At 38.6% G+C, this 57,671-nt stretch carries 47 protein-coding genes, 4 tRNA genes, 3 rRNA genes and 2 pseudogenes (2 of these 56 only partly in view); 19 read left to right on the top strand and 37 right to left on the bottom strand.

The window, feature by feature from the left end; all coding sequences use genetic code 11:
* A protein-coding gene (locus tag D9780_RS21745; RefSeq protein ID WP_121641244.1) for a tyrosine-type recombinase/integrase crosses the window boundary here: on the top strand, positions 1–357 show its 3' portion. The gene continues 93 nt to the left of window position 1, outside the view; the window shows 357 of its 450 coding nt (coding positions 94–450); its start codon lies beyond the left edge, outside the window; it ends in the stop codon at positions 355–357.
* 67 nt (positions 358–424) lie between these two features.
* Here D9780_RS21745 and tnpA read toward each other — a convergent pair whose 3' ends face one another.
* Positions 425–856, bottom strand: a complete 432-nt coding sequence (gene tnpA / locus D9780_RS19700) for an IS200/IS605 family transposase (RefSeq protein WP_121641243.1) — start codon at positions 854–856, stop codon at positions 425–427.
* Between the two features lie 86 nt (positions 857–942).
* Here tnpA and D9780_RS21740 point away from each other — a divergent pair, with 86 nt between their 5' ends.
* Positions 943–1,170: a tyrosine-type recombinase/integrase gene (locus D9780_RS21740; RefSeq protein ID WP_162985942.1), complete on the top strand. Its 228-nt coding sequence runs from the start codon at positions 943–945 to the stop codon at positions 1,168–1,170.
* Positions 1,171–1,283: 113 nt separating this feature from the next.
* Here D9780_RS21740 and D9780_RS19690 read toward each other — a convergent pair.
* The 8 genes from D9780_RS19690 to D9780_RS19655 all read right to left on the bottom strand — a co-directional run bounded on the left by D9780_RS19690 (position 1,284) and on the right by D9780_RS19655 (position 7,503).
* A tRNA-Thr gene (locus D9780_RS19690) sits at positions 1,284–1,356 on the bottom strand.
* Between the two features lie 6 nt (positions 1,357–1,362).
* A tRNA-Asn gene (locus D9780_RS19685) sits at positions 1,363–1,437 on the bottom strand.
* A 70-nt stretch (positions 1,438–1,507) separates the two neighbouring features.
* Positions 1,508–1,623, bottom strand: a 5S ribosomal RNA gene (rrf, locus tag D9780_RS19680).
* Positions 1,624–1,780: 157 nt separating this feature from the next.
* Positions 1,781–4,700 (bottom strand): 23S ribosomal RNA (locus D9780_RS19675).
* Between the two features lie 243 nt (positions 4,701–4,943).
* Positions 4,944–5,016 (bottom strand) — tRNA-Ala (locus tag D9780_RS19670).
* Between the two features lie 19 nt (positions 5,017–5,035).
* Positions 5,036–5,112: transfer RNA gene (locus tag D9780_RS19665), tRNA-Ile, on the bottom strand.
* Between the two features lie 139 nt (positions 5,113–5,251).
* Positions 5,252–6,816, bottom strand: a 16S ribosomal RNA gene (locus tag D9780_RS19660).
* Together the 16S, 23S and 5S rRNA genes with 4 tRNA genes alongside form the textbook arrangement of a ribosomal RNA operon.
* 465 nt (positions 6,817–7,281) lie before the next feature.
* Positions 7,282–7,503, bottom strand: a complete 222-nt coding sequence (locus D9780_RS19655) for a hypothetical protein (protein WP_073012091.1) — start codon at positions 7,501–7,503, stop codon at positions 7,282–7,284.
* A 996-nt stretch (positions 7,504–8,499) separates the two neighbouring features.
* Between D9780_RS19655 and pdaB the strand changes: the two genes are divergently transcribed.
* Positions 8,500–9,258, top strand: coding sequence for a polysaccharide deacetylase family sporulation protein PdaB (gene pdaB / locus D9780_RS19650; protein ID WP_121641241.1), 759 nt, complete (start codon positions 8,500–8,502; stop codon positions 9,256–9,258).
* Between the two features lie 234 nt (positions 9,259–9,492).
* On the opposite strand, the gene D9780_RS19645 is transcribed toward pdaB, so the two are convergent.
* Positions 9,493–10,131 carry a KinB-signaling pathway activation protein gene (locus tag D9780_RS19645; RefSeq protein WP_073012082.1) on the bottom strand — a complete coding sequence of 213 codons (639 nt, stop codon included), beginning with the start codon at positions 10,129–10,131 and terminating at the stop codon, positions 9,493–9,495.
* Positions 10,132–10,355: 224 nt separating this feature from the next.
* On the opposite strand from D9780_RS19645, the gene gerD reads away from it, so the two are divergent.
* A complete protein-coding gene (gene gerD / locus D9780_RS19640; protein WP_121641240.1) occupies positions 10,356–10,994 on the top strand; it encodes a spore germination lipoprotein GerD in 639 nt (212 codons plus the stop codon).
* 292 nt (positions 10,995–11,286) lie between these two features.
* On the opposite strand, the gene D9780_RS19635 is transcribed toward gerD, so the two are convergent.
* Together D9780_RS19635 and cwlD are read right to left on the bottom strand one after the other, a co-directional pair.
* A complete protein-coding gene (locus D9780_RS19635) occupies positions 11,287–12,345 on the bottom strand; it encodes an Mrp/NBP35 family ATP-binding protein (protein WP_073012076.1) in 1,059 nt (352 codons plus the stop codon).
* Positions 12,346–12,473: 128 nt separating this feature from the next.
* On the bottom strand, positions 12,474–13,214 hold the full coding sequence (gene cwlD / locus D9780_RS19630; protein WP_121641239.1) for an N-acetylmuramoyl-L-alanine amidase CwlD: 741 nt from the start codon (positions 13,212–13,214) through the stop codon (positions 12,474–12,476).
* Between the two features lie 434 nt (positions 13,215–13,648).
* Here cwlD and D9780_RS19625 point away from each other — a divergent pair, with 434 nt between their 5' ends.
* Entirely contained in the window at positions 13,649–14,089 is a 441-nt protein-coding gene (locus D9780_RS19625; protein ID WP_073012069.1) for a DUF948 domain-containing protein, read from the top strand.
* 281 nt (positions 14,090–14,370) lie between these two features.
* Here D9780_RS19625 and D9780_RS19620 read toward each other — a convergent pair whose 3' ends face one another.
* Both D9780_RS19620 and D9780_RS19615 read right to left on the bottom strand, forming a co-directional pair.
* Complete coding sequence (locus tag D9780_RS19620) at positions 14,371–14,784, bottom strand: DUF948 domain-containing protein (protein ID WP_121641238.1); 414 nt, start codon at positions 14,782–14,784, stop codon at positions 14,371–14,373.
* On the bottom strand, positions 14,784–15,236 hold the full coding sequence (locus D9780_RS19615; protein WP_121641237.1) for a DUF948 domain-containing protein: 453 nt from the start codon (positions 15,234–15,236) through the stop codon (positions 14,784–14,786). The genes D9780_RS19620 and D9780_RS19615 overlap by 1 nt, the downstream gene beginning before the upstream one ends.
* A 209-nt stretch (positions 15,237–15,445) precedes the next feature.
* Here D9780_RS19615 and D9780_RS19610 point away from each other — a divergent pair.
* Positions 15,446–15,679, top strand: a pseudogene (locus tag D9780_RS19610) (YihY/virulence factor BrkB family protein); the annotation flags it as partial.
* Between the two features lie 117 nt (positions 15,680–15,796).
* Here the strand turns inward: D9780_RS19610 and D9780_RS19605 are convergent.
* From D9780_RS19605 to D9780_RS19565, 9 genes are all read right to left on the bottom strand, one after another.
* Entirely contained in the window at positions 15,797–17,116 is a 1,320-nt protein-coding gene (locus D9780_RS19605) for an efflux RND transporter periplasmic adaptor subunit (RefSeq protein WP_121641236.1), read from the bottom strand.
* Positions 17,116–17,790: a hypothetical protein gene (locus tag D9780_RS19600; protein ID WP_116279407.1), complete on the bottom strand. Its 675-nt coding sequence runs from the start codon at positions 17,788–17,790 to the stop codon at positions 17,116–17,118. The genes D9780_RS19605 and D9780_RS19600 overlap by 1 nt, the downstream gene beginning before the upstream one ends.
* Before the next feature lie 465 nt (positions 17,791–18,255).
* Positions 18,256–20,169: a vWA domain-containing protein gene (locus D9780_RS19595; RefSeq protein WP_121641235.1), complete on the bottom strand. Its 1,914-nt coding sequence runs from the start codon at positions 20,167–20,169 to the stop codon at positions 18,256–18,258.
* Positions 20,170–20,180: 11 nt separating this feature from the next.
* Entirely contained in the window at positions 20,181–21,056 is an 876-nt protein-coding gene (locus D9780_RS19590; protein ID WP_121641234.1) for an AAA family ATPase, read from the bottom strand.
* A 640-nt stretch (positions 21,057–21,696) separates the two neighbouring features.
* A complete protein-coding gene (locus tag D9780_RS19585) occupies positions 21,697–22,710 on the bottom strand; it encodes an NADP-dependent oxidoreductase (RefSeq protein WP_121641233.1) in 1,014 nt (337 codons plus the stop codon).
* A gap of 480 nt (positions 22,711–23,190) precedes the next feature.
* Entirely contained in the window at positions 23,191–23,850 is a 660-nt protein-coding gene (locus D9780_RS19580; protein ID WP_116279403.1) for an L-fuculose-phosphate aldolase, read from the bottom strand.
* A 142-nt stretch (positions 23,851–23,992) separates the two neighbouring features.
* The gene (locus D9780_RS19575) at positions 23,993–25,045 is read right to left on the bottom strand and encodes a s-methyl-5-thioribose-1-phosphate isomerase (RefSeq protein WP_121641232.1); all 1,053 of its coding nucleotides are present in this window, start codon (positions 25,043–25,045) and stop codon (positions 23,993–23,995) included.
* A gap of 25 nt (positions 25,046–25,070) precedes the next feature.
* Complete coding sequence (gene mtnK / locus D9780_RS19570; protein ID WP_121641231.1) at positions 25,071–26,273, bottom strand: S-methyl-5-thioribose kinase; 1,203 nt, start codon at positions 26,271–26,273, stop codon at positions 25,071–25,073.
* Between the two features lie 321 nt (positions 26,274–26,594).
* Entirely contained in the window at positions 26,595–27,923 is a 1,329-nt protein-coding gene (locus tag D9780_RS19565; protein ID WP_073012037.1) for a Na+/H+ antiporter NhaC family protein, read from the bottom strand.
* A gap of 206 nt (positions 27,924–28,129) precedes the next feature.
* On the opposite strand from D9780_RS19565, the gene D9780_RS19560 reads away from it, so the two are divergent.
* Both D9780_RS19560 and D9780_RS19555 read left to right on the top strand, forming a co-directional pair.
* Complete coding sequence (locus D9780_RS19560) at positions 28,130–28,972, top strand: DeoR/GlpR family DNA-binding transcription regulator (protein ID WP_162985940.1); 843 nt, start codon at positions 28,130–28,132, stop codon at positions 28,970–28,972.
* 69 nt (positions 28,973–29,041) lie between these two features.
* Entirely contained in the window at positions 29,042–30,211 is a 1,170-nt protein-coding gene (locus tag D9780_RS19555) for an iron-containing alcohol dehydrogenase (RefSeq protein WP_121641229.1), read from the top strand.
* 185 nt (positions 30,212–30,396) lie between these two features.
* Here D9780_RS19555 and D9780_RS19550 read toward each other — a convergent pair whose 3' ends face one another.
* The 5 genes and pseudogenes from D9780_RS19550 to D9780_RS21735 all read right to left on the bottom strand — a co-directional run bounded on the left by D9780_RS19550 (position 30,397) and on the right by D9780_RS21735 (position 33,352).
* The gene (locus D9780_RS19550; protein ID WP_121641228.1) at positions 30,397–30,591 is read right to left on the bottom strand and encodes a hypothetical protein; all 195 of its coding nucleotides are present in this window, start codon (positions 30,589–30,591) and stop codon (positions 30,397–30,399) included.
* Positions 30,592–30,605: 14 nt separating this feature from the next.
* Positions 30,606–30,983, bottom strand: a complete 378-nt coding sequence (locus D9780_RS19545; RefSeq protein ID WP_121641227.1) for a hypothetical protein — start codon at positions 30,981–30,983, stop codon at positions 30,606–30,608.
* 90 nt (positions 30,984–31,073) lie between these two features.
* Positions 31,074–31,763 carry a DUF2711 family protein gene (locus tag D9780_RS19540; RefSeq protein ID WP_121641226.1) on the bottom strand — a complete coding sequence of 230 codons (690 nt, stop codon included), beginning with the start codon at positions 31,761–31,763 and terminating at the stop codon, positions 31,074–31,076.
* A 212-nt stretch (positions 31,764–31,975) separates the two neighbouring features.
* Entirely contained in the window at positions 31,976–32,905 is a 930-nt protein-coding gene (locus tag D9780_RS19535; protein ID WP_121641225.1) for a bile acid:sodium symporter family protein, read from the bottom strand.
* A gap of 43 nt (positions 32,906–32,948) precedes the next feature.
* Positions 32,949–33,352 (bottom strand): annotated as a pseudogene (locus D9780_RS21735) (DUF2332 family protein).
* 367 nt (positions 33,353–33,719) lie between these two features.
* Here D9780_RS21735 and D9780_RS19520 point away from each other — a divergent pair.
* The 6 genes from D9780_RS19520 (at position 33,720) to D9780_RS19495 (ending at position 40,583) form a co-directional block, all read left to right on the top strand.
* Positions 33,720–34,778, top strand: coding sequence for an extracellular solute-binding protein (locus tag D9780_RS19520; RefSeq protein WP_162985939.1), 1,059 nt, complete (start codon positions 33,720–33,722; stop codon positions 34,776–34,778).
* Positions 34,779–35,003: 225 nt separating this feature from the next.
* Positions 35,004–36,005, top strand: a complete 1,002-nt coding sequence (locus D9780_RS19515) for an ABC transporter ATP-binding protein (RefSeq protein WP_121641221.1) — start codon at positions 35,004–35,006, stop codon at positions 36,003–36,005.
* A 16-nt stretch (positions 36,006–36,021) separates the two neighbouring features.
* Complete coding sequence (locus tag D9780_RS19510; RefSeq protein ID WP_121641220.1) at positions 36,022–37,737, top strand: ABC transporter permease; 1,716 nt, start codon at positions 36,022–36,024, stop codon at positions 37,735–37,737.
* Positions 37,738–37,752: 15 nt separating this feature from the next.
* Positions 37,753–38,619: a glycerophosphodiester phosphodiesterase family protein gene (locus tag D9780_RS19505; protein ID WP_121641219.1), complete on the top strand. Its 867-nt coding sequence runs from the start codon at positions 37,753–37,755 to the stop codon at positions 38,617–38,619.
* Entirely contained in the window at positions 38,609–39,358 is a 750-nt protein-coding gene (locus D9780_RS19500; RefSeq protein ID WP_121641218.1) for an inositol monophosphatase family protein, read from the top strand. Before D9780_RS19505 ends, D9780_RS19500 begins: the two co-directional genes overlap by 11 nt.
* Before the next feature lie 211 nt (positions 39,359–39,569).
* Positions 39,570–40,583 (top strand): LacI family DNA-binding transcriptional regulator, encoded by a 1,014-nt coding sequence (locus tag D9780_RS19495; protein ID WP_121641217.1) that lies wholly within the window; start codon positions 39,570–39,572, stop codon positions 40,581–40,583.
* A gap of 245 nt (positions 40,584–40,828) precedes the next feature.
* Here D9780_RS19495 and ltrA read toward each other — a convergent pair whose 3' ends face one another.
* A complete protein-coding gene (gene ltrA / locus D9780_RS19490) occupies positions 40,829–42,091 on the bottom strand; it encodes a group II intron reverse transcriptase/maturase (protein WP_121638889.1) in 1,263 nt (420 codons plus the stop codon).
* 738 nt (positions 42,092–42,829) lie between these two features.
* Positions 42,830–43,879 (bottom strand): NAD(P)/FAD-dependent oxidoreductase, encoded by a 1,050-nt coding sequence (locus D9780_RS19485; protein ID WP_121641554.1) that lies wholly within the window; start codon positions 43,877–43,879, stop codon positions 42,830–42,832.
* A gap of 312 nt (positions 43,880–44,191) precedes the next feature.
* Between D9780_RS19485 and D9780_RS19480 the strand changes: the two genes are divergently transcribed.
* From D9780_RS19480 to D9780_RS19465, 4 genes are read left to right on the top strand one after another with little or no spacing between them, the layout of a single operon-like run.
* Positions 44,192–45,022, top strand: coding sequence for an ABC transporter ATP-binding protein (locus tag D9780_RS19480; protein ID WP_121641216.1), 831 nt, complete (start codon positions 44,192–44,194; stop codon positions 45,020–45,022).
* Positions 44,994–45,920, top strand: a complete 927-nt coding sequence (locus tag D9780_RS19475; RefSeq protein WP_121641215.1) for an iron-hydroxamate ABC transporter substrate-binding protein — start codon at positions 44,994–44,996, stop codon at positions 45,918–45,920. Before D9780_RS19480 ends, D9780_RS19475 begins: the two co-directional genes overlap by 29 nt.
* Before the next feature lie 3 nt (positions 45,921–45,923).
* Entirely contained in the window at positions 45,924–46,940 is a 1,017-nt protein-coding gene (locus tag D9780_RS19470) for a FecCD family ABC transporter permease (RefSeq protein ID WP_240458731.1), read from the top strand.
* Entirely contained in the window at positions 46,937–47,947 is a 1,011-nt protein-coding gene (locus tag D9780_RS19465; RefSeq protein ID WP_121641214.1) for a FecCD family ABC transporter permease, read from the top strand. Before D9780_RS19470 ends, D9780_RS19465 begins: the two co-directional genes overlap by 4 nt.
* A gap of 513 nt (positions 47,948–48,460) precedes the next feature.
* On the opposite strand, the gene D9780_RS19460 is transcribed toward D9780_RS19465, so the two are convergent.
* Positions 48,461–48,976 (bottom strand): acid shock protein, encoded by a 516-nt coding sequence (locus tag D9780_RS19460; protein WP_121641213.1) that lies wholly within the window; start codon positions 48,974–48,976, stop codon positions 48,461–48,463.
* A 523-nt stretch (positions 48,977–49,499) separates the two neighbouring features.
* On the opposite strand from D9780_RS19460, the gene D9780_RS19455 reads away from it, so the two are divergent.
* A complete protein-coding gene (locus D9780_RS19455; protein ID WP_121641212.1) occupies positions 49,500–50,384 on the top strand; it encodes a LysR family transcriptional regulator in 885 nt (294 codons plus the stop codon).
* Between the two features lie 314 nt (positions 50,385–50,698).
* Here D9780_RS19455 and D9780_RS19450 read toward each other — a convergent pair whose 3' ends face one another.
* The 6 genes from D9780_RS19450 to D9780_RS19425 all read right to left on the bottom strand — a co-directional run.
* Positions 50,699–51,631, bottom strand: a complete 933-nt coding sequence (locus tag D9780_RS19450) for a 2-dehydropantoate 2-reductase (protein ID WP_121641211.1) — start codon at positions 51,629–51,631, stop codon at positions 50,699–50,701.
* A 20-nt stretch (positions 51,632–51,651) separates the two neighbouring features.
* Positions 51,652–52,749 (bottom strand): butyrate kinase, encoded by a 1,098-nt coding sequence (gene buk / locus D9780_RS19445; protein ID WP_121641210.1) that lies wholly within the window; start codon positions 52,747–52,749, stop codon positions 51,652–51,654.
* Entirely contained in the window at positions 52,688–53,671 is a 984-nt protein-coding gene (locus D9780_RS19440; protein ID WP_121641209.1) for a phosphate acyltransferase, read from the bottom strand. Before D9780_RS19440 ends, buk begins: the two co-directional genes overlap by 62 nt.
* A 15-nt stretch (positions 53,672–53,686) precedes the next feature.
* Complete coding sequence (locus tag D9780_RS19435) at positions 53,687–54,742, bottom strand: PTS sugar transporter subunit IIC (protein ID WP_073011977.1); 1,056 nt, start codon at positions 54,740–54,742, stop codon at positions 53,687–53,689.
* A gap of 266 nt (positions 54,743–55,008) precedes the next feature.
* A complete protein-coding gene (gene lpdA / locus D9780_RS19430) occupies positions 55,009–56,421 on the bottom strand; it encodes a dihydrolipoyl dehydrogenase (RefSeq protein WP_121641208.1) in 1,413 nt (470 codons plus the stop codon).
* An 8-nt stretch (positions 56,422–56,429) separates the two neighbouring features.
* A protein-coding gene (locus D9780_RS19425; protein ID WP_121641207.1) for a dihydrolipoamide acetyltransferase family protein crosses the window boundary here: on the bottom strand, positions 56,430–57,671 show its 3' portion. The gene runs 90 nt beyond the window's last position; only the last 1,242 of its 1,332 coding nucleotides appear in the window; the start codon falls outside the window, past its right edge — the gene reads right to left on this strand; it ends in the stop codon at positions 56,430–56,432.

Genomic DNA, 57,671 nt, shown 5'->3' with positions numbered 1-57,671 from the left:
CTAAGGAGATCAGAACTTTTTGGGATAGATCTAAAAAAGCATATAGATTTAGATAATGGTATTCTACATGTTAGACAAGCATTAACTTATTCCAAACAAAAAGGGTTACAATTTCATGAAATTAAAAAAGGAAATAGACAAGCTAGGAAAAGAGATATTTATTTATCAAAATCCTTACTTAAACCTATAGAAAAATTGATTGCTATACGAAATAAAGAACGCCTTGCTTCAAATAATTACTGGAATGCAGAAAGATGTTTATTGCTTTGTGATGAAAACGGAAAACCTTTTAACCCTAGTTCCTTAAACGACCACCTGCTAAAGCAGGTGGATTTAGACATAAATGTCGACGACTAAAGTCGTTTCCCAGGCTAAAGTCCTGCTCAAAGGCCTTAGCTAAAGCATCCTCAAAGCTAGACTAAACTCATTCTTCTATCCTGAATATTTCGTCCTTACCTTCATTGAATTGATTTGCTATATAATTTCTTATTATTTCTTCCGTTACCGTTCCTACGGTGGCACAAAAATATCCTCTTGCCCACAAGTGCTGCCCCCAATATTTCTTTTTAAGTTCTGGAAACTCATCCTGCAATAATCTCGATGATCTTCCTTTTAGATACTGCAATATTTTACTTGGGGCAATACTTGGAGGACAAGATAATAATAAATGAATGTGGTCTTTCCCAACACTTCCTTGCAATATGGTAATTCCTCTGGCTTCACAACCTTGTCTTATCAAATCACGCACTCTCACCGCTATACGCCCGCCCAAAACCTTATATCTATACTTTGTCACCCATATGACATGATACTTAATATCATACACAGCATGACTATTTTTTCTATATCCTTCCATACTTTCACCTCTTCACTTAGTATGGACAAAAAAGATGTGGAGTTAGACCACGCATTTGTAAGTTAAAGAATTGGTGGAAACATTTCTTGAATCGCCATAACCTCACATACATTAAAATACACTCACTTAGGCATACATCTGCCAGCATTCTTATTAACAAGGGTATAGACGCTAAACCAATACAAGAAAGATTAGGTCACTCCGACATTCAAACAACAATTAATATTTATAGTCATCTTTATAAAGAAATAAATCACATTGTTTCTGAACAACTAGACAATATTCTGCAATTAAATGATGTTAAGAACCAGTAAAAAATCAATATAAATTACTTTAAACAACGAATTGGTCGGCAAAAATGCCACAAAAAAACATAGGCTTCTACTCTCGTTAGAGTAAAAGCCTATGATATCAACGTTTATAAGAGAGCTTCCAAGCGGACTTGAACCGCTGACCCCCACCTTACCATGGTGGTGCTCTACCGACTGAGCTATGGAAGCGTTAAATGGCTCCACAGGTAGGATTCGAACCTACGACCGATCGGTTAACAGCCGATTGCTCTACCACTGAGCTACTGTGGAATAATGAAAAAATCATGCTTTATTATACCACACAATGAAAAAACAAACACAAAAATATGTATAGTAAAAAGCCTGGCGGCGTCCTACTCTTGCAGGGACAAAGTCCCAACTACCATCGGCGCTGGAGAGCTTAACTACTGTGTTCGGCATGGGAACAGGTGTGACCTCTCCGCCATTACTACCAGGCAAAGTTGCTATCTGTTATGTTGTGCTTCAAAGAGGCACAAATCTTATTATAATCGTTTTTATGAAAAAATCAAGATCTTTGTTGAAAAAAGTCATTTTTTCCTTGTTACCTTGAAAACTAAATAAGAGATCATTCAACGTACATCTACCAAAAAGGTTAGTTAAGTCCTCGATCTATTAGTATTCGTCAGCTCCACGTGTCACCACGCTTCCACCTCGAACCTATCAACCTCATCATCTCTGAGGGATCTTACTCACTTATAGTGATGGGAAGTCTCATCTTGAGGGGGGCTTCATGCTTAGATGCTTTCAGCACTTATCCCTGCCACACGTAGCTACCCAGCTATGCTCCTGGCGGAACAACTGGTACACCAGCGGTGTGTCCATCCCGGTCCTCTCGTACTAAGGACAGCTCCTCTCAAACCTCCTGCGCCCACGACGGATAGGGACCGAACTGTCTCACGACGTTCTGAACCCAGCTCGCGTACCGCTTTAATGGGCGAACAGCCCAACCCTTGGGACCGACTACAGCCCCAGGATGCGATGAGCCGACATCGAGGTGCCAAACCTCCCCGTCGATGTGAACTCTTGGGGGAGATAAGCCTGTTATCCCCGGGGTAGCTTTTATCCGTTGAGCGATGGCCCTTCCATGCGGAACCACCGGATCACTAAGCCCGACTTTCGTCCCTGCTCGACTTGTAGGTCTCGCAGTCAAGCTCCCTTCTGCCTTTACACTCTGCGAATGATTTCCAACCATTCTGAGGGAACCTTTGGGCGCCTCCGTTACCTTTTGGGAGGCGACCGCCCCAGTCAAACTGCCCGCCTGACACTGTCTCCGGACCGGATTACGGCCCTGGGTTAGAAGGTTCGTACAGCCAGGGTGGTATCCCACGGTTGCCTCCACGTAAGCTAGCGCTCACGCTTCGATGGCTCCCACCTATCCTGTACAAGCTGTACCAACATTCAATATCAGGCTACAGTAAAGCTCCACGGGGTCTTTCCGTCCTGTCGCGGGTAATGCGCATCTTCACGCATAGTATAATTTCACCGGGTCTCTCGTTGAGACAGTGCCCAAGTCGTTGCACCTTTCGTGCGGGTCGGAACTTACCCGACAAGGAATTTCGCTACCTTAGGACCGTTATAGTTACGGCCGCCGTTTACTGGGGCTTCGGTTCTACGCTTCGCACCGAAGTGCTAACGCTTCCCCTTAACCTTCCAGCACCGGGCAGGTGTCAGCCCCTATACTTCGCCTTTCGGCTTCGCAGAGACCTGTGTTTTTGCTAAACAGTCGCTTGGGCCTATTCACTGCGGCTCCTCCTTAAAGGAGCACCCCTTCTCCCGAAGTTACGGGGTCATTTTGCCGAGTTCCTTAACGAGAGTTCTCCCGCTCACCTTAGGATTCTCTCCTCGCCTACCTGTGTCGGTTTGCGGTACGGGCACCTATGAACTCACTAGAGGCTTTTCTTGGCAGTGTGAAATCCGGAACTTCGGTACTCTATTTCCCTCCCCATCACAGCTTGAAATTGTCGAACGGATTTGCCTATCCGACTTTCTCACTGCTTGGGCGCACACGTCCATCGGTGCGCATTCCTTATCCTACTGCGTCCCCCCATCGTTCAAACGTTCATGAGGTGGTACAGGAATATCTACCTGTTGTCCATCGCCTACGCCTTTCGGCCTCGGCTTAGGTCCCGACTAACCCTGAGAGGACGAGCCTTCCTCAGGAAACCTTAGGCATTCGGTGAAAGAGATTCTCACTCTTTTTTCGCTACTCATACCGGCATTCTCACTTCTAAGCGCTCCACCAGTCCTCACGATCTGACTTCACAGCACTTAGAACGCTCTCCTACCATTGTTCGTAAGAACAATCCGCAGCTTCGGTGATACGTTTAGCCCCGGTACATTTTCGGCGCAGAGTCACTCGACCAGTGAGCTATTACGCACTCTTTAAATGGTGGCTGCTTCTAAGCCAACATCCTGGTTGTCTGGGCAACTCCACATCCTTTTCCACTTAACGTATACTTTGGGACCTTAGCTGGCGGTCTGGGCTGTTTCCCTTTCGACTATGAACCTTATCACCCATAGTCTGACTCCCAAGGATAAGTAGCTGGCATTCGGAGTTTGACTGAATTCGGTAACCCGATGAGGGCCCCTAGTTCAATCAGTGCTCTACCTCCAGTACTCTTTCCTTGAGGCTAGCCCTAAAGCTATTTCGGAGAGAACCAGCTATCTCCGTGTTCGATTGGCATTTCACCCCTACCCACACCTCATCCCCGCATTTTTCAACATACGTGGGTTCGGGCCTCCAGTCAGTGTTACCTGACCTTCACCCTGGACATGGGTAGATCACACGGTTTCGGGTCTACGACCGCATACTATATTCGCCCTATTCAGACTCGCTTTCGCTACGGCTCCGTGTCTTCCACTTAACCTTGCATACGATCGTAACTCGCCGGTCCATTCTACAAAAGGTACGCCGTTACCCATTAACGGGCTTCGACTACTTGTAGGCACACGGTTTCAGGTTCTATTTCACTCCCCTTCCGGGGTGCTTTTCACCTTTCCCTCACGGTACTGGTTCACTATCGGTCACTAGGGAGTATTTAGCCTTGGGAGATGGTCCTCCCGGATTCCGACGGAATTCCTCGTGTTCCGCCGTACTCAGGATCCACTCCGGAGGAGATTCTTTTTCGATTACAGGGCTGTTACCTTCTTTGGCCGACCTTTCCAGATCGCTTCATCTAAAGATTCTCTTGATAACTCCAATGGAGTGTCCTACAACCCCAGAAGGCAAGCCTTCTGGTTTGGGCTAATTCCGTTTCGCTCGCCGCTACTTGGGAAATCGCGTTTGCTTTCTCTTCCTCCGGGTACTGAGATGTTTCAGTTCCCCGGGTATGCCTCTTCTACCCTATGAATTCAGATAGAAGTACTGCTCCATTACGAGCAGCGGGTTCCCCCATTCGGAAATTCCTGGATCGATGTCTACTTACGACTCCCCAGGACATATCGGTGTTAGTCCCGTCCTTCTTCGGCTCCTAGTGCCAAGGCATCCACCGTGCGCCCTTATTCACTTAACTAATCTTACAATTTTATCTATGAATAAGCATATTGCTTTTCAGCTTTTGGTTTTCTAGCTTCAGCTCATAGCGATTAGCATGACTTCCTTCCTCTTCGTACGATAAGTCAACATCGATTCACTTACGTTCATCGTGTTTCCTTTATCTCCTACGAGTCAGTCCAGTCTGTACATCGCTAAACATTCGCTTCCGCTTTTGGTTTGATGTCGTTGTTACTCTTATTTAGTTTTCAAGGTACAAAAATGGAGCCTAGCGGGATCGAACCGCTGACCTCCTGCGTGCAAGGCAGGCGCTCTCCCAGCTGAGCTAAGGCCCCGTATACTTAATTATTCAGATGGTGGGCCTGAGTGGACTTGAACCACCGACCTCACGCTTATCAGGCGTGCGCTCTAACCAGCTGAGCTACAGGCCCATCCTCTAACTATAATATAGAATGATACAATACTATTCCATCACTCTCTCAAAACTGAACCAAACAACCAAGCATGTCTTCCGTATAATCCAGCTCAAACGTTACTAACATAACATTTCAACCTTCTATAATTCCTTAGAAAGGAGGTGATCCAGCCGCACCTTCCGATACGGCTACCTTGTTACGACTTCACCCCAATCATTGGTCCCACCTTCGGCGGCTGGCTCCAAAAGGTTACCTCACCGACTTCGGGTGTTACCAACTCTCGTGGTGTGACGGGCGGTGTGTACAAGACCCGGGAACGTATTCACCGCGGCATGCTGATCCGCGATTACTAGCGATTCCGGCTTCATGCAGGCGAGTTGCAGCCTGCAATCCGAACTGAGAATGGTTTTATGGGATTTGCTTGGCCTCGCGGCTTCGCTGCCCTTTGTTCCATCCATTGTAGCACGTGTGTAGCCCAGGTCATAAGGGGCATGATGATTTGACGTCATCCCCACCTTCCTCCGGTTTGTCACCGGCAGTCACCTTAGAGTGCCCAACTAAATGCTGGCAACTAAGATCAAGGGTTGCGCTCGTTGCGGGACTTAACCCAACATCTCACGACACGAGCTGACGACAACCATGCACCACCTGTCACTCTGTCCCCGAAGGGAATGCCCTATCTCTAGGGGTGTCAGAGGATGTCAAGACCTGGTAAGGTTCTTCGCGTTGCTTCGAATTAAACCACATGCTCCACCGCTTGTGCGGGTCCCCGTCAATTCTTTTGAGTTTCAGCCTTGCGGCCGTACTCCCCAGGCGGAGTGCTTAATGCGTTAACTTCAGCACTAAGGGGCGGAAACCCCCTAACACCTAGCACTCATCGTTTACGGCGTGGACTACCAGGGTATCTAATCCTGTTCGCTACCCACGCTTTCGCACCTCAGCGTCAGTTACAGACCAGAGAGTCGCCTTCGCCACTGGTGTTCCTCCACATCTCTACGCATTTCACCGCTACACGTGGAATTCCACTCTCCTCTTCTGTACTCAAGTCCTCCAGTTTCCAATGGCCCTCCACGGTTAAGCCGTGGGCTTTCACATCAGACTTAAAGGACCGCCTGCGCGCGCTTTACGCCCAATAATTCCGGACAACGCTTGCCCCCTACGTATTACCGCGGCTGCTGGCACGTAGTTAGCCGGGGCTTTCTGGTTAGGTACCGTCAAGGTGCCAACCTATTTGAATGGCACTTGTTCTTCCCTAACAACAGAGTTTTACGATCCGAAAACCTTCATCACTCACGCGGCGTTGCTCCGTCAGACTTTCGTCCATTGCGGAAGATTCCCTACTGCTGCCTCCCGTAGGAGTCTGGGCCGTGTCTCAGTCCCAGTGTGGCCGATCACCCTCTCAGGTCGGCTACGCATCGTTGCCTTGGTGAGCCTTTACCTCACCAACTAGCTAATGCGCCGCGGGCCCATCTGTAAGTGACAGCATATGCCGCCTTTTAACATTGCGTCATGCGACGCTTTGTTTCATCCGGTATTAGCCCCGGTTTCCCGGAGTTATCCCAGTCTTACAGGTAGGTTGCCCACGTGTTACTCACCCGTCCGCCGCTCGTTCCACAAGCGTCACTCCCGAAGGAGATCTGCTTGCTTCCCGCGCTCGACTTGCATGTATTAGGCACGCCGCCAGCGTTCGTCCTGAGCCAAGATCAAACTCTCCATAAAAGTTTGTGATGATGAACACCGTTCTTCATCATTCTTAGCTGCTGAGATTTCTCTCAGTTTATTCCTTAAGAAAAAACAGGGTTTGTTTTTCCTTGACATACTGGTTGTTTTGTTCAGTTTTCAAAGAGCGATTTTTTATCTGTCGTTTTTTGCGACAAGATATAATTTATCATGTTTTCAAGTGATTGTCAACAGTTTTTTTGAAAATATTTTTCTCGTTTTCTCTGTTGATTTGTCGTTTAATGACAACAGAATTTACTATAGCATATATATTTTAAATTAGCAATAGGGAAAACTATTTTTTTGTTTTAACATATACAAACTTCCCCTAATTCTTACACAGTGTACCCTTCTTATACCTCATACAGTGCCTCACTCGTCCATACATTACTATAATGATAATATCCTCTCTTCACTGCCGATTAGAGATCTAGTAGAAAAGAAAGCTACTGAATTTAACGCTTATTAATTATTTAAAGTTTTTTTTGGCATGTATTTCAAACACTCTTTTTCATTAGCTACTCTGCGAAATAACTGAAATAACATTTGGTATCTTTCACGCATAGAGTCTTTTACTATTTTATCTATTCGAGAATCCTCTAAATCCATTAATAGCTCTTCCAACTCTCGTCTGATTAAATATTCCAGTTCCCTTTGCTCTATGTTATTAATTAGTAATCCTAACATGTTTGCACCGCCTTCATCGTTATTATAATTCTAGTTATTTTCTGTTTTTCAGTCTTTCCTACTCCTTTAAAAACATACAAACAGGTATATAAAATTATTCGCAAACTATCTCGAATTATGTCGGTTTTTAATCATTATTTTACTAATTTATTTGAACAGAGTTGCTGATTTGAAAGATACATGCTGGATAATCCTGATGGCTAAAAGCTTTAAATACCCTATTTCATAAGAGACTTAAGTGAATGAAAAGCCTCCCACTTGTTGAAGACTCACTTAATTAACTAGGTACATTCAACAATAAAGTTGATTCGTTACACAAGGTTCGATTCTTAATGAATATAAACCTTTATACAACCATTATGATGTAACTTAGTAACTAGTCTCTAGTAAGAAAATAATTTTCTTATGTTATAGCGTTCCTTTAACAATAGTTTTCACGCAAGTATCTATTTATCCTATTTCAAAAATAAATCATGCCTGAAATTAGTTAGCATATCTTACGAATCTTAAAATAAATCTCATTTAGTGGAGCTACTTCTACAAAAACGTATTGAGGTATTTTCTATTAAAAGACGTGGCTAATCGCCAAGTCTTTATGAAATTTTCTCTCGTAATATTATAGGCTTTTCATTTCTATACTATTGCATAGTTGAAATAAATGAGTTCTTAAATCTCGTATGACTACATACCTTTTAGTAATGTTCTTTTATAACATATAACCTGCATCGTCCTTTTCATTTTACGTGGACAAGCCATCATACTTTTGCAAATGCTGAAACGCCATGACGCAGATTCATTCACCTGTTTACTTTCTTGTAATGCCAAATGGCTTATCGTCGATTTTCATCAGAGCCAAGCACGAATACAGACCACATGTATTGTGGAATTGGAACATTCCTTACTTGTGGCGGAGCAAAAGTGGAAATAAACCATAAATGGGCTATGCGTGTTATTTCGCAATTCTGCAAAATAAAATGCTAAGAGGGAGGAAAGATTGTGGAACATTTTTATGTATGGCGTTTCAATAAGTGGAAGCGGTGGTTAACTGTAGCTGTTTTTGCTCTATTTACAGCAACATTTTTATGGTTAGAGTGGAACGGGGAATTTACGGTTTTCTCCAACAAGGAACCTTCAGCTATGTCAAAAGGAAACGCAAACGAAAATAATATTGCCCTAACCTTTAATATTAGCTGGGGAGAAGAACGCGTTCATGATATTCTAAAAGAACTAAAAGAAGAAGGTGTACAAGCAACTTTTTTTATAAGTGGAGAGTGGGCAGAAAGACATCCGTCTATTGTTGAAAAAATCACGGAAAACAAACATGAATTAGGAATGCTTGGTTATCGCTATAAAAGTTATTTGGATAGAGACTTGGACACGGTAAAAAAAGATTTGCAAAAAGCCCAAGAAGTTTTTGGTAAATTAGGGTATGAAGATGTACGTTTATTACGGCCCCCTAACGGTCATTTTAATAAAGAAATTATTGAAACAGCTGAGAATATGGGATATAACGTCATTCACTGGAACGTGAATCCAAACGATTGGAAAAACCCTGGCTCAGATACAATTGTAGATGATATCATGAAACAAACCACTAATGGAGATATTGTTTTGCTACATGCTTCTGATTCTGTCAAACATACAGCGAAAGCGCTAGAAACTATTCTACCTGGCTTGAAAAACAAAGGGTTTTCGTTTGTTTCTATGACTGAACTAATAAATCAAGCACACGCTAGCACTGAATTCGTTGACTAATTACCAATTCAAGAATTTGGGCTAGCATTCTGGCTATTTTTATTAGAAATAAGTTTTGCTTATACTTATGAAACCTTAAAAATGTAATATCTTCCTAAAGTGTAAAAAATTAAAAATGCGTCGACAAAATGATCGGCGCATTTTTATTTTGTTTCACTGTTTTTTGCACAAGTAGACACCTACAACACGGATATTACGAAATTGCATCCTAGCTTGTATCTCGCCCAAAGCGAGTTATGCCTTCTTTTTTTTCGTAGTTGTTTTAGATACATCCTGCTTTTGAGGCTTACTCGGATTAATGCGATGAAGTACCAGCAATTGATATGTGTTACAAGCTAACAACGGAATGATCATTAACCAAGCATAATCCGTACCTTCCGTCCGCAATCCTGGCACCCATTCGACCGTTGTTATCACTACCATTAGAAATAAAGCAGGAATAAATGCTTGCTTATTCGTTTCCTTTGCTTTAATCGTCGCAACAATCCAGCCATAGACTAATATAGCTAAAGCCATAAGCATATACCAATAGATAGCCACCTCCCCTTTTGTAGCTTGATATGGAAAATAAATCAAATCAAACAATACAAATGCAATGAGAAGTACTTGTACGGTTGGCCAAAAAGAACGAAATAATCCTAGCCCAAAGCGATTAATAAACAAGTATGCAAAAAAACCAGTCTGACTAACTACACTAAATACAAGGCCTAACCCTATAAAAAAGATAAGTAGCCCTAATAACTCCATCCAATTCATTGGATTAAGAATAGCTGCGTAGTCTTCTGCTTTTACAAAAAAGCTTGTAATAAGCCCTGCTAAACCACCTATTAGCAATGTTTTAAAAAAGAAATTGACTAATTTTCTCGTGTTCAACGTCCCATCCCCCTATATATGTAACGTTTCTGTCTATATTTTTCACCGTCACGCAAAGTTTTTATAGATATACATCATCTCCCCTTATGGAGAACGAAGCACTTTATCTACAACAAAACCCTCCTCCCGTATTCTACCATGAAGTAACCGGTTTTTCCTTACGAAACGAATATTTTTCATGGTATTCACACACATTAAAACAGAGAAGAAAGGAGGATTTCCAATTGAAAACTAATCGATTCAAAATCCTTGGCATCGTTGCCATTGTTTCTTTCATAGTTATTAGTGGCTGTACCGATGGAAATACCTCGGACAAAGAAGGAGATTATGATACAACAAAGAAAATGGTTGTTGATATATTACAAACGGAAGAGGGTAAAAAGGCAATTCGTGAATTAATGACCGATGAAAAGTTGAAACAGGAGCTAGTTCTGGACTCTGACGTTGTTAAAAAATCAATTAATGAGGCACTCGTATCAGAAAAAGGAAAACAGATGTGGACGATCTTATTTCAAGATACCGACTTTGTAAAAGAATATACAAAATCAATGCAAGAAGAACATATGAAGCTTATGAAGCGGCTAATGAATGATGCAGATTACCAAAAACAGATGCTTGAATTATTACAAAACCCAGAAATGACAGACCAAATGCTTCAAGTAGTAAAAAGCCAACAATTTCGAGAGCATCTTGAAGAAACGATTCAACAAACGCTAGAAACACCGCTTTTCCAAGAAAAAATGCAAGAGACATTATTAAAAGCAGCTGAGAAGCAAGGAAAGCAATTAAAGGAAGAGAGTAAAGACGAAGAAGGTGAAGGCGGTAGCGATGGAGGTACAGCTGAATCAGATGGTGGTGGCTGACACGGCTAACACTATCCTCCTTCTACCACGAACATTGACACACGGTCATAACAGGTATAAGCGTAAACTTTAAAGCCACGTTTTGATGTCTGCGACTTTTCTATTACGTATCCCCTTTTATGGCCCAATACAACTCGAATAGCAAACCGTATTAGAAAAACTTGACTTATTGTGAGATTTTTCTAGCTGAAAGACGCTGTCGTTTTTCTTATACTATCAGCCTTTAAAGCTTTATTAGTGCAAAAAGACGTCTCAGGGGCACTCACGCTATTCCCGAGACGTCATGTAATTGTCACGCTTCTAATTGCGCCACTATTTTAGCAGCGATCTTATGATAAGCTTGTCCAATTGGATGATCTTGCTGATAAATAGATGGAGCAAATACGTCCTCTTCTTCATAAGGCTGCTGCAACGGCAACTGGCCAAGTACTTTTGTTTTTAACACTTCTGCCAACTTCTTGCCACCACCTTGTCCAAACACGTACTCTTTCTCGCCTGTAAGTTGACTTTCAAAATAAGCCATATTCTCAATGACACCTAGAATTTCATGCTCCGTTTTTAACGCCATCTGGCCAGCACGAGCGGCTACAAATGCTGCTGTAGGGTGAGGTGTAGTCACGACGACTTCCTTACAAGATGGGAGTAATTCATGGACGTCCATTGCGATATCGCCCGTTCCAGGTGGTAAATCAAGCAATAAATAATCGAGATCTCCCCACTCCACTTCCTTAAAGAAGCTATTTAACATTTTTCCAAGCATCGGCCCACGCCAAATAATTGGTGAATTATCTTCTACAAAAAATCCCATAGAAATAACTTTTACACCAAAACGTTCCACTGGAATAATTTTTTCAGCACGAACCTTTGGACGTTCCTCCACGCCCATCATATCGGGAACACTAAAACCATAAATATCGGCATCAATAATGCCTACTTTTTTCCCTAAACGCATGAGCGACATCGCTAAATTAACCGTTACCGTCGATTTACCAACACCGCCTTTTCCACTGGAAACAGCGATAAATTTCGTGCCGCTGTTACCACCCATTAATGCAGCTTCTTGCTCCTTTTCAACGGCAGGTTGGTATTTCTTAATCACATCATCTGGTAATTGTTCAAATCGTAAACCAACCGTTGTCGCTCCGTTTTTCTTCAAAATCCCAACAATTTCTTGTTGCAGTTGCATCTGTTCAGCAGTGTTTGTTTTTGCGATAGCGACTTTTACACTTACATGTTTCTTTTCTTCTTTAATATTTACTTCCTTTACGCCTTCCGTTTCTTCTAGCGATATATGTAAAAAAGGATCTTTTACAGAGTTAAGCAGTTGAATTACTTCTTCCTTTGTTAACATTGAATCACCATCCCTTTGTAAATGCATACATCGACAGTATAACATAAAACAGACGATCCTTCAGTTCATGGGCTTGTTGAATTAAAACAAGCCCGTATGTACGAAAAAGTGGTGACTCTTATTTGTAATTAAAGTTCATCCTCCCCTTCCTCTGCCTTTATTTCCTCCGTAGCATACCGCAAAATTCCTTTATAAATGCTCGCAGCTACTTTCTGTTGGTAATCCGTATCTTTTAATAATTCTCGCTCTTCAACGTTAGATAAAAAGCCTATTTCTACAAGTGCACCAGGCGTCTCTGCGTACTTTAGTAAATAGACATTGTTAATGGCTAGAGCTGCACGATTGGTATTTTCTAAATTACGAATAAACTCTGCCTGAATCATTTCTGCCAAATGCTTATTTTCAACCTTTTGGGGGTTATAAAATGTCTGCGCCCCTCTCCATTTGGTTGAAGGTAGTGCATTTAAGTGCAAAGAAATAAATAAATCTGCTTCTTGTTCATTGATGAACGACAATCGATTTCGAATATCCTCTGATTTTCGTTTCGATAACCCTTTTACATTCTCAGAAGCAAGATCCCTATCTGTTTCTCGCGTTAAATACACGATTGCTCCCACTTGCTGTAAATACTTTTGCAACTTCTTAGAGACTTCTAGCGAAATATCCTTTTCCTGTGTATCATCCTTACCAACAGCTCCGCCATCAGGCCCTCCATGTCCTGGATCAATTACAATCGTCTTTCCAGATAAGGGTAAGGAAAAAGAAGATCCTACATTAAGTGATAGCTGATTTTTAATTGGTAGTTGAATAAGATAACCTAATATAAATACACCCACCAGCCATAATACGATTTGATACCTCCGCTTCAAATACTTCCCCCCTTTTTTTCATTATGCAGCTCCTTCAACTCCCATCCAAAAGAAGAACAGACTCTACTAAGTCTCCCTATAGTTCTAAAACAGAGCACAAAGGAAAAGATACTTTGTCCATGCTTTTCAATCTTTATTAGTAAATAATTTATGTTATTCTAATCTATGAGACATGCCTTGCATTTATGTCTATGACTAGAAATATTATCTAGGGCTCGTTTACAATTCGATCTTTCGTGGTATATTAAAGAAATACATAAAGCGAAATATCAATGAGTGGCGATTTTCTTTCTACTGACTGTTAAGGGAAAGAAATACCGATTGACATGCTGTGATCTCCCACTTACTTAACTTGTCCAGCTCGGGATTCCAATTTTCGGCAAGAGCCCACAACAGCTTTTATCTGAGAGAAATAGAAGAAAGGAGAGAGTCATATGGATTGGTTAGGACTTGGAGTTACTATCTTAGGGATTGCTTTCTTAATCCTCGCAATTCTATTAATGAAACCCTTATTCCACTTAGCAGGTGTGCTTCGTAGCCTACAGACAACAACAGATAAATTACCAGAACAAGTAGAAGAAATTACAAACCAAGCTACCGACACGATAAGCACTGGACATGAGACACTTCATGAACTGAATCAACAAGCGAAGGAGCTAACACCTATTTTCCATCTAGTTGGGGATGCTTCAAGAGCTGCTAAGGCTGCTTCATCAACAGTAGTCGATGCTATCATGAAAGTACAAGGTTCATCAACAGAAGGAAACGACTTTACAAAGAAGCATCATTTAGAAGGTATTTACGGCCTTGCTACGTTAACTTATTATGCGATAAAGCAAAGTAAACCACAGCAAGCTAGCAACAATTCGAAATAGCATTACCCTTTCTTAGAGAAACTTAGCTATAGCGCAAATCTTTATAGACAATCATTTACTTAGAACAAAATGATTGTCTTTTCTTGACTTATTGACAAATTTTTTTGGCGAAAAACACCGTCGTTTTGCGTATACTATAAACCAAATAAATCTCAAGCTTTTCTATAGCACAAAAAAGACAACTGCCATGAGTTTTTGATGTGCACTCATTCCGTTGCCCTTCTGCTCTGTTTATTTGCTTATATATGTCCATATTGCATCAACTGCTGTTCTTATTTTTATTACTTTTGTTGCTTACGATTTTTTATCCAAGAATACACCTTTCCAAACGAACTGGATAAACCTTTAGATTGCACCTCATCTGTGGTATTCTCAGATTTTTCATTGACAGATTCTGTAACTTTGACAAGAGAAGCGGAAAATTTGCGCGTCACGTTCCCCACATCTCCCACTACATAAAATAAAGGACTAAGCTGCTTCATCTTATCATTAATATCCTCTAAGGTATAATTGCTTTCTTTAATCAATCCGGTTGTTTCTGTTACCATGGCATTCATCTGCTCAGGTACTTGTTCAACTGTTTTTTCCACGCCACGAAGAACGCCTGCTAAATTATTTAATGCATAAGATACAAATATAGCTACGATAAAAAACGCAATACCGATTAATAAGACACCTATCTCTAGTAACATCATTATCCCTCTTTTCTAGTTTGATCGTCAGACCCTCTCGACGTATATTCTTCTTTCCATTGCTTATATAAATAAGAAGCTACAGCTGTCCAACGTATCCCTTCCACATAAGGTTCAATATCTTCTTCTAACCGATCTTTTTTCCATATTGGTTTTGTTTTTTGCACGGTTTGATTCATATTTTGGACGGAGCGCCCGACATTATCAGCCGTCGTAAATAATGAATCTGTCGCTTGCAATTTTTCCCCTATGTCATCCACTGTTACATGTGTTTGCTTTAATGTATGATGTAGTTCTGGAATAGTTTGTTGCATATCTATTTCAACTTGTCCTAATGTACTCCCGGTCGTCTTTAATAACTTCGTAAAACGATGTAACACAATAACAATAAAAACGACTGTCAATGCAAATGCCACAGCTATCATTAATAATGTAAAATATAACACGTCTAACACGCACGAATCCCCCTTTCTTATAATGGATTATACCACTAGCAATATAGATTGAAACACAATATGTTTTTATGCTGTCAACAATTGAAGAATCGGACTTGTCCCTATTTCTTCATGTCGTAGTTTTCCTTCATTAGTGGATTACTTTCATATCTTGTTAGAAAGCTAAATTAGTTAACGTTAATAAAGGGTACTGAAAGATAAAGGAGAAATTATACCATTTTGCTCCGAATAAGCGCCTCCCTTTAAAACATATTCTACCTGGAGCAATAACAGCTAGTGTTCTTTGGCAACTGATATCATTCGGATTCTCTTTCTATATTAGCAATTTTAGTAACTACTCTGCAACTTATGGTAGTCTTGACGGTATTATTATTTTACTCATCTGGTTTTACTTAACAGGCATGATTTTTTTGAGTGGTGCCATTATTAACGTTCTAATATAACAAAAAAATCTAAAGGGATGGAAAACGAACAACAAGTATCCTAAGACAAAACTTTTCCTAACCACATGAAAACTGTTACATAGCAAGAGCTAGTCCTTTTGTTCATGCTAACTAGCTCTATCTATTTATTATCCCCGACATGAAAAATTCCAACCAATTCGTACCTTTGGGCGAAACAGTAGGTTTAAGGCCAGCCTCCCATTTTAAAGGCGTTATAAACGATGCGTTTGAGCGAAATGGCTTTTCTGGTTGCAAAGCGACTTTATCTCCTACTTGTAAATCAGAGGTTATTTCCACACGGGCGTCTTCTTTTAATCCAGTACTTATTTTTTGACGTAATAGAGTACCCAGTTCTGTCATTTTCCACACGTGTTGTTGAATAATGGCATCTTCTTTCAATACAGTAGCTCCTTCTGAAGTCTCCGTTATAATATCTATATCCACATGGTACCCTGCTAACAGATTTTGTTCTGTATGACGGTGAAGGGATGGATTGCCTTCTGATTGCCCACCTTTCCGCTCGTCACCATTTTCTACCGCCTCCCCTTGTTCCTCATTGAACTCGTTTAATTTAATGATAATCGGATAGAGGCTGGATGTTGTTGCAGTAGCTTTTTCCTTGGGCATCTCTCCCACCTTGGCGACGGTTCCTGTTAGAGATTCTTTTAACTCTGTTACCTCTAGGTTTGCAGAAAGATCTGTTTTCACATCTACTCTTTCTGATTCTGTCAATTCGCCTTCTACATGAAGCTGTGTACTAGAAATTGTAATAATGGGATCTGTTAGTTGTTTTGAAAGTTGCGTTATGATTCCTTCATACGGGCTATCGACGGTAATAGTGTCCCCAGTTTCTTGCAGTTCTGTTATTTGACTATCCAAACTTTTTAAAGTGATTTGCTTCTCGGCTACTTCTGTTTCTTTTTCCAATAAAAATTGTTGCTTCATTAATTTAGCTTGAACAGGGTCTTGCGGAATTGTAATCGTCAACTCTTCTTCCGTCCATTCTAATCCCGCACTCTCCGTATCCATATCCGGTATTTGCAACGAGGACATTTGCGAGATGGCTTTTTCAATAGCAGCTACTTCTTCCTCCAATTGCACTTTTTCCTCAAGCAACTTTGCCAGAGCTGTTTGATAGTGGTCAACTTTATAGGTGAATAGCGCATCACCAGCCTTCACCACATCTCCTTCATTTACTTTAAAAGCCTCAAAACTGCCTGTCGACGAGTCAAAATACACGGGCTTTTCCTCCGCAGAAGTTAATACTCCTGTAGTATGTAGCTTTTTTTCCAGATTAGCTTGAGAAGCATCTGTCCACTCTGAAACATACGCTATACGATCTACCTTCTCCTCATCATCTGTATAAACTAATAAAACATTCACACCGATGAACAAAGTTGCACCAATTAATTGTAATCGCCTTCTTAACGTTGACATTAATGAAACCACCTATTTAGTAAGTATTGGTCTGCAAATACGAGCACGGAAGCCATTGACCAGAAAAAAACATGCAAGCCAATCACCATAAACCATAACCAAAGCTTTCTCATGTCAGTGAAATACCGCAAATATTTTACTTGAAAGCCGATTATCCAAACTTGGAATAACGAAATCATGCCAAAAAAATAAATCAAATACTCCTGTTCGGTAATATAAGAAGCAATAATACCTAACGACAATGGGGAAAGATACCAATCTAATCCGTTCCAAACAGCAAGTGGAATCCATGTTAATCGTTCTATTAGCATGGCAACTAAAACGACTTGTTGCATAACCACTATTTTACGATAAGGTATTCCTGTAACTGCATAATAAAGTAAGGATGGTACAAATAAAATAAATCCAGCAAGTAAAGCAGCATATCCCATTCTTCCCACCATAAACCAAAACTTCTGTTGCTCATATTCTAACGGCGTTACCTTTATCATATTTGATGAAAGGATATCCGTTCCCAAGCCTAAATATGCCATGAATCCATATATAAGAATGCTACAAAAAAATAACAGGGAAAGACCACGCCAAAAGTTCCGAATTCTTTCCGCATGTTTGATATGCTCAAAGTGATTTTCCATCGAAAAGAAAAATTTAAACACATTGTTCTGGTACGACATTTTCCACAACCCTTCTTTAAAAAAACGTAGCTTTTCTCCAATTTATTTAGTGGAGTTTTCTTATTTTATAAACCAAAATTGTTATACTTTCTTTCCTATAGTGTTAAAAAAATTAGCTTATCCTTCGTCGAAGAACTTCTTTTTATGCTATAAAACTGCATATTATGCTTATTTTTTAACAACTATCACGCATTAAATGTAGAAATATTGCTTCAATTTTAACGCACAATGTGATAAAAATCTATTACTTTTGTTAATTTTTGGCTATGTGCCTATAGAAAATTACTTTTCTTTTTTAAATTACTTGATGTATTGACTATCCTTCTGTCAATAAACTGGCTTAAAAAAGAGTTGCCTCAAAACTTACTTGAGAACAACTCTCATTTTAACGACGTCTCTATAGTGAGGCTTGGTGAAACGACCTAGTACAAATTTTGACGATACAGCACATTTCATTCCAATACCTTAAAGTGCTTTTAACAACAGCTTCTTCATAAGTGGCGCAAAATGTTCTGGCAGCTCAGCTACATTGGGAACAAGAATCCTTTCTCTTCCATAAATATTTTGCATAAAGTGATCCTCTAGTTCACCTATTTCTCCATCAGCAAGAAACGTTCCAATTACTTCAATTCCTTGCTTCCTAGCCTCCATGACCGCTAAATTTGTATCAACAATACCATTTTGATTATAATTCGCAGCAGCTGGCTCCCCATCTGAAAAGACAAGTAAAAACTTATTCTTTTCCCGTCTTACTGCGAGCTCCTCTGTCGCCACACGAATGCTAAAGCCATCTCGATTATCCTCTTGCGGTTCAAGCTGCATAATTTTAGGACCATTACGTTCATAAAACGAATCAGTAAAAGCATGAATAACATGGAAGTAGTTTGGCTGATAATGCTCTTTAACTTCCATTGCATCTTCCCAGAAGCCAATAATAGAATGAGGAATTTGAAAAGCTTTTAATACCTCATGAAACAGTGTTACGCCTCGCTTCGTTTCCTCCATTTTCCCTTGCATCGATGCTGAACAATCAATGAGCAGCGTAAAAACGGCATCAAATTCCTTCGATTTCTCATTCTTTTTGTAGAAAATGCGTGGCTTTTCATCAAGCACAATTGGTAACAGCTTTCTCGATAAGCGGCCAGCCATTATATTCGTCCTCGGTGCATTTTGTTTATGTTCGATGGTCTTTTTTAATATATTCTCTAATTTTCGCTTATACGGCTCCACATCTTTTACATACGCTTCATAAAGCGCCACTTCCGATTTAGTTGGCGCACCCGCTTGTTTTAGAAGCTTAACCGCATCCTTATTCTCTTCCCCATAGACATTTTCTGCACGTTGGCCTTGTTTATTTTCTTGTTTATCTAGTGATTCTAGGTCAGAATAATCCTTATTTTTTGTTTGCCCAGCAGCACCTTGTATTGTCCCCATTGCTTGATCGCCATCTTCGGTCTCACGCGCACCATTCCCTTTCATATTCGTTTTTGTCCCCACTTCTAACTCAAACTGCAGAAAGGTTTGTTTACGATCACTGTTTTCATTTTCCCTATGCCATGTCGAAAAAGTTTCGTCAATATATTCATTTTTGTCTTCGTCCAATTCCTCCTTATCGTCATTTTCCAGTGGGTCCGTTCGCGTTAATTCATCAAATAACGTATTTTTTGCAAACGTATGAACATCGCGGATGGGGAGGACAAAATAATCATGAATCATGTCGTAATGACTGGTTTCTGATAATACATGTAGCATTTGCTCACATATGCGAGCAATATCAGACGTGCTTTTTGCTTCAAACACTTCGTATAAATTGGCAGCTAACCTTTTAAGTTGAACCAGTTGCTTTTCGCTTGCCCTCGGGAAACTCGGCTCGGCAACGTCTGATTGCAAGCGTAAGTAGATTAGACAAAATAATTCATCAAGCGCAAGCCCTCTCGTTACATGAGCTGCTCGATCTTTGTCGAATTGATGTTTTAAATACGCTTTTCTTTGTAAAAAGACATTTTTCGTACCCGGGCGCTCCTGTTTAATCTGTTCCTCCAGCCTAATATCTTCTAATAAAGCAAATAAATTTCTGCCGAATTTAGGTAACGAAAAGCGATGTAAAGCTTGCTCATATTGTTGCACAGCACGTACATCCGTGTAGGATAGCGTTCCAATTGTTCGTAAATATACGTCTGTTTTCAAACCAGCTACTCGGTATTCAAATTTTGCTTTATCCCACATTCTGCTTGCTGTTACTTCCCGATCAACGATATCAATATAAGAACCAAAACGATACGTGAATGTAAGGTCAGAAACTCCAGATAGAACCGTAGACAAATCTTGTAACTGTCGGAATAATTGCGTGTCTACGATGTTATGATGAAATCGATACATCCTTCATACTCCTAACTAAATAATGTTTCGGCGAGGCTCATAATAAATTCTCGTTCGCGATCTTCCTCTAATTTATCAGCAATTGCTCGTTGAATCGCACGTTTAGCAGGTATATGCTTACTTAAATCACATGCATCTAATAAAGCACGAATAGAAGCTGCATCCTCACTAATTTTACCTTGAGCTACTGCTTCAATCAGATCGCTCGATAATTTAACAAATAAATCCACCAGCTTTTCATCTTCCAACTTGGTATTTTGGACGATTAACTGTTTTAATTGCTCACCTTGAATGTAAGGAATTTCAATCACGATAAATCTATTTTTTAGCGCCTCGTTTAAAGGCACCGTTCCTACATAGCCTTCATTTATTGCAGCAATGACATTAAACCCTTTACTCGCGGTTACAATTTCATTTGTAAAAGGGTTTGTAATCGAACGTCGATAATCTAATACGCCATTTATAATAGGAAGTGTCTCTGGCTTGGCCATATTAATTTCATCTATATATAAAAAGGTTCCGTGCTCCATGGCATTTATCACAGGACCTGAGATAAATTCAATCACTTGCTTTTCATCCTCATAGGTAAGTGTTTTAAACCCTAGTAAGCTCTCAGCGTCTATATCCACAGAAGAGTTAATGCTAAACATCGGCTGCTGAAATAAATAAGATAGCGTTTCGGCAAATTTTGTTTTCCCAGCACCAGTAGGACCTTTTAATAAAATATTTTTCCCTAGTAACAGTGCTGTAACGGCATCAATAATAATCTCCTTATTAGGAGCCATATAGCCACCTTCACGAATTAATTCTGTATAAGCAGTTGTATTTCTTTGGAACTTTTGCAATTGCTCTTTTATATTTGCTGGTAATTCCTCTTTCATTTGCATAACGTATACATACCCCTTTCAAAATCATTGTACCCTGTTTGAACCTTTGACAAAAGTTAGTTGTTTCACATAGCCTGTATCAACCCTACTACTTAGTATTAAAAAGAGAATATACACCCGGTGCTTTTCACGTGAAACATTTAACTTACTCAACGAAAGACGTTTGGAAGATGCTTTTCTCCATTCAAGCGCACAACTTCAAGGCGAATCCACCGTCAATGACATAGATAACACGTAATATGTCAACGAAAAAACGCCTTGCAATGCACATTTTTGGCTTAGCAGAATAGGATAAAGTATAACCATCACACCTAAAAAGCTTTCGTATAAAGTAAATCTTGAAACAGTGGGAGGCTTTCTTTTATCTCACACTGATTGTTTAGTACCACAAGTGTATGCCTAAAACCTCTGAACAAATCATTTAAGTACTATTATCTCCCACACGTAGACTTGTTCAGCTCACATCATTCAATTCTTAACTTTGGAGGCTTACAGCACATTATATCCGAGATAAAAGTTGGCTTGTCACAAGTTTTTATGCGAAAGCTACCGCTTTTCTATAAAGCCGAAAATTTTATACTTTCTTATCTTTTAAAATAGAGCAAAGCACAATCAAAATGATTGTGCTCCTCACCCTTCTTTATTCCTGTTCTGCGACTTTCACCAATTGCTTGCCAATGTTCTCACCTGTAAACAAACCGATGAAAGCATCAGGGATCGACTCGAATCCTTCGCGAATTGTCTCCTCGTATTTTAATTCTCCACTCGCTATCGCTTTGCCTAATTCCTCATACGCTTCCTTAAAATGTTCTGTATAGTCACCGACTAAAAAGCCTTGCATTTTTGCTCTAGCTTTGATTAAATACGTCTGCACCCGTACACCAATGTCCCTTTCTCCCTCTTTCAAGTTATACGACGAAATAGCGCCACAAACAGGTATACGAGCAAATGCATTCAGTAACGGCCATACCGCATCGCCTATTTCTCCACCTACATTTTCAAAATAAACATCGATACCATTTGGACAAGCTTGCTTCAATTGTTTATGGACATCGCCATGCTTGTATTGGATCGCGTGGTCATACCCCAACGTTTCCGTAACGTACGCTGCTTTTTCCTCAGAACCAACAATTCCTATTACACGTGCACCAGCCCTTTTAGCAAGTTGACCTGCTATTTGTCCAACAGCTCCTGCCGCTCCAGAAATAACTACCGTTTCTCCTTGTTTTGGTTCACCAATATGCATCATTCCGAAATACGCCGTCAGTCCTGGCATTCCTAAAGGGCCAAGAGCAACACTAGGACGTAAACCAAATGTATTTACCTTACGTACTTGATCCGCATTCACTATATGATATTCTTGAAAGTCTAGCATTCCTGTAACAATATCTCCTTGCTGGAATTGATCACTTTCTGAAGTAATCACTTGCCCGACAACTCCACCATTAAGAGGCTCGCCAATTTGAAATGGGGAGATATAGGATGGACCATCTGCCATTCTGCCACGCATATACGGATCAACAGAAATATAAAGCGTTTTTAATAGTAATTGATCCTGCTTTGGACTCCCCACCTCCACTTCCTTAATAGCAAACGTGCTTGCATTTGGTAGCCCATTAGGTCGTTCATTAAAAATAAGTTGTTGTTGTTTCATTATTCTCCTCCTCAAAATAAAAGATTTATAGTAAACTATTTTCATATCTAAGCAATAAAGATAATGGTATTAACTTAAAATCACCCTGTTAAAACAATACCCATTTTGATCTATGCTAACACGACGATTTCATTTCTACTACTAATATGAATGGATATTCATCATACTATCTAATTTTGAGTTTCATATAATAACACAAACAACTCTGATTGAAAACGATAGTTCATTATCGCATTTGAAACCGCGCGTTTGGACACCTCTCTCTCAATGCATAGATAAACGCTTTTTGGTCTCTTGGTGATACTAGCGAAAAATTGCTTATACATTTAAAAACAATTGGTATATTAAAAGCTGTATCTATGTACAAAATAAAGCGTGCAAAAAGTAAAGAATATCGATAAAAGGGAAATAAAAGGGAATGTTTGAAGAAAAGGTGATTTCCTCCAAGCATTCCCTTCATTGTTTTTTACTATAAGTAGCTTAATCTTGGCCGTATGTTCTTAATTGTCCATACGTACCAAATTTATCAACAACTTCAGCTAGCTGTTCATCATTTAACAGAACTGGTTCCCCAATACTCCGCGCCCGATAATACAGTTTCGCAATAAACTCGATGTCCTTCGCAACGGAAAAAGACGCTGGTAAATCTTCGCCAACTGCAATCACACCATGGTTACCAAGCAACAGTCCTTTATCATTGCCAATCGTTCGAAAAACTTCTTCCGCTAGCTCATACGTGCCGAACGTTTTATATTCACAACAGCGAACTTTATTGCCAACTGAACCAATAATATAATGGAGAGGCAAGATTTCTTCGTGCAAGCATGCAAAAACAGTTGCATATTCCGAATGTGTATGCACAACAGAATTCACATGTTCTGTACGTTGATAAAAAATGCGGTGCATATCATACTCACTGGAAGGCTTACGATCTCCCTCCAATACATCTCCATCAAGATTCAATAATACAATATCTTCTTCCTTTATATCTGGGTAAGGAATACCACTTGGTGAAATAAGCATCACTTGATCTTCTCTTATAAAGATACTTATATTACCGCCAGTACCTGTCGTTAAATTCTCTTCTAATAAATTCTTGCCATAATCTACAATCTGTTTGCGTTCTTCAGCATATTTCATGTCTATTATCCTCACTCTTTAAATTTTTCTCACGTGACCACAAGCGATTAGATTTTAGAAAGTAAAAAGCTTGTGATCTCGGTCACCAATCCTTTCCAATTATAATCATGGTAAAAGATATGACACATTACATCCATAAAACTTAATAAAACCGGACTTGCTCCTCTTTGAAGTATGTATCCAAATCATTAGGAGCGTAAACGCCTTTATCTGTCACAATTCCGCTGATCCGAGATGGGCTTGTAATATCAAAGGATGGGTAGATAGCTTGAACTCCAGCCAAGGTATTAGGAATTCCTCGATATTCTAATACTTGCTTCGGGTCACGCTCTTCAATTACAATATCCGCCTTTGTTTGCTTATCGGTATCGGGAATCCCTGTCACATAATAAGGAACTTCATAATGCTGTCCGACAATAGCGATCTGATTGGTACCAATTTTATTCGCTATATGCCCATCTCTAGCAATGGAATCCGCAGCAGACGTAAACACATCAATCTGTTTGTATTCCATAGCATAAGCTACCATATTATCCGTAATTACTGTTGTTGGAAAGCCCAAATCAATGGCACAGCTAGACGTTAAACGAGCACCTTGCAAATATGGTCGAGTTTCCGCGCAAAAAATTTCTAAATCTTTATTTTCTGCTTTAGCAGCGCGTAGGAAAGTTCCCACTATTGTCTCCCCAAAACACTGCGTCAGAATCTTTCCATTATGTGGCATTAATCGAATTAAGTGCTTGCCTACTTTATCCATGATGGAATATCGACGATTTAAAGAATCTACCGTGGAGAGAAAAATTGCTTCAACAGGATCTTGCCCCTTTGCTAGCGCAGCTTTCCCTACTTCTAAACAACTACTCGTAATTTTCCCCATCCGATTGGCCGTAGTTGGGCGAGCATAAGCAATCGTATGAGCAGCTTTTTCTAAATAGGCTACTTGCTCCGCTTCTTTTTTACCGCGTGTTTCATACGCAGCTAATGCCATACCCATTCCAGCAGCTGTATAGGGACCAGCACTTTGTGTGACCATATCTGTAATAGCTTGGGCGACTTCTTGATGTGTCGCACATTCAACAAAACGAATCTCTGTCGGATAAATTCTCCGATCCAATATACGTACTTTGCCATTCTCATACCAAGCTACATTTTCATAAGTTAATAAAAACGGTAAATCATAATCCGCTCGTTGCATCTTTAACATCCTCCTTATGCGATCGTTAAGCCATTATTTGGTGACATCGACGAACTAGCTCTTCCCCTGTTGTAATCTCATTCCGTTGTATAATTAATTCCATTCCCATTTTAAGTAATGCACGTTCCATAGCAATACGTTCTTCACCTAGTGGCGCTTCGGATACTTCTTTTACTTTGGAATCACCGATAACACGACGGATGATTTCTGTTCCTGCGTACCCTAAAGAATCAGCCATTACTTCAGCTAGATAAGTCGTTTTAAAAGATGTATTCTTATAAAGCGGAAGCGTCACTCTTTCGTCATAAACAGTTGCCATTTTTTCCTTCACTTTATCATACACATCACAAATCGTGTTTGCTAACCATACTTGAAATTTTCCGTCTCCATTGTAATAGTGAGCTCTTGCCAAAGGAAAGAATAAATTACCGATAACATTCCCAATATCGTAGCCCATCGGGCCATAAAAAGCGAACTCTGGATCAATCACTTTAACCCCTGCTTGATTAATAAAAATGGAGCCTGAATGCAAATCTCCATGCACTAACGCTTGGGCTTGATTCATATACTTGTTACGTAATTCGGCAACATGGCTAATAAGCACATCATTTTGATAAATATGATCTTTTACAAACTGTTCATTCGCTTCAATAATAATATTTTGATCTTTGTAGTTATAATAAGGCTCCGTAAAGACAAGGTCTTCACTAATATCACACATATCTATATTGGTGAAATTTTTAACAAGATCCTTTTTCTCATGACGATCCCAACATAAATCCGTAGTAGGTAAAAGTACATTTGCTAAAAATGTACTGATGTCTTCGGCAAAATTCGGGAAAATTTGTTCATTCATTAATTCATAGCGCAGATTTTTATAAGCAGATATATCTTCCATTGTTAATGTGCTCATCGCTTCATTATAATTGTAAATTTCAGGAATAAATGCTGGTACAAGCTCATATTGTATTTTTAATATATCTGCTTCAATCTTATTTCTTGAAATATCAAGCGGACGACCAGATGATCGAAGTAGCACATCCGCCTGCTTCACAACAACACGCTTACCTGATTTATTATCGACAACCTTAAACACATAATTGATATTACCATCACCAATTTCACTTACCTCTAGCTCTGCATCCATTGGGAATAGCTTTAATTCATCCGTCACAAACTGTTTCACGTCTTCATGTGCCATTAAAAAATGCTGTGTGAATTTGGACATTGTACTTTCCTCCTGTAATTTAATTAAATCTGTAAGGACTTACGTTTTCTTAAAAAATATTTATATTCAAGCTCTTTGCATGTTATTTTTTCTAACAAATGTTACTATTATTATATAAGCTGTTCTTTTATAACTGAATATAAAAGGTTTCACGGAGAATACCGATCTTACCTTCCGCGTGTAAAATATTCAAGGTACGAAAGAATATTCATTTTTTGCTATCGTTCACGAGGAACTTCCCAAAGCTGATGATAGACAAGTTGGGCAACTGTCTTCTAGAAGAAGCTCCTACGTATATCGATTGTTATATAATTCACATGATTAATTAACCTTTACATCTTTCCCTTTTGGAAAGCCAATAGCAATAGATAGTAAACCGATCACTATCATTAGAATGGAGTACCAGTTATAAGGCATGATACTAACAGGCGACACTCCTGCCATACCGCCAATCACCAATAATTGTCCTGCATATGGTAATAAACCATTAAATGCGGCAGAAAATATATCTAACAAACTCGCTGTACGTGAACGTGAAATACCGAATTCATCCGAAATATCTTTCGCTAGTGGACCTGCAGCGATGATGGAAATCGTATTATTAGTAGTTGAAATATCCATTAAACTAACAAGGGCTGCAATGGAAAGTTCCCCACCTCGTGCTGTTTTCGTTTTTCTAGTAAGCGTATGAAGTAGCCAATCAATTCCTCCAAGATATTTCATTAATGCAACAAGCCCACCGACTAAAATAGCAATAATAGCCATATCTTCCATGCCTCTCATACCATCATGGGCAATCTTCATAAACTCAATAATTGTAAAATCTCCATGGAATAAACCAATAAACATACCTGCAAATATTCCTGTAACCATTACTGTAATAACTTGAACACCGACTAAGGACAAAACGATAACTAACACATATGGAATGATATTTATTAAGTTATAATCATAAGAGCCTGAAATCGAAACCGCATTAATCGGAACAAAAGCCAATAAAATCATATTAATAACTACTGCTGGTAAAACCATTAAAATATTTGCTCTAAATTTATCTTTCATAGATATTTCTTGTGTACGCGTTGCTGCAATTGTTGTGTCAGATATAAACGATAAATTATCACCAAACATGGCAGCACCAACAACAACACCACATACCAATGCTACATTACATCCTGTTTTATCAGCAATATCAATGGCTAATGGTGCCAAAGCCGCAACTGTCCCCATAGACGTTCCCATAGAGAAACTAAGTACACAACCAATAATAAACAAGCCTGGCAAAATTAAATTGGATGGTAGAACACTAAGACCTAAATTTGTTACGGAATCGACAGCATGCATGCCACTGGCTACACCATGAAATGCTCCAGCTAAAATAAAGATAACAACCATTAACATCAGTGTGTGGTCGCCGCCACCTTTACAAAACATTGTCACTCGCTCTTCAAACTTTGTCGGATTGTCTTTATTTGACATCATTAATGCAACACCTGAAGCAATTAATATACCAATCATCAATGGCATGTTTTCAAAGCTACCTGACACCAAACCGGTTAACATATATAAAGCCAAAAAGATAATTAACGGGACAAGCCCCATAAATCTCCCTTTATTGGAAGTTTTGTTTTTTTCTTCTGTTTTCTGCATTAGGATTTTGCTCCTTTTCTCTATGATAGTTAGAAAACAAAAATCTCCCCAAATCCTTACTCCTTTCTCCTGTATTCTTTATATGAAACTTTATGTATACGCTCCCAACGACTTAATAATAATAGAGTCAAAACAGATTGTCAATACTTTTCAAAGAAAATCAAAATTATTTTGTTTTGATATTTTGGTTTTTGTTGGCAAAAAGCTTGCGATTACGTTTTGAAATATTTACTTTTCGGTTTTTTTATGATAAAGTGCAAGTAGCAAATCGTAAAGGAAAGATTGTTTTGATGAAATATGATCGATTACAAGAAATTTTAAAACAACTCAATAATACCGGCAGTGTAAAAGTGACGGATTTGAGCAAAATGTTAAATGTAACAGAAGAAACAATCCGTAAAGATTTAGCAACCTTAGAGAAGGAAAAGAAGTTAAAGCGCGTGCGTGGTGGTGCTTATCAGCCCAAAACACTTGATAAAGAAGTGCCTGTCTTATTAAGAGAAACGATGTTAAAAGAAGAAAAGACAAATATGGCTGGTAAATGCTTGCAATTCATTGAAGACGGAGAGTCTATTGCTTTAGACAGCTCCACAACATCATTATCTATAGCAACACTTTTAAGTATGACAACTTTAAAAATTACTGTGATATCTAATTCACTAGATATTGCCAACGTCTTAAAGGATCACAAGTCTATTAAACTAATTATTATTGGCGGCAACTTTAGGAATGTAACGCATTCCTTTATTGGTGTAAATGCCCAAAATGTTATTTCCCGATACTTAATTGATAAAGCGTTTATTAGTAGCTCTGGCATGAGCTTGCATATTGGTCCAACCGATTACAGCGAAGAAGAATCGCTAATTAGAAAACAATTCTTACAACAATCCGAGAAAAACTATTTAGTAGTGGATCATACAAAATTTGATTTTCGAACGATCCATTTAATTGATGACTTTTCCCACATTTCTACCATAATTACAGACCAAAAGCCATCGCCAGAGTGGATACATTTCTTTCAAAGTAATAACATACAGTTGATTTATTAATTTGATTGATTCCTTTATGAATATACGTTTCCCAACAAAACATATATTTTAAAAGGAGTTTAAAAAATTATGCAAAATTTTAACTACTATAACCCAGCAAATATTTACTTCGGGAAAGGCGAAGAACGTCGTATTGGCGAGCTTATTGACGCAGAAAGTCACTCTAAGCATGTTCTCGTACTCTATAGTGGCGACTATATTTTTGATTTAGGTATTTATGATACCATTGAAACAAAGCTTCATACCAAAAATATAAAGATTTTCAAAAATGGAGATGTCGTTCCTAATCCTGAAATTAGCTTAATACGCAAGTTGGTGACAATTGTAAAAGAGCAGGAAATTGACTTCATTTTAGCTGTCGGTGGCGGTAGCGTGATTGACACAGCAAAAGCTGTAGCCTTTGGTGCATTATACGACGGAGATGCCTGGGATTTCTTTATTGGTAAGGCTGAAGTAAAGCAAGCACTACCAATTGGCGTGATTTCTACTGTTGCCTCTTCTGGATCCGAAATGTCGAATGCAACCATTGTTTCTAACGCAGAACACAAGCTAGGTGTAGAAACAAACCTGATTATTCCCGCATTTTCTATTCTCAACCCAGAATTCACAGTAAAACTGCCAAGTTATCACACTGGTGTAGGTGTATCCGATATTTTAACACATCTTTTAGAACGTTATTTTACTAAAATAGAGCATGTACAATTAACTGATTTTCTTCTTGAAGGTGCAGTACAATCACTTTTAATTAGTGGGCAACAATTGATGGAACAACTAGAAGATTATGACTTAAGAGCAGAAGTCATGTGGACTGCCGTCATGGCGCATAACAATAGCTTAGAATTAGGTCGTGAACCTGACTGGGCCTCACATCGTATAGAGCATGAGCTTAGCGGGCAATATGGAATTGTTCATGGAGAAGGAATGGCCATCGTATTTCCTGCTTGGATGGAATATGTGAGTCAGTTCCATCCAAATATTTTTGTTAAGTACGGCGTTCGCGTATTTAACATTGATCCGTTTGCTCACTCGAAGGAAGAAATTATTCAATTAAGTATTGAAAAAACACGTAATTTCTTTACCCGTATGGGCATGAAGTCACACTTGAGTGAATTGGAAATTGACGATACACATTTTGAAGAAATGGCAAATCGTGCAACGAAAAATAACACCCAAGCCATTGGACACCTTAAGAAATTAAATGCTACAGATATAGTGGAGATATTGAAATTAGCTTTGTAATAAATAAGCTATATGTGATATACGTCAAGTAAACAAAGTCGCCTAGTTGCTGGGCGCTGGAACCGGACGTGGCTAAATAACTTAGTTAGTTTATCCACAGCTGCAACGTTTTATAATTTCCTAGACCATAAAAAACCGTATGAAATCACAGTAAATAGGGACTTCATACGGTTTTATTTAAGATGCTAGTCCAGTAAAAATAATTGTCGTAACAAATCTACATTCACATCAATATCTAAGTGGCATACGTAGCTAATCCAATCCATACCTGTGAGTTTTCCACTAATCAAAAAAACTGCTACATACAGCCCTAAGATGAGAAAGATAACCAAATAACAAATCAATACTTCTTTCCATTCTGACTGTTTATTTACTTTCATTTTCTTTACTCCTTTCATGCTTGTTTATGACTAAAATCAGCATGAAAGGAAGCGAGGTAATTAGACCCATATTTCATTACATCTATCGTTCGACTTGTATCCGTAGCATAAAGCACGCTACAGCTATCAAAACCTATAAAGGAATGCGGAGAAAGCACTTGCTTTTGGATTGGCGGTATTGGAATAGGTAGTAGCAAATCCTCTTTTGGCATAGCAGGCAATGAGAGTTGTACAGCATCATGATCTTGCGCATGGATAGTCGACTTGCTAATCGTTTCATTCGATGGCAGACTACCGATTTGCTCTACTAATTGCGCCGCTTGACTAAACAAGACAAACATAAATAAAACAGACAAGAAAAAGATTTGCATGAAGCTATGTTTTCTATTCACCTTCTCCACCTCCTATACCATTTATAGAAATTGCCACGGACATCATTACTACCTAAACACAACACTATCATAACAGCTTTTGCTGGACATTCAACAGGTAGTTACACTCCAATATATGTCAGTTTTTTGATTGCAATAAAACCCTTCTAAATGACAGCTCAGCCGAACTGCTTCAAGCACTTCCTTGGTACCACATAGCATAGAAAAATGGCTATCCCAATGCGTCGTTATTAGCAGTTCATTGTAGTGCGTAAAAAAATTACTGTAATCATCCGATAGTTTGCTCTTGCTAATGAGATCAGATACAGCTTCTAGTTTACGCTCCGTCCCAAATTCATTACCACACCATATCCAAAAATACCCTAATTGCTGGAAACTTTTTAAAAGGGGATTTATAAGTATCTCTGGCAGTCTACCTTCCCCCGGCGCAATAAGATTATATTGTTGACAAGTTTCATCAATTGCTAATGCAGTTTCTTCATCCATTTTTTCTTTTCTTAAAGAGAGGATCCTAGTGCGCAAGCCAATATCTAGTTGGCGCACAGTAGTTATTTTAGATAGGTGTAAAAGCTCTTTCCATGTTCGTACTTCAAATTGATCGCTTAAATTATTTTTATTCCAAGTCGTGCGCACTGTTTCTTGCTCTGTATGCTTCTGCTTCATAAAAGGATGGAAAAAAATAAAAACTTCCTCATATACTCCATCATAAAACCGTTTAATGGGTATATCTTCTGGTGCACAAACGGCATAACGATGTGGTTCTGGTAATGTTTTTACCATATGATCACCTTCTTATACGGTCATTTTCCTTATCTACATATATTTATAGCTTTTAATTATACGCTCATCTACCTAACACGTAAAGTTCATTACGGATAGGACATTTAATTTTAGCAAATCTTTTTAAGACCATGAAACGAACTACTTGGTTGATCTTACATAAAGCAAGTGAAGCTTTCTTATCCTTAAAAAAGCAACCACCTACTTCTCCATTATTTCTTTGCTTTTTGCGCCCAATATGTAGCCAGTATGGGGCCGGATATATTATGCCAAAAACTAAAGATGGCGCTAGGAACTGCTGCAAGCGGACTAAAATGAGCAGCAGCTAATGCCGCACCTAAGCCTGAATTTTGCATGCCAACTTCAATAGAAACAGCTTTTCGATCCGTGTATGTTAGTCTAAATAACTTCGCAATAAAAAAACCAATTAAATAACCAAACCCATTATGCAAAATAACAACCGCAAGTATGAGCACGCCTGATTCAATGATCTTGTCTTTACTACTTGCAACAACAGCAGCCACGATTAAAACGATAGCAACTACAGAAACAAGTGGCATAATATCAACGCTTTTCTTTGCTTGTTCTTTTAAGAAAAGTTGGACAATTAACCCAAAAACGATAGGTATTAAGACAATCTTTACAATCGACATAAACATACTTGATGCGGATACCTGTAACCACTCTTGCGCTAGAAAATAGATAATGGCAGGTGTTAACAAAGGTGCAATCAACGTGGACACAGATGTGATGGCAACGGAAAGAGCTGTATTCCCTTTTGCTAAAAATGTCATGACATTAGAGGCTGTGCCTCCAGGACAAGCTCCAACTAAAATGACGCCAATGGAAATTTCTGGTGGTAAGTTTAATCCTTTTGCTAAACCATAAGCAATAAGCGGCATGAACAAAAATTGTGAGACAACACCAATAGCTACACTTTTCGGTTGGCGAGCGACTTCCCGAAAATCATGCACCGATAACGTCATCCCCATCCCAAACATGATAATTCCCAACAAAATCGATATGTAATTACCAATCCACAAAAATTGCTCTGGCAACAAGAAAGCTATTACCGCCACCAACAATACCCAAATAGCAAATGTTTTTCCGATAAAGTGACTGAATTTGATAAATGCTTGCATCTTCCTACCTCCTATTCCAAATATTCTACCACAAAGCGAATATTTAATTTAATAGGAATTTTACGTTTGGATACAAATATGCACAGCGTCGTATTTCATTCGTTTGAACACGTTTATTTTCTAAAAGCCTTCGTATTTCAAAGTGATATTGAACACAAAAATCTTTGAAAGAAGCAAAGGAATCTTTCGTATCCTTGGGAGTAGGAACAAGGCTAGCATAATAATCACGTAAACTATGATTACTATCGCTTTTTAATAAATAAAAACAGCTGCAAAAAGTAAATTGGGTACTGGCTGCCCTGACTTTGCGTGCATACATAAAGCTAATAAATCATCATCAGCAGCGATTCTGTTTGCCAAATAGGCATATAACGGGCTAGAACCTTCCCCTTCATTTTTGGCAAAATTCCTAAACCATTGCGCCAAAACGTTTTTATCTCTACCCATACATCATCCTCCTTGCTTTATTTTCTTAGTCATAAACGTGTTTCTTTGCTGGTCAAGACGCAATCATTGTCGCCTTCTACTCCTGTGACACAAACTCATTTTCATATCATTGGTCCCGAGATGAAACGTATGCCGATGAAAAAAGTCAGTACTCCATTGAAAACTAAAACAATACCTGTAAATAGAATATCTCCAAACGCATCTGACAGAACCTCTTAATATGTATAATTCGTTTGTAAATATAGCGTTAAATGATTGTAAAATATTCCGATTTCTATTGCAATGCAGACAAGCACAATATATTATTTTCAGTGAACTAAAAGTTAGTTTATCTTTTAATTCACTAAAACAAAATGGAGGAGTAACTATGCGAAAATTATTGCTCATGCTTGGAATAGTTTCAACCCTTATATTCATTACCGCTTGCAGTGAAGCAGGAAAAGAAGCAAAATCAGATAAAAAATCGGAATTAGTCGTGTATACCAACCAAATTTCTGGTGATCGCGAGGAAGTAGCTAAAAGTTTAGTAGAAGAGCAAAATTTCAATTTTGAAGTTGTATTTGTGCAAGCTGGTGGAGGAGAAATGAAAGACAGACTTATCGCTGAAAAAAACAATCCACTCGCAGATGTTGTTTTGGGAGGCTCGCCATTAGAGCATTTAGCTTTAGCAGAAAATAATATATTAGCACCATTTACTCCTACTTGGGCAGATAATGTCGACCCCAGTTTAGTTGGGTCAGAAAACAACTACTGGCCATGGGCAATCGATACGGTTCACTATACGTACAATAAAGATTTAGTTGGTGAGAATAATCAACCACCAGTACCGCAAGATTGGCCTGATTTAACAAAATCTGAATTTAAAGATCAATACTATATTTTCGAACCCTCTGGAACGACAGGTGCTGTTCTGTTCGCTTCCATGCTTGTAAGATATCAGGACAAAAATGGGGAGCATGGCGTATCAGAAGAAGGATGGAAATTAGTAGAAGATATTTATACAAATGCCGTAAATCCAGCTCCGCAAGATTGGCAAGAAGCACTGAAGGAAGATGTCACGGGAGGCTTCATTTGGGGAGGCGGCGTGATTTCCGTAGCTCGTGACAAAAATATCGAACTAGATATTATGGAACCTTCTGTAGGTACACCATTTTTACCTGCTCTTGTAGGAAAGATTCATACTGGTAACGAGGAGAAAATGGAAAACGCAGAAGAATTTATTAACTGGTGGGGTTCTGCCGATGTCCAAGCAACTTGGGGAGAAAAAACTGGACAAGCCCCAGCAAATAAAGAAGCACTAGAGAAAATTGGTGGAGAGATACAAGCATTGCTTGATCGTTTAGAAACACAAGAACTTGACTGGAATTATATCTATGAACATATGGATGCATGGCGTGAAAAAATGGCACTTGAATATGCACAGTAAACTAATATGAAAGTAATGAAGGGGGTATCCTTCCATCCCCAATTATTGGTTAGCATGACAGAATTATGATCTAAAAGCCTTTAACTAAAACTAAGTTTTACGTGCCTTTACCTTCTATGTTCCAACAATTTTTCTATCTGCATATACGACAACTTATATTCGGAATAATGAATGACAGGTTGTCTGATAATAAACACCTGTCATTCCACCAATGGAGGATTATGAATGATTGAATTACAAGGTATCGAAATTGCCTATGATGATTTTATTGCCATGAATGAACTTAACATCACGATCAATGAAGGCGAATTTTTTACGCTGTTAGGTCCTTCTGGATGTGGAAAAACCAGTTTACTTCGAACCATTACAGGGTTTGTTTCCCCGTCTAAAGGACGAATTACTATTGATGGTAAAGATGTGACGGACGAATCCGTAGAAAAAAGAGGCGTTGGCATCGTTTTTCAATCATACGCGATTTTTCCAACGATGAACGTATTTGAAAATATTGCTTTCGGGTTACGAGTAAAGCGATTATCAAAAAAAGCAATAAAAGAGAAAGTATTGGAAATTGCTCAGATGGTTGATTTAAGCGAAGAGCATTTACAACGAAATGCCTCCGAACTATCTGGCGGACAGCAACAGCGGGTTGCCATCGCCCGAGCATTAGTACTTCAACCAAAAATATTATGCTTAGATGAACCTCTCTCCAATTTGGATGCAAAACTACGAAACCAATTGAGAGTAGAGTTAAAAAGACTGCAAAAGCAATTTGGGATTACAACTGTCTATGTCACCCATGACCAGGAAGAAGCATTAACAATGTCTGATAAAATTGCTGTCTTCAACAATGGAAAACTGGAACAACTGGGCACGCCAAACGATGTATTTAACAACCCAACATCGGATTTTGTAGCAACATTTATAGGTGATAGCAACGTCTTTGAAACAAAAGAACTGGCTACTTTTTTAAACGCTAAGAACCTTTCTCGTCCAAGCGGCAAAAGCTACCTTCGTCTAAATCATGTGCACACAAAGCCTATCAAAGAAGCAATAAAACTGGAAAGTGTCGTAACAAACGTGGAATATTTTGGGCTTTATAGCAAATATACGTTCAAAACCGTTTCTGGACTGACACTTCGCAATGTCGAGGTAGACCTTTCTAACCAAATGAATATTGGCGATAACGTAACATTATATCTAAAGCAACGTGATTTCATCCATTTGTAGGGAGGCGATGATAGACATGAAACAACTTATAAACGTAAAACAATGGAAGAAAAATAGTATGCGTCTACTAATCGGCGCCTTTCTACTGTGGTTTGTCATTGCCTTTCTCATATATCCAAACTTCAACATCATTCTAGCAAGCTTTCGAACAGAATCAGGATTTTCCTTTACTATTGTTCGTAAGCTATTCGAGTCGCCCATTGCCATGGATGGGTTAAAAAACAGCTTCATCTTAGCTATATCCTTAGCAATTACCACGAATATTGTCGGGATCTTTATTGTACTTGTTTCTGAGTACTTTGAAATAAAAGGAGCTAAACTATTAAAAATTGGATATATGACAACATTTATTTATGGCGGAATCATATTGGTTTCAGGCTACTCGATGATTTACGGCGAAAACGGAATTGTGACAAAGACACTTGCTTCATTTTTCCCTAATTTTAATGTGCAATGGTTTGGAGGGTTTTGGGCTGTTCTGTTTGTAATGACAGTATCTACGACAACCTCACATATGATGTTCTTAGGAAATGCGATTAAATCCATTGACAACTACACGATTGAAGCCGCTAAAAACATGGGTGCTTCGTCATTTTACATTATAAGAAGAATTGTTTTACCTGTCGTGTTGCCTACCATTTTTGCCATTACTATTTTGCAATTCTTGGGCGGGCTAAGTGCATTTGCCGCTCCCTTAATTATTGGCGGAAAAGACTTTCAAACCATTGCCCCATTAATTTTAGAATTAAATAAAATCCCTGGGTCACAAGGGTTGGCACTTATGCTTTCGTTAGTACTCGGACTGACAACAATTTTGCTATTAATCTTATTCACGAAACTTGAAAAAGGTGGAACTTTTTTCTCTATATCAAAAACAAAAGCAGTATATGTCAAACAGAAGATTAATCATAAATCACTTCATATCTTTGTTCATGCTATAGCTTACCTACTATTTATCATTTATGTCATGCCAGTGGTTTTAATCATTGCATTCTCTTTTACCAATTCTGCTGCCATCCATGAAGTAAAATTAAGCTTTTCCGCATTTACTCTAGATAACTATCTAACAGTATTTCATGATATAGAAAAGATTACCCCGTTTTTTAATAGTGCTAATTTTTCTATCCAAGCAGCAATTGCAGTTACAATAATTGTTTTGTTAGGTGTAGGCATAAGAAGAAAGCATGACAATCTTTTTACCCAGTTTATTGAATATGCATTTTTAATACCATGGATGCTACCATCTACGTTAATTGCAATTGGATTTTTAACCACTTATGATGAGCCGAAATTAATTATTGGAAACAAGGTGTTAATCGGTACAACCGAAATATTAGTGCTAGCGTATATCATTATTCTCATTCCGATTACTTCTAGACTATTACGAGCTTCCTATCAATCTGTGGATCAGGATTATGAGCGGGCTGCAAAATCACTCGGCGCGAGTTCATTTTACACGTTTCGTCGAATCGTATTACCTATGCTCCTGCCAACGGTTCTCGCATTAATTGTCTTAAATTTCAACTCACTACTATCGGACTATAACATCGCAGCATTTTTATCGCATCCTTTAAAGGAGCCGCTCGGGTTATTGATCCGGAGGTATACATCTGTGGAAGCGACTGGCGATACACAAGCATTAATTTATGTCTTCTCGACAATTTTGATGGCGATTGCCGCCATCACCGTTTCAATCGTTTATGGCTGGTTATTAAAAGAAAAGAAGAAATAAGGGAGGATTTGCAAAATGAAATACACTACTATCTTAAACAAACTATTGGAAAAAAATGATCGTTTAATTGCTTGTCACCAAGGGTCGGCAGGAGGGAATATTTCCTACAACACATATCGTTCCATGCTGAATGCCATTCGTCAAGGTGCTCATATTGTAGAATTTGATATTAGTCGATCAAAAGACGGTATCTTTTATATTTTTCACGAGCATGAAGAGCCCATTCGCTTGAATCAACAAGAAAAATTTCGCGAATTTACCTCTGAGGCATTAAGTCATATGCCTTTACTGAATATGAATATGCAGGCTGTCGATTCCCCACCAACAGTGAAACAATTTATGGCCGCTATGAAAAAGCATCCCCATACATTATTACATGTTGATCATGCCAAGAAATGGGGAAAAGAGCTTTTGGAGCATTTCGATCAATTTGAAGATCAGCGAGAATCGATTATAATTAAAACAGATGTCGAAGTAACCGATTATTTGGAAGTATTAGCACAGCACGATGTAAAATATATGACACTGCCAAAGGTCTGGAGCGAAACTGACTTTGAAACCATTATGTCGTATCGTGATCGCATTAATATCATTGGATTTGAAATGATCTTTGATGATCCGCAAGCAGCTTATGTATCAAAGGAAACTATACAGACGCTTCGAGAAATGGGCTATCACACTATGATAAACGCCATTGTTCTTTGGAATGATCGCCCATCACTTTGCGGTGGGTTTGACGACGATATTTCTTTGTTGGAAGACCCTGATTCAGGGTGGGGAAAGCTATTAGAAATGGGCTTTGATATTATTCAGACAGATTGGCCACTACCATTAAAAGTATATCTTGAGCAAAAAGGAGTTAATCTCGTCTATGAGCCTTAAACCTATATCGCCACGATATGAATTTGCAATCAACTTAATTGACTCTTGCAAACTTCTATTAGAGCAACATTCCATTGAAAATATAGAAGAAAAAGAACACGATAAAGATTTAGTTACCAATCTAGATAAAATACTTAATGCGCATATTGTTCATGAAATTAGCAACAGATTTAAGGATAGCATAGTCGGTGAGGAACAATCAAAATCAGGAAACAAACAAAACAGCTGGTACATTGATCCTATTGATGGAACGACAAACTTCATTTATCGTCATCGTGAATTTGCTATATCCATCGCCTTTGAAGGAAATGAAGAAAAATTCGGACTTGTTTTTGATGTAAAGGAAGACACACTATATCACGCTCATTCCAACTCGGGAGCTTTTATTAATGGTCAACCTTTTACCCGACCAAAAACAGCAGCATATGGAATTATCCATATTACCCCAAGCTATCTAAAGGAAGCAAAATATGAAGCGTTTGCCAATCGCTTTAAAGGTGTTCGTTACCTAGAAGTTTGTGCTATCGAAATCATTCGAGTAGCAATTGGAGAAGCAAGCTGTTTTTATAGAAAAGATCAACAAGCATGGGATTATAAAGCTGCTGTTATCTTCGCAGAAATGGTCGGCTTACCTGTAGAAGTAACAGAAAATCAAACCGTTCTAATAGGTACAAAATGGAACGAGTTACTTGAAGAAATTAACAAACACGCAGGGAAAAGTGTTTCGGGGCGTTTATAAAAATTAACGAGTTTAGACCATACTCACTAAGACTAATACAGCGCTACTTATCAACACGAAATGGATATAGTGACTTATCGTCAACTTTCATGGATAGTTAAATAAAACCTTTTGGAACGAAATGATCATGTAAGGTGCTGGAATCGCCAGCTGGCGTGTCATAGCACCTTACATTTTGATTCACAATAAGCCAAAAATTGGAGGTGCTTTTATGGTGAAGTTGGAGGACGTCGCCAGAAAAGCTGGTATTTCTAAAACAACTGTCTCACGCGTATTAAATAACGACAAAACCATTACAGTGACGGATGAAACGAGAGAGAAAATACTGGCGGCCGTTGAAGAATTAGGATATAAGCCCTTACGTAAAAAAAGGACAAAACCAAAGCAATACCATGTGGCAATGATTCATAACAATGAAGCATTTAAAAGCACTGTAGATAGAGCCTTCTACTTTTCCATTCGTAATGGACTAGAGCATATGGCGCTGAAGAAGAATGTGACCATTGTCAGTTTACCACTAGATCATTTAACAACGATCTCTACTACGAATACAACTTTTGATGGCGCCATTATTCTCGGAAACCTTTCCAAAGATGAACATGATTTTATTCGTGAGTATATTCATTCGCAACATGTAGTTGTTATTGGTCTTGCAAATCCTTATGCGGATCAATATGACCATATTTCATTTAATACAAGACAAGCTGTGTATAAAGTACTGAACTATTTAAGAGAACTTGATCATGAACAAATTGGCTGCTTAGGTGCCGAAGAATCATCTGATCTATTAAACACTGATTCACGTAAATGGCATTTCACCAACTATATGAAAGCACTAGATCTATATCATGAAGATTGGGTTATTTTTGGAGACAAAGGAATAGAAGCGGGGCAAGAAATCGCTAAAAAATTACTAGAACTTGAGGAAATACCAACGGCTTTGTTTGTTGCTAACGATCCAACGGCAATTGGTGTAGTGCAAGCATTGCAAGATGCAGGGCTAAAGGTTCCAGAAGATATGTCAGTCATTGGATTTAATGGTGACTATACAACGGAATACATTTACCCCCCATTGTCTACATTAAAAGTAAATACAAATGAAATGGGACAAGAAGCAATTATCACTGTTCTAGAACGGATCAAAGGATACAGGAAACTAGCTAAAAAAGTAGAAATAGCAACTCATATTATTGAACGGAAAAGCTGTGCTCCAATGAAAAAATGATATGTAATATCATTTTAACTTTCATATAAATAGATATAAGCAAAAACGAGCAGAGGGAATTTTGCTATTATAATAGTTAATGTGGCTCTATCGTATAAAAAGGCAAAATGACAAATCATGATTCATTGTGTTCCATAAAATTTTTATCCAGCTTGCAAACTTTCTTTACAATCGAGTAGGAGGGGGCGACTAACCCCCGACCTCTCACACCACCGTACGTACGGTTCCGTATACGGCGGTTTCATTTAAGTCCAACGCATCGTTTGATATCGTTTATGTAGACTCTTTAAGCCTAGGTTTGACCAGTATCGATCACCTAATGCTCTATGTAAGATCGGACTTTTAGCTATACGCCAATAAGCCTTTCTCGTGTTTGCCCACTCCCATGCTTTTCCTTTACTAATTCCAAGTTTTATTAAATTCTTGTATTTTGTTTTGACTTTCTTCCATTCTTTCCAGCGTATCATTCGCATCCTTCTTCGAATCCAGCTATCCAAAACTTCAAATATAGAGGGCGTCTCTGCTAGCTGATAGTAGCCTAGCCAACCTACTAAGTATCGATTTAGCTTTGCGATTCTATCCTGCATATTCATAGACTTCTTTCTTGAGGTTAGTTCTCTGACACGCTGTTTAAAGCGTTTGATACTTTCTTTAGAAACCCGAATCTTTGGGTTCTCTTTATGGAATGTGAAAGAAAATCCTAGGAATTTACGCTTCCATGGGCGGTCTACTGCACTTTTCTGTTCATTTACTTTTAATTTGAGTTTTCCTTCGATAAATGTAGTGATACTTTTCATCACTCGCGATCCCGCTCTCCTCGATTGAACATATATGTTACAGTCGTCCGCATAACGGACGAAATGGAGCCCCCTTCGCTCTAATTCTTTATCTAGCTCATCTAAAACGATGTTGGATAGCAACGGACTTAATGGTCCGCCTTGAGGGGCTCCTTCTGTGTTTGGTTGAACGATTCCGTCCTCCATAATGCCAGCTTGGAGATACCTACGTATAAGTTTAAGTACTCTCGGATCTTTGACCTTTTGGCTCAGTTTCCTCATTAATCGGTCGTGATGTACTTTATCAAAGAATTTCTCTAAATCCATGTCTATAACCCAGCGATAGCCATCTTTCATATAGCTTCTCGCTTTCCTAACCGCGTCATGTCCTCGTCTGTTTGGGCGAAAACCATAACTATGTTCAGAAAATGTTGCGTCATAGATGGTTGTTAGAACTTGTGCGATTGCTTGTTGGATGAAACGGTCTAGCACGGTAGGAATTCCTAGCTTCCTCACTCCGCCGTTTGGTTTCGGGATTTCGACACGGCGAACGGGTTGAGGATAGTAGGTACCTGATTCGAGTTGTTCTCGAACGGAAGCCCAGTGTTCCATGAGATGCGCTCGTAGGTTTTGTACGGGCATTTCATCCACACCGTGGCTTCCTTTGTTACGTTCGACACGTTTCAGTGCACATATTAAGTTTTCTCGTGATAGAATGCTTTCCAACATGATATCTAACTCCTACGTGAATGGCTCTTTCTTCTTGTGTGGCAATTTCTCTCAGCCCTTCTAGTGTCCCCCACGGGATTCACCGCTTCCTTCACTAGGAAGGTTTTCTTGTTTCTGCTTCATCAAGTATTGCGTACTCCGAAGCGACCATTCTTCTTCAATGATTCAGCCCTTCCTAGAAATATCTAGTACTACGGCTTCGGCTGACTTCTGACAGTTCAGCGAACACTTACATGTTCGGTTACGGCGTGTGCACCGCTTTTCTGTCAGATCTCCCGGGGTAAGCACACATTCTTCCTCTCCATATCCCCACTTCATTTACTCTGTGTACCCTTTGGCAGTAAGGACTTTGACTTGTTGTGCAGTCTCATCCAAGTACACCTAGCCTTCTATGAAGTTCGTGTTCCTAAGGGCGGAGATTTGCCGCCGACTTCCTTCAGATTCTGGGTCACCCCAGACACCCTTGTCTTAGGCTAACCACTACTACTGCCTTCGTGGTTCGGGACTCGAACCCTAGAGAATGTGTGCATGCCTGGCACACACATAAAAGCCTTCAGAAAACATTTTCTAAAGGCTGCTTTACGTCTCGAAAGGAAGGCTAAGACAACCTACCCATCTTAGAAAGTTCAGCTGAAATCCCCTATAGCATAAGCTTCAGCGCGCTTATGTTATCAATCTCGCCTTTCTTTCGTAGACCTTATCTGACCTGTCCTTTATACTTCCTCTTTAAACGAGCATTTTCTATTCCCTCAATAAATCCGCTACGATCTTTTCATTCCGTCCATATAGTTTTTCATTGTGAGAGGATACCATTGCTGTTTTCGTTGCTTCGGGTTCAAGGTAAAGCTTGGCTTGATTGACTGCGTTTGCTGCATCTTGAAAAGCACCAGCAATAAGATGAAGCTTGCCGTCATGATGTAAAATATCTCCTGCAGCAAATAAGCCAGAGATAGAGCTTTCACTGCTGCTTGATCCAGCTATAAAATAATGATCAAAGATTTGGATATCAAGTGGGCTGTCTTCTAATAATGATTTGTCTCTCTCATAGCCATGGTTCACAATAACCTCGTCAATCGGAATATATTGCTTTACACCTGACTCTCGATTTTTCAGTGCTACTTTTTCTATTTGATCACCAGAGGCATTTGCCACTAATTCCGCAATTTCAGTTTGCGTGAAACATACAACAGAATGATTTTGTAAATATGTAATCTGGGATTCATGGCAAGAAAAATCGCTTCTACATGCAATATATACTTCTTTCGCAATACCTGATAATTCTTTAGCCCAATCCGTAGCAGAATTCCCTCCACCAGAAATTAATACACGCTTATTCTTAAAATCTTTCAAATTCTTTATCGTATAATGCAGATTTTTATTTTCAAAGTCGCTCGCATTAGCAATTGGTAAACGTTTTGGATTTAATATTCCCCCACCAACTGCTACAATTACGGTCTTAGAATAGTGCACATTTCCTGAGGACGCTTTCACAACAAAGAAACCAGCCTCATTTTTGTCAATGGATACAACTTCCTCATTGAGCACTACCTCAGGGTCAAAGGTAAGTCCCTGCTGCACCATGTTTTCAACAACTTGTTGTCCTGGAAGAGGTGGCATCGCACCTATATCCCAGACAATTTTTTCAGGATATACATTCACTTTCCCACCAAGAAAAGGATGGTACTCAATAATTTTTGTCTTCAATTCACGTAGACCACTGTAAAATGCTGAAAAAAGCCCCGCTGGCCCTCCTCCAACAATCGTTACATCATACACATCTGCCTCAGATATATGAATCATTTGAATGCTCCTCACAATTGAAAATGATTATCAGTTGCATCCATCTTATACTATTTTACAACGTGTTGCAACCCTTTTTATATAGAGTTACTAATAAAGCCTGCTTTTCACCATATTAATTTTAATACTAGCAATTGACAAACAAAAAGATACGGTATATCATTCTGGTATTGATAATCATTTTCAATTAAAGGGTAAATCAATGTTTTGTTATTTAGGAAGTAAACGTTCGTAAAAAATTCCACTGTATGATCAATAACCTTTACCCTTTCGCTATATATATAAAGAAAGGAGGATAAGAAAATGTTTCGTTTAACCGCAAATGACCTAACTGTTGGCTATGACAAAGTGCCCATTATACAAAATTTATCCGTTACTATTCCTGATAAGCAGATCACATCCATCATCGGTAGTAATGGCTGTGGTAAATCTACTTTATTAAAAGCGATAACAAGAATCATCCCTTATGAAGATGGTTCTGTCCTTTTAGATGGTTCCCAAATCGCCACGATGAAAACAAAGGACGTTGCTAAGAAAATGGCCATCCTCCCCCAATCACCAGATAGCGCAAGCGGATTAACAGTTGGTGAATTGGTATCTTACGGACGTTTTCCACATCAAAGTGGTTTAGGTCGATTAAAACAAGCAGATATCGATGTAATTCATTGGGCAATGGAGGTAACTGCTATATTAGGTTTTAAACACCGCACTGTAGATGAATTGTCTGGCGGTCAAAGACAGCGCGTGTGGATTGCAATGGCTTTAGCGCAAGAAACGGACATCATTCTACTTGATGAACCAACAACCTATCTCGATATGGCTCATCAACTAGACATTCTTCAACTGCTAGAGCAACTGAATAAGCAAGAAGGTCGAACCATTATAATGGTTTTACACGATATCAACCAAGCGGCTAGGTTCAGTGATCACTTGCTCGCCATGCGTTCAGGACAAATTATTCAAACAGGGAGTCCCGGAGAAGTACTTACCAAAGAAATGTTACGAAATGTATACGAAATAGACGGAGAAATAGGGACAGATCCACGCACAGGAAAACCGATCTGCATCACTTACGATCTAATTAAACAAAAGGAGCAACATAACAATGAAAAAAAGATTCATTCTGCTATTTAGCATCCTCATTCTTGTACTTAGTGCTTGTAATACGAACGATGAAAAGCAAGAAGATAACGATAAAGCAGCTTCAGACAATGAAAAAGATACCATTACCTATGAATCTGAAGACGGTCCTGTAGAAGTTCCTGCAGACCCGCAACGTGTCGTTGTGCTTAGCCAATTTGCTGGAGATTTAATCAAACTTGGCGTCCATGTTGTTGGTGCTGACTCATGGGCGAAAGATAACCCGCGCTTTGAAGAATTAAAAGACGCTGCCACCGTTTCTGAAGATAATATAGAACAAATCATCGAGCTAGAACCAGATCTAATCATCGGCTTATCTTCCACTAAAAATATAGACAAGTTAAAAGAAATTGCACCGACCGTTACATTTACTTACGGAAAAGCTGGTTACTTAGATCAACATATTGAAATTGGCAAGCTCGTAAACAAGGAAGAAGAAGCCCGCAAGTGGGTAGAAAGCTTTGAGAAAGAAGCAAAAGATATCGGTAAACAAATTAAAGATAAAATTGGCAAAGATGCTACCGTATCTGTCATCGAAAAGTTCGATAAACAATGGTATGTATTTGGTGATAATTGGGGACGCGGTACCGAAATTCTCTATCAAGCCATGGGCCTAAACATGCCTGAATCAGTGAAAGAACAAGCTTTAAAAGACGGTTATTACGCTCTTTCAGAAGAAGTGATCCCTGATTTTGCAGGTGATTATTTAATTGTTAGTGATCAATCCGGTGCAGAAGATACTTCTTATTTAGAGTCCGATACGTTCCAAAACATTCCTGCTGTACAAAATGATCATATATTTGTTGTTAATGGAAAAGAATTTTACTTTAACGATGCGTCAACACTTGAATATCAATTGGAGTTTTTCAAAGAAAAATTTTTAGGGGAATAAACGGTGAAGAAAGTAAAAAGAGAAATCCAACATACGGCTTTTCCAATCAAATTAATCATCGCTATTATAGTATGCTTCTTCACATTCCTTGTAGCAACAAAAATGGGAGCAAAAGAAACGAGTTTTGCTGACGTTTTTAATGCGTTTTTCCAAAAAGGTAGTTCTCCAGGCTATTCCATTATTCGGGATATTCGTTTACCAAGAGAAGTTGCCGTGATGTTTGTTGGAGCAGCTCTTGCTGTTTCCGGTGCCATTATGCAAGGGATGACACGTAACCCCTTAGCTGATCCTGGGTTACTTGGTTTAACTTCCGGTGCCAATGCTGCATTAGCATTCGCACTGGCCATGTTACCGAGCGTAAGCACTTTTGGAATTATGGTGGCATGTTTTATTGGGGCTGCAGCAGGTGCAGGGCTCGTCTTTGGTATTGGCTCCATGCAAAAAGGTGGCTTTACCCCTGTCAAATTAGTATTAGCAGGTGCTGCCATTTCTATCTTTTTACAAGCAGTTGCGGATGCTATCGGTTTATATTTTAAAATCTCCAAAAACATCTCCCTTTGGACAGCAGGAGGTGCTATTGGTACGACATGGCAACAGCTGTCCATTGTTGTTCCATTTATTTTAATCGGGTTACTATTTGCATTGCTTCTATCTCGTCAAGTAACGATTCTCAGCTTAAAGGAAGATGTTGCCACTGGTTTAGGTCAAAATACAAGGCGAATTCGTTGGCTGTTATTTATTGTGATTGTTATATTAGCTGGAGCCGCCGTCTCGTTAGTCGGGAATATGGCATTTATCGGCTTAATGATCCCTCATATTGTACGAGCAATTGTTGGTGTTGATTATCGTCATATCATTCCGATGTCTATCTTTACTGGAGCCATCTTTATGTTGCTTGCAGATTTAGTCGGACGTATGATTCATGCACCAATGGAGACACCAGTTGTATCCATTGTTGCTGTTCTTGGACTCCCGTTCTTTCTATTTGTTGTGCGAAAAGGAGGAAGCGCATTTCAATGATTCCATCCCAACTAATACGCAAACAACGCATCATTATATTCATTTTACTACTACTTATTATCATGACGTCCATCATAGCAATTGGCGTAGGCCCATCTTCTGTGTCGATAGATCGTTTAATTCCGACTATTTTAGGAAACGGAACATTTAAAGAAGACTTCGTGTTTTTCTCTATTCGCTTACCACGACTTATTATTATCGTGTTAGCCGGCATGGCACTCGCACTTTCTGGGGCTATTTTACAGGCATTAACTAGAAACGACTTAGCTGATCCAGGAATCATCGGGATAAACTCGGGAGCTGGTCTAGCTATTGCCGTATTCTTTTTATTTATGCCAATAGAAGTAGAAAATTTTGTATATATGCTACCTGTTGTCGCTTTCATCGGTGCTATGGCTACTGCCATATTGATATATATATTTTCCCACCAAAGAAAAACCGGTCTAAATCCTATCCATCTTGTTCTTGTTGGGGTTGGATTTTCCATGGCATTATCTGGTCTTATGGTCATCCTCACATCTGGTGCTAAAAATGAGAAAGTCGACTTCATCGCTAACTGGTTGGCAGGAAATATTTGGGGAACAGACTGGCCATTTATCTTAGCTCTGCTCCCATGGATTTTGATTTTATTTCCATATACATACATAAAATCACACCAGTTAAACATTTTTGGGATGAGTGAACCAGTAGGTATTGGGCTTGGTATGCATGTAGAAAAAGAAAGAATCGTATTATTAATGGTAGCCGTTGCCTTAGCAGCTGCAACCGTATCTGTGACAGGTGGGATTGTCTTTATTGGATTAATGGCACCACATATCGCAAAAGGGCTCGTCGGGCCACGACATCAGCTATTCCTACCAATCACTATTCTGATGGGTGCTTGGTTATTACTAGTAGCCGATACGATTGGCAGGAATATATTGCAGCCAGAAGGCATTCCCACAGGTATTGTCGTGGCAATTATCGGAGCACCGTATTTTATTTATCTACTATTAAGAAGCAAATAATATGGGCGAGTGGGTAGTTCCCACTCGTTTTTTATTTTATTTAATAATTAGCTTTGACGGTATGGGATAAAGTTTTCTCTACTATTTTTTTCTCGTTAACGATATGGAAATTTTTTCTTGTTATTTATTATTGTTGCATGTAAAATAAGGAATAATAAACACCTAACAAGAACAAAGGCTCGGGGCGCCCGGTTAGCAACGTAGCGAGTGGAACGAATCAACTAAAGTTTTAAGAATCATGCTCCTGCAACAGGAGTATGCCGGCGCCCTCCAGCAAACCCATCTTTAGTCGGCCTTCCTATTTAGAACGAACCGATGATGACTTATCGTAAGGCAATGGAGTGAAGTCACCTAGTTGCTGGGCGCTGAAGCCGGACGTGGCTAAATAAATTAGTTAGTTGATCCACAGCTGCAAAATTTTATAATTTCCTATAACGAAAAAAGGCACCTTCCCAAGGTGCCCTGCTCAAAATACAAACACTTTTTTAGCTTTTCGTTTGAAAATCTATGTATTTAGTTTGCTTCTGACTCAAACTGATCAATTATTTTATCCATTGGAAAATAAACAAAATCATTTTCATCGGTTTCTTGTTCATTTCGATGCATCGATACTTCAGCAAGATCAACAAAATCTATGGTTAGTACTTCCCAGCCTTCATGTTGCAAAAATTCATCACCGGCACTACTATAAGCAATTTGAGCTAACAAAGTTTTATCATTTATCGTGTCGTTATCGCCAATTATAATGGAAGCTTTTATTTCTCCATCGTTCATCGTTAATTTTTGTATTTCATCATTTTCTTCTAATACATGATCCTCTAATAATTGTGTCGCTTTATCCACAGTCATACCTTTGTTTTGTTCTTGTTTCTCTTCCGTCTTTTGATTATCTGCCTCTTCTTGTTCCTTATTTTCTTGCTCCGTCTCTTTTTCATTTTCTGCCTTTGCTTCGCTCTCAGCTTCTCCAGAACAAGCAGCCAATGAAAGGCTCAAAATACTAATAACAATTAAAAATAATACTTTTTTCAAATCTGTATCCTCCAAGCAGTAGTATAAAAATATTATGCTGTATGGAGGAAGATTTTGCAAGATAAAAATGGTGTCTAAGCAAGCAAAATATCATGTACGTGCAGTGAAAAAACACACGACATTCATTAGGAATATATTTGCCAATGAACATTTCTACTTTCATATAGTGCATGCTGATGAAAGCATAAAGTTGTCATAGAAATGCTCCAAATATCTTAGCTTTTTGCCTCCATTATATCCAAGAACGCAAGAGACCCAAATTTTAAATCTTACCGACTTCTATGTATTTAAAAATCCTTAAAAGCATTGTATCCATAAAAATCACAGAAAACCCCCTTTTAAAATAAAAATTTAAGACTTGGATACTACTACTATCCTTCTATCAATTAATAATAATTTTATGAAAGTTTATTTTTTTAACTGTTCATTTTATAATAGAATCATCACCCTATACATAGTTTTATTGCTGTGATTAATTTATCAATACGGATTTAATCTATGATAAAAGAAAGGGCTTGTTACTATGGAGCTTCGACAAATTAGATACTTTGTAGCCATTGCAAACTCTAAAAGTTATTCAGAAGCAGCAAATAATTTATTTGTGACGCAACCAACCTTAAGTTGGAACATACAAAAGCTAGAAGAAGAATTAAACGTTCGTTTATTTTATCAAACAAATCAAGGGTTAAAACTAACCGAGGCAGGAAACATATTCTATGAAAAAGGAAAAGACATTCTTATTCATGTAGAAGAATTAACAGAAACCATTCAGCAACTCCATCAAAAGGAAAACAAAACACTAAAAGTTGGCCTAACTGTTCTTTTTGCTATTCAATATATGAAAGAAATTGTTCATTTTACTTCTACCCATCCTGAAGTTGAAGTATCCCTTATTCAAACTGGTTCTATCAAATTACAAAAAATGCTCGCCAACAAGGAACTAGATATTGGATTATTATCTTTCCCTATTTATGAGCCTTCCATTACTATTGAAAACTTGAACACTTCTAATCCAGATTACTCAGTCGCTGTTGTCATGCCTTTTAACCATCCATTAGCTGAGAAAAAATCCATACAATTCTCCGATTTAAAGGGTGCTTCCATTTGTTCATTTTCTTCTAATTACGTATTGGGAAAAATACTTCATAAATCCTGTCAGGAAAATGGATTTCAACCAAATATTATTTTTATGAACGACAACTGGGAAGTTTTATTACAGAATACGCTTATTACAGGTGGTGTAACCTTAATGCCAAAAGCACTTGAACGCCTGAGTAACTATAACAATTTAAAATGGATACCGCTTAATGATAAAGCAAATTATTTTAAAATAGGAATTGCAAAAAGAAAAAATGAACACTTAAAAGATATTGCTATACGTTTCATTGATACGATAAAAAAGAATTAACTAAAATTATTTGAAATCCAACTAAATTTTTCGTTTTTTAAAAAATTATGCGAATAATAGATAAAGGTAGGTTATTTTAAAATGATTGTCATAGAACACCTCAAAATTGGGTTTTATGAATTGCTATAATCCCTCGCTACTTATGTTAGGAATCTACAAGATACATTCGCAATCGATTTGACAACGAGCGGGCATCATTCATGACTAAGAAGACAGCATCAAAGAGATATTGGCACATACTTGTCATGATCATGACCGCTCTTCTATACCCTAAATTACCTTGTTATCTCGTACCCTATAACGAAGAACAAACACTATTCATCCATTATGATTTGTTCCTTAGCGTGTATTAATTGCGTAATGAATGTATTATATGGAGTCTCAAAGCCAAGTTCTTTCGACATTCGGGCTACAGCACCATTTAAAAAATCCACTTCTGTTAAACGATGGTTTTGAATGAGATCTTGGTGCATGGAGGGATAGTGACTTCCAACTTTTCTAGAAGACTGTAAAATATATTCAACTATATCATCCTCATCTAGTATTGTTCCCTTTTCCCTGGCTACTTTAACAAACTCCTTCGCGATACGACGAATAATCATTTCGGCTTGATTCGTTGATACGAACTCTGCCAAGTTACAATCAAGTAGTGCACAAATTGCATTCATCGCTCCATTAACACATGCTTTTCTCCAAATAGAATGTGTAACATCCTCACTATAGTATGCTTTAAAACCAGCTTGATTGAGCATACCTACAAGTTGTAAGGCCTTTTTCTCTTCACAATCTCCTGGTGTAAAGTTCTGAATTTCAATGGTGCCAGATCCCTCAAAAATAACGTGACCAGAACCTTTCAATCCTGAAGTATAAATGGTCACACCCATAAAAATGTTTTTAACAGGAAGGTATTCTTTTAATATATCTTCATGGCCAATTCCATTTAGTAAACTAACCACACTTGTATTTTCCCCTAAAATTGGTTTTATGTCCTCTAGCATATCCTGCAAACCCATTGATTTTGTGAAAACGAAGACAAGATCAACTTCCTCAGCCACTTCATGGGGATAAAAGATAGGAATGTTAACTATTTTTCTGTTATTTCCATCTTGAACGATGAGACCATTTTCCCGAATGGAATCAATATGTTCTTTCCATTTATCAATTAAGATAACATCATTTCCTGCTTCGTAAAGCATGTAGCCAAACCGACTACCCAACGCTCCAGATCCTGCGATTGCTATTTTCATTATCTCACCTACTAGTTTTTTTACACAACAATTGCCTTTCTGTCGTGTTCTTTAAAAACTTGCGCTTTTTCTTGACCGACTAAAACACGCCTCGCTCCTTTAGCAAGTGCTACCATTTCTGCTTCCCCCGGAACAAAGAAAACAGGGGCAATAAAAGAGGTTCTATCTTTCACCAGACTGGTAATAAACTCCGAATAAGCAAGTCCACCAGTCATAATAATTCCATCCACTTTTCCGTAAAGAACCGTAGCGAGTTCACCAATTGTCTTTGCTATTTGGTAAGCCATCGCCTCTAAAACAAGTTTTGCTTTTTCATCCCCATTTTTAGCTTTTTCCTCAACAATACGAGCGTCATTTGTACCAAAATAAGAGACAAGTCCACCTTTTTTCCGTGTCAAATCCGTCATTTCTTTTTTCGTACGTTCAAAACACAATGGAATAACTTCTTTTAATGGGAGACCTCCAGAACGTTCTGTTGAAAATAAACCTTCATCATCAGATACAAGATCAATCATACGGCCGTTTTTATGCACACTAGCTGAACTTCCTCCGCCAACATGTGCTACAATAAGATTGCTTTCTTCATAAGGCTTCTGTAACTTTTCTTCTGCAATTTTCATACAGACAGCTCGCATATTTAACACATGACCAATACTTTTACGCTCTATGTCTGCAACCCCTGAAATTCGTGCAACATCATCCATTTGATCAACCGTTACAGGATCATATATATAGGCCTTACAATCCAATGTGCCAAACGCTTGAGCAACCCCTTTTGCCAGCGTAGCTCCCAGATTTGAAGCGTGTTGTAAGACAGGACGATGTTTTAAACAATCTATCATTGCGTCATCAACAATATATGCACCTGCATTAACTGGAGGTAACAATCCTCCACGACCTACAACCGCATCGAAAGAACCCTTCGTCATGTTTTGTTCTGTTAACCACATGGTAATCTCTCTAAATCGAAAATCATATTGATCCATGATAAAATCGTATTTAGCAATATCATCATAGGAATAGGTTAATTCTTTACTTAAAATCAATTCATCATGTTCAAAATATGCAAGTTTCGTTGATGTTGCTCCAGGATTTATAGATAGAATACGATCCGCCATCTTCATTTACTCCTTCCTCTTTTTGTGCATGGCTAATTTGTAATGCCAACAGAAGAGAATATCGTTTTTCCAGTGTACTTGAACTTCTAGATGTTAAAACAATTGGAACTTGAGCCCCAAGAATAATGCCAGCCATTGTGCCGTTAGCAAGTAGGAGCATACTTTTGGATAGTGTATTACCGGCTACAACATCAGAAGCAACTAATACATCTGCATCCCCGTTAATTTCTCCTTGGTATCCTTTTTCAGTCGCAATGGAAGGTCTAAGAGCAACATCTAATGAAATAGGCCCTTCTACAACACAATCTTCACTTTCCTTAAATCGTTTCGTTAATTCATCTGCATCTGTTGAAGCTGGAAGCTTAGGCTGAACAACTTCAGTTGCAGATAATACCGCAAATTTTGGATAATGATAGTTTAATGCCCGCATGACTTCTAGCGCATTTTCTATCATCGCCTGTTTTTGATCGACATTTGGCGTTAACAGCATACCGCCATCTGTAACTCCAATCAGTTTTGGATAAGCAGGAACATCGATTAACGCTAGATGAGAAAGGACATCTTTCTCTCGTATTCCTGTTTCCCGATGAACGACTTCTTTTAATAATGTCCCCGTTTGAATATTTCCTTTCATAATAAAATGAACCTTATTTTCCCTTACTAATTCAACACCTTTATACGCTGCCTCTTGATCAGATGACACGTCAACGATATGATAAGTAGTGTTTTTCATATCCATTTTTGATATTAAATCTTCTATTTCTGACTGACTATCAATTAGAAATGGTATAACTACTCCTTCATTAGCTAGTTCAAAAATGCTTTCTAACGCATGTTCATTAGCCGCTTTAACGACAGCTACTTTTTTAGGTTCTTTTATGTTGCCTATCTTTTGTTCCAATTCTTGAAAATCATGTAACATGCTGTAAGCCTCCCGTTATTCTACGTCGAGTTTGTAATCTTCTGGTGAAATAATTGGCCAGATTTTTGTAAACAGGTAATTAAAAAATATCCCTAAACCTATTGGAGCGACAACAAATACTAATATCGTAATGAATATGTTTCCAACGGACCATCCACCTGCTGCCAAGTTGAGATGGTTAACCGGGCCAACCAGTCCACTAAATCCAAACCCCGCACTCATAGGCGTTCCTTGTATTTTAAATATCGCCGCTAGTATTCCTAATACAGCAGCATTACAAATAACTGGTAGCAATATTTTCGGTTTAGCAAAGACGTTCGGCATTGACATTTTTGGGGAGCCAATAAAGTGAGCCAGTGATGTCCCTACTGAGTTTACTCTCCAACCTGCAATCGCAAGCCCAAAGCCTGCAGCAACGACCCCTAAATTTCCAGCGCCAGACCCAATACCCGCTAGGGAAACAGCAAGGGCAATTCCGACTGTAGTAATTGGCGTTGTGATAAGAATAGAGAATAAAATCGCAAGTAAAACACTCATGATAATAGGTTGTAGCGTAAGTAACTGAGATACAAAATGGCCGATAAGTGTTGTAATGTGCCCAACATATGGTAAAAGCGCATAACCTAACCCTCCACCAACAATTAATAGAATTGGCGGTATTAAAATAATACTGTAACTTTTTAAACGTGAACCTAACAATTGAATAATCCCAGCACCAATAGCACCGGTAAACATCATATTAATGACATCACCCGTTCCTGCCATAGTTAGCGCGTCACCTGAAAAATCAACTGCTCCTCCACCTACCATGACTGCAAGACCGAGGGAAGCTGATTGAATAGGAGTGAATTTAAATTGATAACCAATCAAAACACCAACAATTAATCCTAATATCGAGTTGGACATGGATGTAACATCTAAAACAAACTGACCTTGAGGAAAAATAGGTAATAATGCTTTAAATAATTCTCCTAGTAATGCACCTGGTATTAATGCTAAAACAGTACCTATTGCTAATCCATTTAGTACATTCATTGAAAACTTCTTGGCTGTCATTGTTTCTGTCCCCATGAATATTCTCCTCTGCTGTAAAATTTTTAGTTATCTTAGCCTTCTCTTGTTAAAAAATTCACAAGAAACTAAATCATTGTGTTAGAAATACGTAGCTTATCTCCAATGAGGAAAGCTTCTGTTTTTCCCTCCCTATTATAAAATCTAAAAACTTATAATAGAACCACTTTTAGTTAGAAGGTTTTCTTATTTTTATACGAAGGGCTCTATCAAAGGAGAATTTCTGAATGAACATGTGATAAAGCCCCGCTCTCTTACTCATACATTTAAATATGGATTGGTTGTCCTAATGCTAACTCGGCAGCATCCATCACACTTTCTGCCATGGATGGGTGACTATGAATCGTTAATGTAACATCTTCCGCAGTTAATCCGTTTTCGATAGCTAACCCTATTTCAGCAATCATATCACTTGCGCTAACTCCAGCTAGTTGCGCACCTAATAGCGTACCACTTTCCTTCTCTGTAATGAGACGGACAAATCCTTCTGTTTGATTGAGGGATAATGCACGCCCATTACCTGCAAGTGGGAATTTGCTCTCTTTGACGTCATATCCATGTTCTTTCGCTTCTTTTTTCGTATAACCAACTGTTGCTAGTTCTGGATCTGTGAAACATATAGCAGGCATTGCCAAGTAATCTACTGCTGCACCTTTGCTTCCACTAATTACTTCAGCAGCTACTTTTGCCTCATAGCTTGCTTTATGGGCAAGTGCAGATCCGGGGACAACGTCACCAATGGCAAAAATATTCTTTTTATTCGTGCGACCTTGTTCATCGACTTCAATAAGACCTTTATCATTTGTTTTAATGCCAGCTAGTTCTAAACCAATATCATCTGTGTTCGGCTTACGTCCTACAGATACTAACACATAGTCAGCATCGATGGCCTCTTCTTGCCCACCTGCATCATATGTGACCGTTGCTTTTTTGTCTGTTTGCTTCACAAATTTAGCCATCGCATTTGTTACAATGGAAACATTTTTAGCTTTGAATGCATCAACAACAAGTTTAACCATGTCTTTTTCAAAACTAGGTAAAATCTGTTCTGATCCTTCTAAAATAGTCACTTCTGTACCGAAATTAGCGTAAACACCAGCAAGTTCAACACCAATATATCCTCCGCCTATGACAGTCAGTTTCTTAGGTATTTCGGTTAAGTTTAATGCGCCAGTGGAATCTATAACACGTTTACCAAATTTAAATGATTCGATTTCAATTGGACGACTTCCCGTAGCGATAATCGCATGCTTAAAGTTATACGTCTGTCCAGAATCTTCATCATACATAACACGAAGCGTTTCATTATCAATAAAGTGTGCTTCTCCTTTTATTATTTCGACTTTATTTTTCTTAAGAAGCATTTCAACACCCTTTGTTAACGTAGCAACGACTTCTTTATCTTTCCAAGCTTGTGTTTCTTTAAAATTCACGGTCGTTTCTTTCGTATGAATGCCTAAAATTTTGGAATCCAAGGAAGTTTGATATTTATGACTAGCATGAATTAACGCTTTAGATGGAATGCATCCAACGTTTAAACAAGCGCCACCAATTTCTCCTCGCTCTATAATAGCTACCTTTTGACCAAGTTGTGCAGCACGAATGGCAGCAACATATCCTCCTGGTCCTGAACCAATGACTACTGTTTCTAATTCTTCAGCAAAATCCCCTACTACCATGAAATTCATCACCCTTCTACAAAAAGTAATTCTGGATCAGCTAAATAATCTTTTAAATCATTAATTGCTCTTTGTGCCGTTCCACCATCAATTATTCTATGATCAAAACCAAATGATATTTTTAACATCGGTGCAACTATTGGTTGTTTATTTTCATCAGGGATGACTTCATCTTCTATCCTACCTACCCCAAGAATAGCAACTTCTGGCTGATTAATAATTGGAGTTGACCATACACCACTAGTTGCAAGAGCTCCAACATTCGTAATTGTCATTGAACTATTTTTCATGTCTGCACTTGTTAATGTTCCATTCATTGCTCTTTCTGTATTTTCGGCAAGGTCTTCAGCAATCTTAAATAAACTTTTACGATCTGTATCATGGATTACCGGAACAAAGAGACCTTTATCTGTATCTGTTGCAATTCCTACGTTCACGTAATTTTTATAAATAATTTCTCCTGCTTTCTCATCTATGGATGCATTTAAGTCAGGGTAACGAGTTAATATAGCTGTCAAAGCTTTTACAAAGTAAGCAGTATACGTTAATTTAACGCCTCGTTTTTTGGCAATAACCTTAAAACGACCCCGGTGTTCTACAAGTTTAGATACATTCACACGATCCAACACCGTTACATGAGGTGATGTCGCTTTACTATTTACCATGGCATTTGCAATCGCTTTACGAGTAGGAGTCATTTTAACTCTACGCTCTAGTTCAGTGACTGTTGTTTCGGGTGCTGCTTGTTCCTGAACCATTTCTTTTTGAACCACTTCTTTTTGTGCAGCTTGTCCACCTGAAGCTAAGAATTGATCAATATCTTCTATAGTGACACGATTATTTTTACCAGTAGCTGGAACTTGCGTAATATCAACATCTTTTTCACGTGCATATTTTCTAACGGCCGGAATAGCTAACATTCTAATGTCCACGTCTGAAGCTGGCTTTTTAGCAACTGATTTTTGATCCGGTGTTTTCTCAGGCAGTTCTTCTGATGGAGTCAAATGACGAACAGCTTCATGTTCAATGGCTACCGTATCCGTACCACGCTCTTTCGTAACATTGCCTTCCTCTTCCTTTGCTACTTTTTCAGCACCTTCATCAGACATCTCAATTTCCATAATTGCGTCTCCAACCTTTGGAACATCACCTTCCTTAAATAATAATTTTTTTACAACACCAGAAACAGGAGAAGGAAGTTCTACAACAGCCTTATCACTTTGAATTTCTACTAGCGTATCGTCTTCTTT

The organism is Virgibacillus sp. Bac330 (assembly GCF_003667845.1).
GTDB classification, from domain to species: domain Bacteria; phylum Bacillota; class Bacilli; order Bacillales; family Amphibacillaceae; genus Virgibacillus; species Virgibacillus chiguensis.
This window is presented reverse-complemented; position numbering and strand designations above follow the sequence as displayed.

Bases quoted from the DNA above. Each gene is read 5' to 3' on its own strand.
- lpdA (WP_121641208.1), bottom strand. From the start codon at position 56,421: ATGGTAGTAGGGGATTTTGCTGAAGAATTAGAAACAGTAGTCATTGGT.
- D9780_RS19550 (WP_121641228.1), bottom strand. From the start codon at position 30,591: ATGAAAGTAAATAAACAGTCAGAATGGAAAGAAGTATTGATTTGTTAT.
- D9780_RS19505 (WP_121641219.1), top strand. From the start codon at position 37,753: ATGAAATACACTACTATCTTAAACAAACTATTGGAAAAAAATGATCGT.
- D9780_RS19590 (WP_121641234.1), bottom strand. From the start codon at position 21,056: ATGCAAATGAAAGAGGAATTACCAGCAAATATAAAAGAGCAATTGCAA.
- D9780_RS19520 (WP_162985939.1), top strand. From the start codon at position 33,720: ATGCGAAAATTATTGCTCATGCTTGGAATAGTTTCAACCCTTATATTC.
- D9780_RS19625 (WP_073012069.1), top strand. From the start codon at position 13,649: ATGGATTGGTTAGGACTTGGAGTTACTATCTTAGGGATTGCTTTCTTA.
- D9780_RS19605 (WP_121641236.1), bottom strand. From the start codon at position 17,116: ATGTCAACGTTAAGAAGGCGATTACAATTAATTGGTGCAACTTTGTTC.
- D9780_RS19580 (WP_116279403.1), bottom strand. From the start codon at position 23,850: ATGAAATATGCTGAAGAACGCAAACAGATTGTAGATTATGGCAAGAAT.
- D9780_RS19450 (WP_121641211.1), bottom strand. From the start codon at position 51,631: ATGAAAATAGCAATCGCAGGATCTGGAGCGTTGGGTAGTCGGTTTGGC.
- buk (WP_121641210.1), bottom strand. From the start codon at position 52,749: ATGGCGGATCGTATTCTATCTATAAATCCTGGAGCAACATCAACGAAA.
- D9780_RS19555 (WP_121641229.1), top strand. From the start codon at position 29,042: ATGCAAAATTTTAACTACTATAACCCAGCAAATATTTACTTCGGGAAA.
- D9780_RS19465 (WP_121641214.1), top strand. From the start codon at position 46,937: ATGATTCCATCCCAACTAATACGCAAACAACGCATCATTATATTCATT.
- D9780_RS19535 (WP_121641225.1), bottom strand. From the start codon at position 32,905: ATGCAAGCATTTATCAAATTCAGTCACTTTATCGGAAAAACATTTGCT.
- D9780_RS19440 (WP_121641209.1), bottom strand. From the start codon at position 53,671: ATGTTACATGATTTTCAAGAATTGGAACAAAAGATAGGCAACATAAAA.
- D9780_RS19600 (WP_116279407.1), bottom strand. From the start codon at position 17,790: ATGTCGTACCAGAACAATGTGTTTAAATTTTTCTTTTCGATGGAAAAT.
- D9780_RS19655 (WP_073012091.1), bottom strand. From the start codon at position 7,503: ATGTTAGGATTACTAATTAATAACATAGAGCAAAGGGAACTGGAATAT.
- tnpA (WP_121641243.1), bottom strand. From the start codon at position 856: ATGGAAGGATATAGAAAAAATAGTCATGCTGTGTATGATATTAAGTAT.
- D9780_RS19620 (WP_121641238.1), bottom strand. From the start codon at position 14,784: ATGATGTTACTAGAGATAGGTGTCTTATTAATCGGTATTGCGTTTTTT.
- D9780_RS19635 (WP_073012076.1), bottom strand. From the start codon at position 12,345: ATGTTAACAAAGGAAGAAGTAATTCAACTGCTTAACTCTGTAAAAGAT.
- D9780_RS19540 (WP_121641226.1), bottom strand. From the start codon at position 31,763: ATGGTAAAAACATTACCAGAACCACATCGTTATGCCGTTTGTGCACCA.
- D9780_RS19475 (WP_121641215.1), top strand. From the start codon at position 44,994: ATGAAAAAAAGATTCATTCTGCTATTTAGCATCCTCATTCTTGTACTT.
- D9780_RS19595 (WP_121641235.1), bottom strand. From the start codon at position 20,169: ATGTATCGATTTCATCATAACATCGTAGACACGCAATTATTCCGACAG.
- D9780_RS19565 (WP_073012037.1), bottom strand. From the start codon at position 27,923: ATGCAGAAAACAGAAGAAAAAAACAAAACTTCCAATAAAGGGAGATTT.
- D9780_RS19515 (WP_121641221.1), top strand. From the start codon at position 35,004: ATGATTGAATTACAAGGTATCGAAATTGCCTATGATGATTTTATTGCC.
- D9780_RS19575 (WP_121641232.1), bottom strand. From the start codon at position 25,045: ATGCAACGAGCGGATTATGATTTACCGTTTTTATTAACTTATGAAAAT.
- mtnK (WP_121641231.1), bottom strand. From the start codon at position 26,273: ATGTCCAAATTCACACAGCATTTTTTAATGGCACATGAAGACGTGAAA.
- D9780_RS19495 (WP_121641217.1), top strand. From the start codon at position 39,570: ATGGTGAAGTTGGAGGACGTCGCCAGAAAAGCTGGTATTTCTAAAACA.
- D9780_RS19435 (WP_073011977.1), bottom strand. From the start codon at position 54,742: ATGGGGACAGAAACAATGACAGCCAAGAAGTTTTCAATGAATGTACTA.
- D9780_RS19585 (WP_121641233.1), bottom strand. From the start codon at position 22,710: ATGAAACAACAACAACTTATTTTTAATGAACGACCTAATGGGCTACCA.
- D9780_RS19500 (WP_121641218.1), top strand. From the start codon at position 38,609: ATGAGCCTTAAACCTATATCGCCACGATATGAATTTGCAATCAACTTA.
- D9780_RS19455 (WP_121641212.1), top strand. From the start codon at position 49,500: ATGGAGCTTCGACAAATTAGATACTTTGTAGCCATTGCAAACTCTAAA.
- D9780_RS19480 (WP_121641216.1), top strand. From the start codon at position 44,192: ATGTTTCGTTTAACCGCAAATGACCTAACTGTTGGCTATGACAAAGTG.
- D9780_RS19510 (WP_121641220.1), top strand. From the start codon at position 36,022: ATGAAACAACTTATAAACGTAAAACAATGGAAGAAAAATAGTATGCGT.